37 protein-coding genes and 1 pseudogene are annotated in these 52014 nt (G+C 42.4%); 16 read left to right on the top strand and 22 right to left on the bottom strand.

Annotated features, from left to right (window positions below):
* Window positions 1–1029, top strand: a pseudogene (locus ACFO6W_RS22690) (hypothetical protein); the annotation flags it as partial.
* A 113-nt stretch (window positions 1030–1142) separates the two neighbouring features.
* Here ACFO6W_RS22690 and thrA read toward each other — a convergent pair.
* The 8 genes from thrA to rsfS all read right to left on the bottom strand — a co-directional run bounded on the left by thrA (window position 1143) and on the right by rsfS (window position 11899).
* Window positions 1143–3584 carry a bifunctional aspartate kinase/homoserine dehydrogenase I gene (gene thrA / locus ACFO6W_RS22685; RefSeq protein WP_380000791.1) on the bottom strand — a complete coding sequence of 814 codons (2442 nt, stop codon included), beginning with the start codon at window positions 3582–3584 and terminating at the stop codon, window positions 1143–1145.
* Window positions 3585–3615: 31 nt separating this feature from the next.
* A complete protein-coding gene (locus ACFO6W_RS22680; RefSeq protein ID WP_380000789.1) occupies window positions 3616–5175 on the bottom strand; it encodes a S41 family peptidase in 1560 nt (519 codons plus the stop codon).
* A gap of 91 nt (window positions 5176–5266) precedes the next feature.
* Window positions 5267–5875 carry an L-threonylcarbamoyladenylate synthase gene (locus ACFO6W_RS22675; protein WP_380000787.1) on the bottom strand — a complete coding sequence of 203 codons (609 nt, stop codon included), beginning with the start codon at window positions 5873–5875 and terminating at the stop codon, window positions 5267–5269.
* Between the two features lie 202 nt (window positions 5876–6077).
* The gene (locus tag ACFO6W_RS22670; RefSeq protein ID WP_380000785.1) at window positions 6078–7241 is read right to left on the bottom strand and encodes an FISUMP domain-containing protein; all 1164 of its coding nucleotides are present in this window, start codon (window positions 7239–7241) and stop codon (window positions 6078–6080) included.
* Between the two features lie 195 nt (window positions 7242–7436).
* Window positions 7437–8255: an enoyl-ACP reductase FabI gene (locus ACFO6W_RS22665; RefSeq protein ID WP_380000783.1), complete on the bottom strand. Its 819-nt coding sequence runs from the start codon at window positions 8253–8255 to the stop codon at window positions 7437–7439.
* 133 nt (window positions 8256–8388) lie between these two features.
* Window positions 8389–9276: a DMT family transporter gene (locus ACFO6W_RS22660; RefSeq protein WP_380000781.1), complete on the bottom strand. Its 888-nt coding sequence runs from the start codon at window positions 9274–9276 to the stop codon at window positions 8389–8391.
* A 149-nt stretch (window positions 9277–9425) separates the two neighbouring features.
* Window positions 9426–11459 (bottom strand): ATP-dependent zinc metalloprotease FtsH, encoded by a 2034-nt coding sequence (ftsH, locus tag ACFO6W_RS22655; RefSeq protein WP_380000779.1) that lies wholly within the window; start codon window positions 11457–11459, stop codon window positions 9426–9428.
* Between the two features lie 80 nt (window positions 11460–11539).
* On the bottom strand, window positions 11540–11899 hold the full coding sequence (gene rsfS / locus ACFO6W_RS22650; protein WP_380000777.1) for a ribosome silencing factor: 360 nt from the start codon (window positions 11897–11899) through the stop codon (window positions 11540–11542).
* A 142-nt stretch (window positions 11900–12041) separates the two neighbouring features.
* Here rsfS and miaA point away from each other — a divergent pair, with 142 nt between their 5' ends.
* The 8 genes from miaA to ACFO6W_RS22610 all read left to right on the top strand — a co-directional run bounded on the left by miaA (window position 12042) and on the right by ACFO6W_RS22610 (window position 27079).
* Window positions 12042–12956, top strand: a complete 915-nt coding sequence (miaA, locus tag ACFO6W_RS22645) for a tRNA (adenosine(37)-N6)-dimethylallyltransferase MiaA (protein WP_380000795.1) — start codon at window positions 12042–12044, stop codon at window positions 12954–12956.
* Between the two features lie 475 nt (window positions 12957–13431).
* On the top strand, window positions 13432–15912 hold the full coding sequence (locus tag ACFO6W_RS22640; protein WP_380000775.1) for a glutaminase domain-containing protein: 2481 nt from the start codon (window positions 13432–13434) through the stop codon (window positions 15910–15912).
* Window positions 15913–15928: 16 nt separating this feature from the next.
* Window positions 15929–18238, top strand: coding sequence for a GH92 family glycosyl hydrolase (locus ACFO6W_RS22635; RefSeq protein WP_380000773.1), 2310 nt, complete (start codon window positions 15929–15931; stop codon window positions 18236–18238).
* A 5-nt stretch (window positions 18239–18243) separates the two neighbouring features.
* Window positions 18244–19743, top strand: a complete 1500-nt coding sequence (locus tag ACFO6W_RS22630) for a glycoside hydrolase family 125 protein (protein WP_380000771.1) — start codon at window positions 18244–18246, stop codon at window positions 19741–19743.
* A 679-nt stretch (window positions 19744–20422) separates the two neighbouring features.
* Entirely contained in the window at window positions 20423–22939 is a 2517-nt protein-coding gene (locus ACFO6W_RS22625) for a zinc-dependent metalloprotease (RefSeq protein ID WP_380000769.1), read from the top strand.
* Window positions 22940–23000: 61 nt separating this feature from the next.
* Entirely contained in the window at window positions 23001–24125 is a 1125-nt protein-coding gene (locus ACFO6W_RS22620) for a glycoside hydrolase family 18 protein (RefSeq protein ID WP_380000767.1), read from the top strand.
* Window positions 24126–24405: 280 nt separating this feature from the next.
* A complete protein-coding gene (gene porX, locus ACFO6W_RS22615; RefSeq protein ID WP_380000765.1) occupies window positions 24406–25950 on the top strand; it encodes a T9SS response regulator signal transducer PorX in 1545 nt (514 codons plus the stop codon).
* Between the two features lie 157 nt (window positions 25951–26107).
* A complete protein-coding gene (locus ACFO6W_RS22610) occupies window positions 26108–27079 on the top strand; it encodes a polyprenyl synthetase family protein (RefSeq protein WP_380000763.1) in 972 nt (323 codons plus the stop codon).
* Window positions 27080–28122: 1043 nt separating this feature from the next.
* Here the strand turns inward: ACFO6W_RS22610 and ACFO6W_RS22605 are convergent.
* Window positions 28123–28965 (bottom strand): phosphatidate cytidylyltransferase, encoded by an 843-nt coding sequence (locus tag ACFO6W_RS22605; RefSeq protein WP_380000761.1) that lies wholly within the window; start codon window positions 28963–28965, stop codon window positions 28123–28125.
* A gap of 220 nt (window positions 28966–29185) precedes the next feature.
* On the opposite strand from ACFO6W_RS22605, the gene thrC reads away from it, so the two are divergent.
* The gene (gene thrC / locus ACFO6W_RS22600; RefSeq protein WP_380000759.1) at window positions 29186–30484 is read left to right on the top strand and encodes a threonine synthase; all 1299 of its coding nucleotides are present in this window, start codon (window positions 29186–29188) and stop codon (window positions 30482–30484) included.
* A gap of 53 nt (window positions 30485–30537) precedes the next feature.
* On the opposite strand, the gene ACFO6W_RS22595 is transcribed toward thrC, so the two are convergent.
* The 3 genes from ACFO6W_RS22595 to ACFO6W_RS22585 all read right to left on the bottom strand — a co-directional run bounded on the left by ACFO6W_RS22595 (window position 30538) and on the right by ACFO6W_RS22585 (window position 34256).
* On the bottom strand, window positions 30538–31257 hold the full coding sequence (locus ACFO6W_RS22595; protein ID WP_380000757.1) for a porin family protein: 720 nt from the start codon (window positions 31255–31257) through the stop codon (window positions 30538–30540).
* A 160-nt stretch (window positions 31258–31417) separates the two neighbouring features.
* Window positions 31418–32044 carry a hypothetical protein gene (locus tag ACFO6W_RS22590; RefSeq protein ID WP_380000755.1) on the bottom strand — a complete coding sequence of 209 codons (627 nt, stop codon included), beginning with the start codon at window positions 32042–32044 and terminating at the stop codon, window positions 31418–31420.
* Between the two features lie 316 nt (window positions 32045–32360).
* Window positions 32361–34256 (bottom strand): amidophosphoribosyltransferase, encoded by a 1896-nt coding sequence (locus tag ACFO6W_RS22585; RefSeq protein WP_380000753.1) that lies wholly within the window; start codon window positions 34254–34256, stop codon window positions 32361–32363.
* A gap of 732 nt (window positions 34257–34988) precedes the next feature.
* On the opposite strand from ACFO6W_RS22585, the gene ACFO6W_RS22580 reads away from it, so the two are divergent.
* Genes ACFO6W_RS22580 through ACFO6W_RS22565 form a run of 4 tightly spaced genes read left to right on the top strand, consistent with a single transcriptional unit; the run spans window position 34989 to window position 39345 of the window.
* A complete protein-coding gene (locus ACFO6W_RS22580; RefSeq protein WP_380000751.1) occupies window positions 34989–36530 on the top strand; it encodes a YifB family Mg chelatase-like AAA ATPase in 1542 nt (513 codons plus the stop codon).
* Window positions 36531–36551: 21 nt separating this feature from the next.
* Window positions 36552–37160 carry a DUF4254 domain-containing protein gene (locus ACFO6W_RS22575; RefSeq protein WP_380000749.1) on the top strand — a complete coding sequence of 203 codons (609 nt, stop codon included), beginning with the start codon at window positions 36552–36554 and terminating at the stop codon, window positions 37158–37160.
* 29 nt (window positions 37161–37189) lie between these two features.
* A complete protein-coding gene (locus ACFO6W_RS22570; protein WP_380000747.1) occupies window positions 37190–38233 on the top strand; it encodes a glycosyltransferase family 9 protein in 1044 nt (347 codons plus the stop codon).
* Window positions 38230–39345 carry a glycosyltransferase gene (locus ACFO6W_RS22565; RefSeq protein WP_380000745.1) on the top strand — a complete coding sequence of 372 codons (1116 nt, stop codon included), beginning with the start codon at window positions 38230–38232 and terminating at the stop codon, window positions 39343–39345. The genes ACFO6W_RS22570 and ACFO6W_RS22565 overlap by 4 nt, the downstream gene beginning before the upstream one ends.
* A gap of 12 nt (window positions 39346–39357) precedes the next feature.
* Here ACFO6W_RS22565 and ACFO6W_RS22560 read toward each other — a convergent pair whose 3' ends face one another.
* The 10 genes from ACFO6W_RS22560 to ACFO6W_RS22515 form a co-directional block, all read right to left on the bottom strand.
* A complete protein-coding gene (locus ACFO6W_RS22560; protein ID WP_380000743.1) occupies window positions 39358–40074 on the bottom strand; it encodes a glycosyltransferase family 2 protein in 717 nt (238 codons plus the stop codon).
* Between the two features lie 34 nt (window positions 40075–40108).
* Window positions 40109–41050, bottom strand: coding sequence for a UDP-glucuronic acid decarboxylase family protein (locus ACFO6W_RS22555; protein WP_380000741.1), 942 nt, complete (start codon window positions 41048–41050; stop codon window positions 40109–40111).
* An 87-nt stretch (window positions 41051–41137) separates the two neighbouring features.
* Window positions 41138–43720, bottom strand: a complete 2583-nt coding sequence (gene mutS / locus ACFO6W_RS22550) for a DNA mismatch repair protein MutS (RefSeq protein ID WP_380000793.1) — start codon at window positions 43718–43720, stop codon at window positions 41138–41140.
* 518 nt (window positions 43721–44238) lie between these two features.
* Entirely contained in the window at window positions 44239–44460 is a 222-nt protein-coding gene (locus tag ACFO6W_RS22545; protein WP_006800744.1) for a DUF2795 domain-containing protein, read from the bottom strand.
* 64 nt (window positions 44461–44524) lie between these two features.
* A complete protein-coding gene (locus ACFO6W_RS22540) occupies window positions 44525–45085 on the bottom strand; it encodes a cob(I)yrinic acid a,c-diamide adenosyltransferase (protein ID WP_380000738.1) in 561 nt (186 codons plus the stop codon).
* 47 nt (window positions 45086–45132) lie between these two features.
* On the bottom strand, window positions 45133–45819 hold the full coding sequence (locus ACFO6W_RS22535) for a methyltransferase domain-containing protein (protein WP_380000735.1): 687 nt from the start codon (window positions 45817–45819) through the stop codon (window positions 45133–45135).
* 1 nt (window position 45820) lies between these two features.
* Complete coding sequence (locus tag ACFO6W_RS22530) at window positions 45821–46543, bottom strand: porin family protein (RefSeq protein WP_380000733.1); 723 nt, start codon at window positions 46541–46543, stop codon at window positions 45821–45823.
* A gap of 3 nt (window positions 46544–46546) precedes the next feature.
* The gene (locus ACFO6W_RS22525; RefSeq protein WP_380000731.1) at window positions 46547–48328 is read right to left on the bottom strand and encodes a LysM peptidoglycan-binding domain-containing protein; all 1782 of its coding nucleotides are present in this window, start codon (window positions 48326–48328) and stop codon (window positions 46547–46549) included.
* Between the two features lie 80 nt (window positions 48329–48408).
* A complete protein-coding gene (locus ACFO6W_RS22520; protein ID WP_380000729.1) occupies window positions 48409–49140 on the bottom strand; it encodes a lysophospholipid acyltransferase family protein in 732 nt (243 codons plus the stop codon).
* Between the two features lie 506 nt (window positions 49141–49646).
* Window positions 49647–50213: a hypothetical protein gene (locus ACFO6W_RS22515; RefSeq protein WP_380000727.1), complete on the bottom strand. Its 567-nt coding sequence runs from the start codon at window positions 50211–50213 to the stop codon at window positions 49647–49649.
* Window positions 50214–50521: 308 nt separating this feature from the next.
* On the opposite strand from ACFO6W_RS22515, the gene ACFO6W_RS22510 reads away from it, so the two are divergent.
* Window positions 50522–50854, top strand: a complete 333-nt coding sequence (locus ACFO6W_RS22510) for a zinc ribbon domain-containing protein YjdM (RefSeq protein WP_380000725.1) — start codon at window positions 50522–50524, stop codon at window positions 50852–50854.
* Between the two features lie 88 nt (window positions 50855–50942).
* Complete coding sequence (locus tag ACFO6W_RS22505) at window positions 50943–51767, top strand: MBL fold metallo-hydrolase (protein WP_380000723.1); 825 nt, start codon at window positions 50943–50945, stop codon at window positions 51765–51767.
* The last annotated feature ends 247 nt before the right edge of the window (window positions 51768–52014 follow it).

The raw sequence follows: 52014 nt of genomic DNA, 5'->3' as shown, positions 1-52014 counted from the left end.
AGTTATTACCTGTTTCCCATGCTGGAGCAGATGGCGTCCGATACATTTTACTTTGAGGACAAAGACCTCAGTGGTAATATAGAAATAACAGACCTGACGTTTAATTTTTCCTATGTATTGCGAAGCGTGATCACCTATCCGCAAGATATTAATCGGGGTACCTGGTACTTTTTCCCGCCAATAGGGATATTGCTTATTATGCCTGTTTTATTACGTTTCTTTGTCCGTAATAAATCCGAACAATTGAAATATGCCGATATTGGTGTAATCATAGGCCTGATCTATATTACACCAAACTTAAATGTATTCCCGTGGGATGTTTTTCCTTTCCGCCTGCTGGATTTTATCCAGTTCCCGTGGAGGTTGTTCGGCTTTTCCAGCCTTTTCTTTGCCATAGCCTCGGGGTATTATTTGTCGCAGATACTTAGAACAACAAGAAAGCAGCTGATAGGAAGCATTGTTGTGTTTGTAACCTTTGTATTCATATACACAATTATCGATAATGATGCTTATTCGTATAATAATATTAAAAGGAGAGGCTATGAATATACAATAGGCAAAGATACGCCATTGCGGGAACAGTTGCAGCAGTACTCGAAGAAAGATTCGTTGCTTGTATATTGGCACGTTGCGGGAAGAGAATATTTTCCCACAAAGCTGCCTGGCTTTGATTATATCTGGTCAAGGGGCGATACCGTGAAAAGTAAAAATGCCGCGACATCTATATCCGGATTCAGCAAAAATAAAGGAATAACGAGTCTTGATGTAGATGTATATATTCCTGACAGCCTGGAACTTCCCCTGGTGTATTACAAGGGATACGCGGCGGAAATGGACGGCAAAAGGCTTCCTGTGAGCGAAAGCTCCAAAGGATTGGTACAAATTCCGGTGGATAAACAAGGACATGTGAAAGTCTGGTACAACGGTACAATTATCCAGCGTATAAGTTATTGTGTGTCAATCATAAGCATTATCATATTGTGCCTTTATATTTTCCGCGATTTTTTTCGGAAGAAATTTCGCATATGATGAGAAGCCTAAATTTTCCCCACTGACGCGATTTTACGAACCGTATCCTTCCCGAGCAGGGTTGATATGTTTGTTCCGGCACTGATCCTGCCCCTTTGGGAAGGGTAAGACCCTTATCTTATATTCGCGATACTGATAATATCCGAAAACACCCCGGCGGCAGTGACGCTTGCGCCTGCTCCGTATCCTTTTATTATCATAGGGTATTCGTTGTATCGTTCGGTGGTGATCTGTATGATGTTATTACTACCTTCAAGATCGTAGAAAGGATGGTTTTGTCCCACTTCCTGCAAGCCTACTTCGCATTTCCCTTTTTCATATTTAGCGACAAAACGGAGATGCTTATGCTCGCTTTCCAGTTTCTTGCGTCTTTCTTCAAATTCAGAATCCAGTTGGCGGATATTTGCCCAGAATTCTTCAATCGTACCATTGAAATACTCTTGCGGAACAAACAGGTTTTTCTCTACATCGGCCTGCTCTACCTGATATCCTGCTTCACGTGTAAGGATAACCAGTTTGCGGACTACATCCATCCCGCTGAGGTCGATGCGCGGGTCCGGCTCCGAATACCCGCTTTCCTTAGCCAGATAGATGGCTTTGCTGAAAGGAATATCTTTGCTTATGGTGTTGAATATAAAATTGAGCGTACCCGAAAGTACGGCTTCTATCTTTACGATTTTGTCTCCCGAATTAATAAGGGAGTTCATTGTATTGATAATAGGAAGCCCGGCACCCACATTTGTTTCGAACAGGAACTTTATATTGCGTTCGCGTGCTGTATTCTTCAGCTTTATATAGTTGTCGTAGGCAGACGATGCCGCTACCTTATTGGCTGTGACCACCGAAATGTTTTGTGACATCAGGTCTCCATATATCTGTGATACAGGTTCACTGGCGGTACAGTCTACAAATACGGCATTAAATATATTCATATTTATAATCCCGTCGCGCAGTATTTCGGGTGAGCTTGGTATGCCTTTTTCGTCCAGTTCGGTTTTATAATTATCCAAGTTTATACCTTCGCGGCAGAACAGGGCTTTGCGTCCTCTGGCTATACCTACAACATTTAACTTGAGTGCATACTGTTCCATCAGCTTCGGTTGTTGCTGGCGGATCTGCTCTATCAGGTTTCCTCCCACTGTACCGATGCCTACAATAAAAAGGTTCAACGCCTTATATTCCGACAGGAAGAACGAATCGTGAATAGAGTTCAGGGCTTTACGCAGGTACTTGTTCTTGATGACGAATGAAATATTTACCTCCGAAGCTCCCTGCGCACAGGCAATGACGCTGATGCCGCTCTTACCGAGTGTCTCGAATAATTTTCCGGCAATACCCGGAGTGTATTTCATATTCTCGCCTACAATAGCGACTGTGGCAAGTTCGGTTTCAAGTAATACCCGGTTGATGCTGCCTAATGAGATCTCTTTTTCGAATTCTTCTTCAAGCACCCGTACGGCAAGGTTTGCGTCCGCTGAACGGACACCAATGGAGGTGCTGTTTTCGGACGAAGCCTGTGAAACCAGGAACACACTGATGCCATTCTTAGCCAATGCACGGAATATACGGAAATTGACACCGATAATACCTACCATCCCAAGCCCCTGTACTGTAATCAGGCAGGAGTCGGAAATGGAAGAGATTCCTTTTATCATGGCTTTGCTCTTTCTGGTCTCACCGTCATGCGAAATATATGTACCCGGAGCATCAGGTTTGAATGTATTCTTTATGCGGATAGGTATATTTTTGTGATATACCGGGAATATTGTAGGCGGATAAATCACTTTTGCCCCGAAGTTACAAAGTTCGGTGGCCTCTGTGAATGTAAGGCTTTCGATTACATGCGCATTGTTTATTACTTTGGGGTCGGCTGACATAAAGCCGTCGACATCCGACCATATTTCCAGAATATTGGCGTCTAATGCCGAAGCGAATATGGCTGCGGTATAGTCCGAGCCTCCCCGTCCGAGATTGGTAATCTCCCCGGTCGTTTTACAGGTGGATATAAATCCGGCAACCAATACTTTTTTCGATGAATTTTCAAAAGCATTCCGTATCAGCTTATTTGACAGTTCCATATCAGGCGTATGTTTCCCAAACGCGCAATCGGTCTTGATAAGCTGTGTCACATCGAGTATCTCATAATCTGAGAATGCATAACTGATGATAAGAGTAGACAGGCGTTCGCCATAGCTGACTATCTTATCTGATGTTTTTGGAGAAAGGTCGTTGATAAGAAATACTCCTTTGAAGATATTGCTTAATTCATCCAGTAGTTTGTTGACTTCAACCGCCAGTTTTTCACGTTGAGGTTCGGATATATCAAGTTTGCAGACAACCGTTACATGTTGTTCCACTATTTCCCTGAATTCCCGTTCGTATGAATAATCTCCGGCTGCGGCCAGCCGGGAGGTCGTTAATAATTTGTCCGTTATACTTTTGAAAGCTGAAACTACTACGACTATGGGTTCGTTAACCCCGCTTATTATTTTCTTTACATTGGCTATGTTTGCGGCGGAACCTACGGATGTGCCGCCAAATTTCATTACTTTCATTTAGTATATTGTTGGTTTTGCTTTTATTGCTTTATTTGATATTTAAACTTTTGATGTCTTTTCTGTCTGTGTACATCAGGTTATTTTCTTTTTTCCTGTCTAGCGAAGACCCGCGTTTCAGTATGCGTCCGCTATATCCGTATTTAGTGTATGACTTAGTTCCTCCTGTCAGTCTGGCCATAGCAGCTTTAAGCATTGTTTCGTCTTTGTCTCCCAGTTCTTGTAGTCCGTAAAGGAGCATATCCAGATCTTCTGTTTCCCATCCGCTGTCAGGCGAAAAACCGTTAGCGTAATTAGAGGATTCCGCTGCCGGATATAGTTTATTATGGGATTTGAACGTTATTGGCCACAATACATATGTGTTTCTGGTATTGTTTTCTTCATATATAGCCCAAGAACCCACATTTTTACCTACAGTGGTTTCTCCTACAATGTATATATTTTTACCCGTGTTGCTATAATAAGGCTTAAGAGCATTTATTGTCAATTCACTGGCAGATGCAGTATTACCGGTAACTATGAAACAAAGATTATCGAGTTGGTCTCCCAGTTTCGGAATAGAGGCCAGTATAGGTGCTTTCTCATCTTTTTGAACATTATCTGTAAAATATTCGTACATCCAGCTTATTTTGGCTTTATTGGTATCTGGTAGCCTGTCTAACTGTCCTTGTATTTCGGAGTTGTATGTTTTTACTTCGAATAAATTCTCAGTATTTCTGCTTGGTACTAAAGCACTTGTTATGAACTTGGCACTCCGGACAAGTCCACCCCCATTGTAACGCAAATCGAATATCAGATCCTTTACGCCTTTTTCTTTGAATCTGGAGAATATCTTAGAGAGTTCCACATCGTAAGGTAAGGTTGATTCCCCTCCGGCTTCATAAGAATTGTATATTATATAGCCGATACTGCGATTATTCACAGTATATATACTGTCTAAGAAAATCGGATTTTCAACATAACCGGGAGTTACATTTATTGTTTTCGTTTCAGTAATACCTTTTTCCAAATCTATCTGATTTGTTGCATATTCTATTTTATAACTGCTTTTTCCTTGTAATAATGCAGAATACCAATTATTTTTATTAATTTCTACATCATCCACTTTTCCAATTAAATAGCCCCGTTTCAATCCTTGAGTTTCCGCTAGAGAACCTTTCTTTACATAGGTAATCACATTTGCCACATATGCTACGGCGCCGGATTGATTCAAGAAATAGACGCCAATAAATTCAAAGCCTAAATCTGAAGAAGATGTTGTAGCATTATCTGCAACAGCAGATTTGGGTAAACTTATATGCGTACCCTCCATTCTTGAAAATGGCTGACCATCATATAAGCTGCTTTCATAACTTAATAAACTTTCGAAGAAAACATACGGATCTGCATTAAAATTCAAATCGGATTCTTTCGGCAGTTTATTATTCCATAGATAAAAATATGACATACTGTCCAGTATCCAGTTGTTTACATATTCGTTATCGGTCTCTTCCCCTTTATCTTTGGATTTATTATCATCATTGTCTTCGCATGCACAAAAGAGCATGAATAAAGATAATATAGACAATAAAAATGTCAGTTTTGCTTTCATAAATATTAACTATTTGGTACGTATTATAATAAATTGCCTGCAAAACCCTATATTTTATAGACGTTTGCAAATATATGGATTATATATCCTTTTACAAAATTAATTCACCTTTGCCCTGCCGTATTATTTCCGGTTCATCACCGGTGCAATCTACGATCGTAGACGCTTCTATGCCTCCATATCCTCCGTCGATGACGATGTCGACCAAATCCTGATATCGTTCATAAATCAGTTCCGGATCAGTGGTGTATTCTATCACTTCATCATCATCTTTAACGGATGTTGTCATAATAGGATTACCTAAAGTATGAACGAGTTCGCGTATAATATTATTGCCGGGAATACGAATACCTACGGTCTTTTTGTTCTTGTATATTTTGGGAAGGGATGAAGTCGTATTCAGAATAAATGTAAAAGGGCCGGGCAGGTTCTTTTTCATTAGTTTGAATGTGTTATTGTCCACTCTGGCATATTCGCTGATGTTGCTCAGGTCGTAGCAGATGATCGACAGATTACTCTTCTCGGGATTAATGTCTTTCATCCTGCATATTTTTTCCACCGCCCGCACATTGAGTGCATCGCAGCCAATGGCATAGACTGTGTCGGTAGGATAAACAATAAGTCCGCCGTCCTGCAAAACTTTTACAATCTTATCTATCTCTTTCGGGTTAGGATTTTCTTCATATAACTTTACAAGCATAGTATAATTCAGACTATAGTATTTTTCCTGATAATCAATTACTGTTTATGTAATACAATTAAGCTCTGCGTCAGGGATCAATTGTATTATTGTCAAAGATATAGCAATAATCTTTAATCTTTCTTCACAAATTGAAAAAACTTACAGAATTAACATAGACTTAATACCCTTTGATTGTAAAGGATAATTGCTCTTTTGGGGATTAATCTTTTTTGCAACGGACCGAAAAGTGATTGTTACGTGAACTGGGAGACCAGTCTATGGAACTGGTACTATTGTCTACCCTTCGCTTCCAGGAATTGGCTCCATTGTAGGAACTGCTGGCCCACCAGTGGTTGCTTACTCCATAACCGGTTACCCTGTTTTGATTTGCAAACCCCACCAGATAACCGGCAAACCCGCCCTGGTCGGAAGGCTTACTGGTCCCCAGGTATGCGCCTGCCGCCTCTGTAGAGTTCTTCATTACATTGCCTGCGTTTGCATCAGTCGCTGTTGTCTGGGAACTATAGAGATCGGGGCGGAGCTTGAGGGCTTCAGTCAGTATGTACCATTCAGTGTCGGTTGGCAAATGCCACCCCGGAGGACATACACCCTGACGCCTGACTTCGGTAGTCGCTCCCGCCTGGTTATATCCTTCGTTATTTGCGTCATAAGCAGGGGGATTATCTACATTACCTTGACCGGTTGTGGTATTACCTTTCTGCGAAGAGGCGGCAGCCCAGTTGTACAATTTGCCATTTTCGCGGATGCGGGCAGCGGTTGCACCTGTATTGCTTGGGGTATAATATTGCATAGCTATATAAGTGTCCGCAGGGCTGTTTGTTAGGCCTTGCGTATAGCGTAGATTCTGTGTCATCCATATTCCCGCGTCAATTATGACAACTTCGACAGAGGTACAGCTATATGGATTACCCGCCTTAACCGAATGGAAACGTGCCGTATGATATGTCTCGCCGTCTCTCGAGTCGACCAGATCGGCTTCAGGACCAGCCAAAGATGGAGGGATGGTATTTATGGGGTATAAAACCAGTGGTTGCCATTTACTTCCTGTCCACACATGTACTCCCGGGCATAGGCGGTCGGCTTCGCTGGTTTCTATCTTTGTCGTATTATATACAACCGCTCCTATATAGTCCGAGTTGCTTGTGGCTCCGCTGGCAATAGTGAGTATATTGTTCGCCGCCAGTTCCAGACGGGGAAGCATCAACCCTTTGTTGCTGGTACCGTTCAGATTTTCTTTCAGGTCCAGCAATGCTCCTTTCGACGGTGCTTCAGTAGAACCTATAGTTACTTGGGAAAATGCTCCTGTAGGAACTAACGCAAGTATTGCAATGGATATGTAAAGTAATGAAAAAAAGATTTTCATACTGACTGGTATTATGATTATAAACAAATCAGGGCGAAAGTAGTTCTTGATAAATAAAGGAATCGTAATATGTATAGCTTTGATTTTGTCTGATTGTGGCAGATGATTGCCAGTGTATTTTTCGATAAGATGGCGGTAAGACAAAGAACGGCCCATAAACAGTGTTTTATGAGCCGCCGCTAAGGTATTATTTGTTTACTTCTTTTCTATATAATCTTCAACAATTGCCTGAGTCAGCCCCATATTGGAGAATCCTCCGTCATGGAACAGGTTTTGCATGGTTACCATACGTGTCAGATCTGAGAACATAACGATACAGTAGTCGGCGCAGGATTCCGCACTGGCATTACCCAGTGGCGACATTTTCTCTGCGAAGTCGAAGAATGCGTTCATTCCACCGATTCCCTGTCCGGCAGTAGTCAATGTAGGTGATTGGGATATTGTATTTACACGAACTTTTTTATCGCGGCCATACACATAACCGAAGCTGCGTCCAAAAGATTCAAGTAATGCTTTTGCATCAGCCATATCGTTATATCCGGTAAATGTACGTTGAGCAGCAATATGGGTAAGCGCAAGTACAGAGCCACCTTCGGCAATAGCATCCAGTTTTTTCGCAACCTGCATCATCTTATGGAAAGAGATAGCTGAGATGTCGAGTGTCTTATCTAAGAATCCATAATCGAGGTTGTCATATGCTCTCTCTTTGCGAAGATTCACCGACATACCGATTGAGTGGAGTACAAAATCAATCTTACCACCAAGAGCTTCCATCGATTGTACGAATACTTGTTCAAGGTCTTCTACACTGGTAGCATCGGCAGCAATAACTTTTGCATTCAGTTTTTCTGACAGGGCTTTGGTCTCACCCATTCTTACGGCTACCGGAGTATTCGATAGTGTGATGATTGCTCCTTGTTCTACGGCTTTTTCGGCCACTTTCCATGCAATTGACTTTTCATTCAATGCACCGAAAACGATTCCTCTTTTGCCTTTTAATAAATTGTTACTCATTTTTATCGTTATTTGATGATTATTAGCTACTTAATAAATATGAGATAGCTGTTTGTTAATTCTTTATCGCACAAAAATAGTAAAAATGTGCAATAGTTGATGCTAATAGATATAAAATTTACAGGATGCGCTCTCAACTTACCGGAATCTCTACTTTCTTTTTACTTGTAAGAATCACCAATAATACGGCCCCTATGATAATCAGTAGCCCGCACAGGCCGTTCCATCCGAATGGTTCGCCAAAATGGAATATCCCCACGGCTGTAGCGACTACGGGCTCTAACGATCCGAGTATGGATGTAATGGTAGACCCGGCATGCTTCACTGCCGCAACAAGTGCGAGATTGGATATGACCGTTGCAAATAATGCCAGGCCGATAAGATTGAAAACAGACGGTATATCCGGCACCAGTTCGATGCCTGTGGCAGAGTAAGAAAAGACTGCGAATATAAAGCCGCCGAAGAGCATCACATAGAAAGTGATGGTTTCGGGCTCCAGCTTCTTTATTTCGGGGCCATTGAGCCATACTATATAGATCGAATAGGTGAAGACGGTCATCAGTACAGCCAGTAATCCGGTTGTATTGATAAATCCGGAATCGCTCCAGCATAGCAATGCCACACCTGTCAGTGACAGGATAGCTGCGAATAAAAGATTGCGGGACAATTTCTCCCGATAGAATATAATCATCATACAGGAAACCGATACAGGATAGAGAAAGTGTATGGTGGTGGCAACTCCGCTCGAGATATAATTATAAGAATAGAGCAGCCCCATAGCCGTCAGTGTATATAATAGGCCCAGGCAGAGAAGCTGTGCCGCAGCCTTAGGCGATATCCGGAGGTTCTTTTTCCTGATAAGGCATACCGCGCCTATCAGCAATACCGAAATCAGGCATCTGTAAAAAAGGATGGATGGTGCGTGCATCCCCGTTTTTAGCAAAGGGATGGAGAAGAACGCAATGAGTCCGAATGTCCCTGACGAGATAAGTGCGAGTATGATGCCTTTTGTCTTGTTCATGTTATCTTTCTTTAACGGGTGCAAATCTAATAAATATTTTTCGGAAGCCTGCTACTTTGATATGTGAGGATAGGAAAGGCAAAAAATAAAAACCCTTTACTTTCATTTGTAAGTAAAGGGTTTGATATATTGTTTAATGTGGGTGTTTATTATTCAGACTGTCCTTCCGGGGTTATCATGTCCGTATTATCTCCATCTTTCTTAATCTCTATTTCCACATCTTTAGGCGGCTCTTCGGTTTCCTTTAATATCTCTTCGGAACGGGAAACCCACTGGCGCTCTCCAAATATTTTCTTCAGGTCTTCGGCAAATATGACTTCTTCCGTTACCAATAGATTTGCCAGTTTTTCATGCCCGCCTGCATGTTTGCGCAACAAGTCTTTAGCACGCTCATACTGTTCGTTTATCATTGCCTGCACTTCCTTGTCTATGAGCAGGGCAGTTTCTTCACTATAAGGCTTGGTGAAGCCATAGGCTTCGCCCGATGAGTCATAGTAACTTATGTTCGGCAACTTTTCGCTCATTCCCAGATATGAGATCATGGCATATGCCTGCTTGGTTACCCTTTCCAAGTCATTAGCGGCGCCGGACGATATATGACCGACAAACACCTCTTCCGCAGCCCGGCCTCCAAGCAATGCGCACATTTCATCCAGCATTTGCTCTTTGGTTGTAATTTGCCTTTCTTCGGGCAGATACCACGCAGCCCCGAGGGCTTTACCCCGCGGAACGATAGTAACTTTCACCAAAGGATTAGCATATTGCAGGAACCAACTTAATGTGGCATGTCCGGCCTCGTGTATGGCAATGGTCTTTCTCTCGTCGAGAGTTGTGACTTTATTCTTCTTTTCCAGACCTCCCACAATGCGGTCCACTGCATTGGTGAAGTCATCTTTCTGTACAACCTTCTTTCCTTTACGGGCAGCGATCAGCGCGGCTTCATTACATACGTTGGCAATGTCTGCTCCTGAGAATCCCGGTGTCTGGCGGGCAAGGAATTCCACATCCACCGTATCATCTATTTTTACAGGACGAAGATGTACTTTAAATATTTCCTTACGGTCGTTCACATCCGGCAAATCGACAGTTATCTGGCGGTCGAAACGTCCGGCGCGGAGTAAGGCTTTATCCAGAATATCGGCGCGGTTGGTTGCGGCAAGAATAATGATACCGCTGTTTGTCCCGAAACCGTCCATTTCCGTTAATAACTGATTCAATGTGTTTTCACGTTCATCGTTCGAACCCATATTCAGGTTGCGTCCACGGGCGCGTCCGATAGCATCGATCTCGTCGATAAAGATGATACATGGTGATTTTTCTTTAGCCTGCTTGAACAAATCCCTTACGCGGGATGCTCCCACACCGACGAACATTTCCACAAAGTCGGAACCCGACAGGGAAAAGAACGGAACATTCGCCTCTCCTGCAACAGCTTTTGCAAGCAATGTCTTACCTGTTCCCGGAGGGCCTACAAGCAATGCGCCTTTTGGTATTTTACCCCCTATTTCGGTATATCGTGAAGGGTTCTTAAGGAATTCCACGATTTCTTCTATTTCTTCTTTGGCTTCCGACAATCCGGCCACATCTTTGAATGTAACGCGCAGATCGGACCCTTTGTCGTATAGTTGGGCTTTTGACTTGCCTACGCTGAATACTCCGCCGCCGCCACCGCCACCGCCGCCTGACATCCGGCGCATCATATAAATGAAAAGTCCGAATATCAATACGATAGGCAGGAAGCTTAATAGTATATCCCACGCGCTGGTCGTATTTGGTTCATAACTGACATCGATATTGTAGTTATGCTCTGCCCTTACTTTGTCGTAAAAGTCAGAAAATTTATCGGCCGAAGGTATTTTTACCAGAATGGAAGGTTTGTCTCCCGCCTTATCGGCATCAGCCTTGAACACATGGCTGACTGAGTCCTTCCGGACAGTTGCCTTCAGCGTATTGCTTTTGTTATCGACTACGATCTTGCTTATACTGTTGTCCTTAACATAACCCTGAAATTCGGACCATGCTATTTCTTTCTGAATTCCACCGGTATTCTCGGAGAAAAAGTACATTCCGATAATGGCGGCGAATACGATCAGATATATCCAATAAAGGTTAAACGGCATCTTCGGGCCTTTCATCCCCGGCGTCTTCGGTCTGTTATTTTCTCCTTTGTTATAATTATCCATATATTATTTTGATGGTAATATCTTTTTAATTCGTTTTTTTGGTTTTACGGAATACAACAATCGGCGAAGGCTATTTGTTGTCAGTCGATGTCAGGGATACTTTCCAACTGGGCATCGGCCCATAGATGCTCGATGTTATAAAATTCACGCAATTCCGGCAAGAAGACATGTACAATAACCGTACCATAATCTATTCCTACCCAACGGCCTTCGCGTAAACCGTCGATAGTGATAGGACGTTCTTTCTTCTTTTTCTTAAGTGAATCTACGATTTCATCCGAGATGGCACCTACTTGTATAGGAGTGTTTCCTTCGCATATAACAAAGTATTGGCAGATAGTTCCTGGTAGTTCTGTCATATCCACTATGACAATATTCTTTGCTTTTTTATCCTGACATGCAGCTACAATGCTGTTTACTAGAGATTTTCCTTCTTTCATTCGTATTTTTAAAGTGTTTGAATCTGTTTGAACCTACAAATATAAGTTGTTTTTTGAACAATTCGCTTATATATTATAGAAGAACAAATAATTAATGGAGAAAGATGGAGAGGGAAAGATAAAATCGGCTTACTTTTGTAGCATGAAAACATATGACCTGATAACAATACTAGGCCCCACCGCATCAGGCAAAACAGATTTTGCCTGTCATCTGGCTCATTCTCTCGATACTGAAATTATCAGCGGGGATTCCCGGCAGGTGTATAAGTCAATGGATATCGGCACCGGTAAAGATCTGGCCGATTATATGGTGGACGGTAAAGATATACCTTATCATCTGATAGATATTCGCGAGGCAGGGGATAAATATAATATTTTCGAATACCAGTCAGATTTTCATCAGGCTTATACAGGCATCAAAGGCAGGGGAAAACTCCCCATTCTGTGCGGAGGGTCAGGCCTCTATATCGAATCCGTGTTAAAAGGGTATTCACTTGTAAATGTTCCTGAGAATAAAGAATTAAGAAAAAAATACGAAAATCACAGCCTGCGGGAGCTTACCGATATACTGGCGACATTTAAGAACCTCCACAACACTACCGATGTAGATACGGCCCAACGCGCCATCCGCGCGATAGAAATAGAAGAATACAAAAAAGAACATCCACTGGAACAGAACGAATTTCCTCCGTTAAACAGCCTTGTTATCGGAGTCGGTATCGACAGGGACCTGCGCCGCAAGAAAATATCGAAACGTCTTAAATCCCGTCTCGATGAAGGGATGATAGAAGAGGTACAGAAAATACTGGATAAAGGTGTCGCGCCCGACGACCTCATTTATTACGGACTGGAATATAAATATATCACGCTCTATCTGCTAAGAGAGTTATCCTATCAGGAAATGTTCTCACAACTCGAAATCGCTATCCATCAGTTTGCGAAGCGGCAGATGACATGGTTTAGGGGGATGGAGAAAAGAGGTATCCATATTCACTGGATAGATGCGTCACTGCCCATGAAAGAAAAGGTAGGGAAAGCGCTGAGGCTCCTTCAATAAAAAATAAACAGGAAAACACGATTATATTCCTCAAACTCGATATAACTATTTTCGTTATATCGAGTGCAAAAGTATGATATCAGCTATTGCCTTTTGGGTTAATGCAGGGTTAAATAGTAAAATTGAATATATATTCTTGTTTCTTGAATAGGATTTCAGTATTCATGTAAATTATATACAATAGATTTACAGAGAATTAGGTAGGCTCTTATTTTAGCACCATGAAAAATAACTTTTTTACAGTTATTCTCCTGTTTCATCTTCTGTTTATTATGCTTCCGCAGATGAAAAAGCAGGAAGAATCTTCCGGCTTTACCTCCGAAGGTGCAATTTTAGCCATAAATGTATTTAACGAAACCTGTTTAAAGATGTCTCAAATCTATTTCCGGAAGGGATAGTAGCAGAGAGTGACGCCTGTAGATACTGGTTCACCCGCAAAAAAAATAATTAACAACTAATTATAAAACCGGATTTAATGAAAAAATTATTATTGCTTTGTCTCAGCCTGAGTGCGTTGCTGAGTTGTAAAAATGAGAAAGTACATGACTATGAAGTCATCAAAAATGATCTCAGGGCCCCGGCCTATCCTCTGATAACGATAGACCCTTATACCTCGGGCTGGTCGTTTACCGACAATCTGTACGATGGAAATGTAAAACACTGGACAGGAAATGATTTTCCTCTTATCGGTGTGGTAAAAGTGGATAACAAGGCTTATCGCTTCATGGGAATAGAAGAAACTCCGATGCAGACTGTCGCCCCAAACTCGGAGCAGGGAGGATGGACCGGGAAATATGTTACTACCAAACCCGCCGGTAACTGGTTCAATAAGGACTTCAACGACGCCGGATGGAAGGATGCCCCTGCTGCTTTTGGCTCTGTTCCTCAGGAAACTACGGCCAAAACAGAATGGAACACAGAATATATCTGGGTAAGGCGTATCATCAATCTGGATGAAGATTTATCGGGGAAGAAAGTATATCTTGAATATTCCCACGACGATGACGCGATTATATATATCAATGGTATAGAAGTGGTCAATACTGGAAATGCCGCCAAGAAAAACATTCTGGCCTCCTTATCAGAGGAGGTGGTAGCCACACTGAAAAAGGGAGAGAATATCATTGCCGGCTATTGTCACGACCGTGGAGGCCTGGCCTTACTCGATTTTGGTTTGGTAATGGAAAAAGATCATAAGAGATTATTCGAAACCACAGCTGTTCAGAAATCTGTAGATGTACAGGCTACACAGACCCATTATACATTTACATGTGGCGAAGTAGATCTGAAACTGACTTTCACAGCGCCTTTGTTCATGGAAGACCTTGCTCTTCTGTCGCGTCCTGTAAATTATATTACTTATAATGTTTCATCTAATGACGGCAAGGCACATGATGTAAGCCTGTACTTCGAAGCCTCACCGGTATGGGCTCTGGATAAACCGTTGCAGCAATCGGTAAGCGAAGGATTCGAAGACGGGAACCTTATATTCCTTAAAACCGGAAGTCTCGATCAGAAAATATTGGGAAAATCGGGTGATAACGTGCGCATCGACTGGGGGTACTTCTATCTGGCCGCCGAAAAAGAAAATACAGCCTCAAGTATAGGAGACGGTGATGAACTGAGAGCCAATTTTATAGAAGGTATCAAAAAAGAATCTACGGAAAAAAGGGAGAATACAGGTGACAAGTTGGCTCTAACCCGTTCACTGGGTTCTGTAAATAATACTGTCGCCGGAAAAATAATGGTTGGTTATGACGACATATACTCTATCCAGTATTTCGGAGAGAACCTGAGACCATATTGGAATAAGGCAGGAGACCAGAGCATTACAGGCATTTTCCACAAGGCGAACCAGGAATATGATAAACTTATAGAGAAAGCATATTCATTTGATAAAGAATTGATGACAAAAACAGCGCAGGCCGGAGGTAAAGAATACGCAGAACTCTGTGCTCTTGCCTATCGTCAGGCCATCTCCGCGCATAAGCTGGTAGAAGCTCCTAATGGCGATTTACTCTTTTTATCGAAAGAGAACTTCAGTAACGGTTCCATTGGTACGGTAGACGTAACATATCCGTCGGCGCCTTTATTCCTGTACTACAATCCTGAACTGGCAAAAGGTCTGCTAAACCATATCTTCTATTACAGTGAAAGCAACAAATGGGTGAAGCCTTTTCCTGCTCACGATGTAGGTACTTATCCCCTGGCTAACGGACAAACATATGGCGGAGATATGCCGGTGGAAGAAGCCGGAAATATGCTGGTTCTTACCGCCGCGATCGCGCACATAGAAGGAAATGCCCAATATGCTGAAAAACACTGGGGTGTATTGACTACATGGACTGATTATCTGGCCGAAAACGGACTCGATCCCGAGAACCAATTATGTACCGATGATTTTGCGGGACATTTTGCCCATAATGTTAATCTTTCTATAAAAGCTATAATGGGTGTTGCATCGTATGGTTATCTGGCCGATAAATTGGGGAAAAAAGATGTGGCACAAAAATATACAGCAAAAGCAAAAGAAATGGCGAAGGAATGGGTGAAAATGGCTGATGACGGCGATCACTATCGTTTGACATTTGACAAACCGGGAACCTGGAGCCAAAAGTATAATCTGGTTTGGGATAAAATACTGGGTACGGGGATCTTCCCTGAGGAGGTTGCACAGAAGGAAATTGCTTATTATCTTCGTAAGCAAAATAAATATGGATTGCCTTTAGATAACCGTGAAACTTATACAAAAACAGATTGGATCATATGGACAGCTACTCTTGCTCAGGATCAGGAAACATTCCGGAAATTTATCAGTCCTTTATACTTATTTATGAATGAAACCTCCGACAGGGTACCTATGTCAGACTGGGTATTTACTGATCGGCCAAATCAGCGCGGGTTTCAGGCAAGGTCAGTCGTAGGGGGATATTATATAAAAATGTTAGATCGTTAATTAAAAACACAAAAAAATGAAAAGAATAGGATTATTATTCTTAGGCATTGTTGGTTTGCTGGGCGCGGCAAAAGCACAGCAGGCCGAATTAGTAGACTATGTCAGTCCCCTGGTAGGTACACAGTCGAAGTTTTCCCTATCCACAGGTAATACCTATCCGGCTATTGCCATGCCCTGGGGAATGAACTTCTGGATGCCCCAGACCGGAAAAATGGGTGACGGATGGGCCTATACTTACGACGCCGACAAGATTCGCGGATTCAAGCAAACACACCAACCAAGTCCATGGATAAACGACTACGGACAATTCGCCATTATGCCTGTAACAGGAGAGGCTGTCTTCGATCAGGACAAACGGGCAAGCTGGTTTTCTCATAAGGCTGAGATAGCCAAACCATATTATTATAAAGTTTATCTCGCCGATCATGATGTGGTAACAGAGATGGCACCCACAGAAAGAGCTGTAATGTTCCGCTTCACATTTCCCGAAAACGACAAATCGTTCGTTATCGTGGATGCTTTAGACAAAGGTTCTTACGTAAAGATAATCCCCGGTGAGAATAAGATTGTAGGCTATACCACCAAAAATAGCGGGGGAGTACCCTCAAATTTTAAGAACTATTTCGTTATTGCGTTCGATAAGCCGTTTACATACAAAGCATCGGTAGCCAGCGGTAATATTACCGAAGGCGGGCTTGAAGTCTCAGATAACCATGCCGGAGGCATAATAGGCTTCTCCACCAAAAAAGGAGAAATTGTACATGCAAGGATAGCATCTTCTTTCATCAGCCCCGAACAGGCCGAACTGAACCTGAAAGAACTGGGAAATGACTCATTCGACCAGATAGCTCAAAAAGGACGTGACCAATGGAATAAGGTATTGGGACGCATCATAGTGGAAGATGACAATATCGATAACCTGCGCACATTCTACTCATGTCTTTACCGCTCAGTATTGTTCCCGCGCAGCTTCTACGAAATAGACGCAGCGGGCAAGACTGTTCACTATAGCCCGTACAATGGCGAAGTATTGCCCGGCTATATGTTCACCGATACAGGATTCTGGGATACTTTCCGCTGCCTGTTCCCGTTCCTGAACCTGATGTATCCCGATATGAATACCAAAATGCAGGAAGGATTGGCTAATACATATAAAGAGAGCGGATTCCTCCCTGAATGGGCAAGTCCGGGGCATCGTGGCTGTATGGTGGGCAACAATTCGGCATCCGTCGTAGCCGACGCCTATCTCAAAGGATTGAGAGGATATGACATCGAAACACTCTGGCAGGCCGTTATACACGGAGCCAATGCCGTACATCCCAAAGTAAGTTCTACCGGCCGTCTGGGCTGGGAGTATTACAACAAGCTGGGATATGTTCCTTACGATGTGAAGATAAATGAAAACGCAGCACGTACACTCGAATATGCTTACGATGACTGGTGTATCTACCAGCTTGGTAAGAAGCTGGGTAAGCCTGCCAAAGAGATAGATATCTATGCCAAACGGGCGATGAACTACAAGAACCTGTTCGACCCAGAGCATAAACTTATGCGTGGAAAGAATCAGGACGGCACGTTCCAGTCTCCTTTCAATCCGTTGAAATGGGGAGATGCCTTTACCGAAGGCAACAGCTGGCACTATACATGGTCGGTATTCCACGATCCTCAGGGTTTGATAGACCTGATGGGCGGCAAAGCAGGGTTCAACCAGATGATGGATTCCGTATTCAGCGTGCCGCCGTTATTCGACGACAGCTATTACGGGGGAGTTATCCACGAGATACGCGAGATGCAGATAATGAACATGGGCAACTATGCGCACGGCAACCAGCCGATACAGCATATGATCTATATGTACAACTATTCTGCCGAACCGTGGAAAGCTCAGTACTGGGTACGTGAGGTAATGGACAAACTCTATACTCCTAATCCTGACGGCTACTGCGGAGATGAGGATAACGGGCAAACTTCCGCGTGGTATGTATTCTCTGCTGTGGGCTTCTATCCGGTATGCCCGGGCTCGGATGAGTATATTTTAGGTTCGCCGTTGTTCAGGAAGGTGACGTTGAACCTGGAAAACGGCAATAAAGTTGTGATCAATGCTAAAGATAACAATAAGGCAAACAGATATGTGCAATCTATGACAGTAGACGGACAAGTCTATACTAAAAACTACCTGACACAGGAACAACTGATGAAAGGCACGGCAGTCAACTATCAGATGGCTCCAAAACCGAACGAAAACAGGGGAATAACCGAAAGCGATTTACCTTATTCGTTCTCTAGAGAATTGAAAAATACAAATCCTAAGAATAAGAAAAAATAAAAATTATGAATAATAAAACTTATTTTAAAAAAGGAATTTTAGGTCTTTGCGTTTTAGGCTCGGCGCTTTTTGTTAATGAGGCAAAGGCTTCCACTCCTATACTGAATGGCAACCTGGTTTTCGCTCAAGACAATACGGTAGTTAAAATTCCGGCAGATTACAAGAGTAACCGCCCTGAGAAATCGAAACGGTTATTTACTTCCAAAGCCGTTGAAAATGAAATTGTCCGTGTAAAGAAGCTATTGAAAAACGCCAAACTGGCCTGGATGTTCGAAAACTGTTTTCCCAATACGCTGGATACAACAGTCCGCTACCGTAAGACAGACGGGAAAGACGACACTGTGGTTTATACCGGGGATATCCATGCTATGTGGTTACGCGACTCGGGAGCGCAGGTTTGGCCATATGTGCAGCTTGCAAATCAGGACCCCGAACTGAAGGCTATGCTGGCAGGTACGATCCGCCGCCAGTTCAAATGTATTATCATCGACCCGTATGCAAACGCGTTCCTTGATCCGCACGATCCGAATCCGGATCACCAATGGATGTCGGACTTGACGAATATGAAGCCGGAACTGCATGAGCGTAAATGGGAAATAGATTCGCTATGTTATCCGTTGCGTCTGGCTTACCATTACTGGAAGACTACAGGGGACACTTCAGTATTTGATGAGGAATGGCTGCAGGCAATTACTCTGATCCTGCAAACATTCAAGGAGCAACAACGTAAAGACGGTGTAGGGCCTTACAAGTTTCAGCGTAAGACCGAACGCCAGCTGGATACGATGAACAATGACGGATATGGTAATCCTGTAAATCCTGTCGGGCTGATTGCTTCATGTTTCCGTCCTTCCGATGACGCTACTACTTTCCTTTTCCTTGTTCCGTCTAATTTCTTTGCCGTTACTTCGTTGAGAAAGGCTGCTGAAATACTGACTACTGTAAATAAGGAGACAGAACTGGCTAAAGAATGTACAGACCTTGCTCAGGAGGTGGAGACCGCCCTGAAGAAGTATGCTGTTTATAATCACCCTGAGTATGGGAAAATCTACGCTTTCGAAGTAGATGGTTTTGGCAACCAGTATCTGATGGATGATTCCAATGCGCCAAGCTTATTATCGTCCGCTTATCTGGGAGATGTCGATATAAAAGACCCTATTTATCAGAATACGCGTAAATTTGTGTGGAGCGAAAGCAATCCTTATTTCTTTAAAGGCAGTGCCGGAGAAGGTATTGGCGGGCCTCATATCGGTTATGACATGATATGGCCAATGAGTATCATGATGAAAGCCTTTACCAGTCAGGATGATAAAGAAATACAGGCATGTGTGAAGATGTTGTTGGAGACGGATGCCGATACCGGATTTATGCACGAATCTTTCCACAAAGATGACCCTAAGAAGTTTACCCGTTCGTGGTTTGCATGGCAGAATACGCTGTTTGGTGAACTGATACTTAAACTGGTAAATGAAGGCAAAACAGATTTGCTGAATGATATAAAATAAAAATATTCAGATATTTATTATTTATGGAGAATCGTACAACCTCAAAAGTTGTACGATTTTTTCATTTATCTCTGTGATTATATTGGGATCTGGGAAACGGGATTGCTTCGTTTGGCGTAATCGTTATCGAATGATTGTTCTTGCTGCGCAAGACACGGACTGGAGCAGTAGCGGGCGAAGTTTATTTTTCAAAAGAATTTTATCTATATGGTTTAAGTCGTTAGCTATTAGCTGATAGTTCTTTGAAGTATTGATTAAAGCAGTTACGAGTTACTTCGCCCTTTGGGCAGTTACGAGTTACGAGGGAAAGAATTAGCTCCTCTGACCGTTGGTTCTTAATTCTTAATTGCTTTCGGTGTTACCTTTTATATAGTGTTCTTTGTGTAAATCTTTGTGCCCCTTGTGGTAAAAAGTTTTCAACCACTAAGTACACGAAGGGAATCACAAAGGGCACAAAGGCTAAAAAACTGTTACTTTTGTTACCTTTTAACAAGTAATGAGTTTTCCCCCCGCCGGAGCGGACCCAATGACAAAGTGGCCAGTACATTGATAGTATCGTTTTAATTTTGATCAGCCCCTGCATGCGGTTAGAAAAAATGTTACAGTAATTTTTATTGAATACTTAATTTCTTTAGTTTTGCATATTAACTAATTTTATTTACAATTAATTACCACAACTATGCACAAAAAGAGCCTGATTCTAATACTGTTTCTTACGATGGGAATAGTAGGAGGTAACGCGCAAATAAGAAATCCCTTTAAAAAGAAGAAGAAAGAGGAAAAGAAAGAAACTGCCGCGCCTGCCGCCAAACCAGCGACGCCTCCCGGTGAGCCAAAGCCATACGGGGAAGTGATAACCAAAGAAGCAAAGACAAATACAGGCTTTTTCAAAGTACATAAGGTAAAAGATAAATTCTACTTCGAATTACCCGATTCTATCATGGAACGGGATATATTGGTAGTGAACAGGATATCCAAGGCTCCTGTCAACAGGTACAAATCGATGGTTGGCTATCCCGGCGACCAGATAGGAGAGAATGTTATCCGCTTCGAAAAGGGGCCGAACAACAAAGTTTTTATCCGTAGCATCTCATATCTCGAGCAGGCAAACGATACACTGGGTATGTACCAGTCTGTAAAGAACTCGAATATACAACCCATCATGGCCACATTCGCAGTACAGGCTCTGAACAGGGATTCTGTAAACAAAACATCTGCTGCTGTCATAGATATTACCGACTTCCTGAATGGTGACAATAACCTTTTCTTTTTCGACACCAATATGAAGAAGTACAGGGGTATCGGAAACTATTTTGCCGACAGAAGTTATATAGACACTATCAAGGCATACCCTATCAATGTTGAAATCAAGACAGTTAAGACATACGCCCAGGTGCCGCCGCAAGGATATCCTTCTCAGGCGGCACAGTATTTCCCTAGCGACCCGATGACATACGAGCTGAACAGCTCTCTCGTTTTGCTCCCGAAAGAGCCGATGAAACCGCGTTTGTTCGATCCCCGTGTAGCTTATTTTGCTGTAAGGTACACCGATTTCGATTCCAATTCGCAGGGGATAGATTATAAATCGAAGATCACCCGCTGGAGACTGGAGCCAAAGAATGGAGAGTTACAGAAATACGTGAACGGGGAACTGGTGGAACCGGAAAAACCGATCATTTTCTATATAGATCCCGCCACACCGAAAAAATGGGTGCCATACCTCATACAAGGTGTCAATGACTGGCAGAAGGCTTTTGAAAAAGCAGGCTTTAAAAACGCGATCATAGGAATGGAAGCGCCTAAAGATTCCACATGGAGCCTCGAAGATGCGCGTCACTCGGCAATCGTCTACAAACCGTCCGATATACCGAATGCCAGTGGCCCGCATGTACATGATCCCCGCAGCGGTGAAATAATAGAAACACATATCAACTGGTATCACAATGTGATGCTCTTGTTGCGCAACTGGTATATGATACAGGCTGGAAATGTGGATAAACGCGCCCAAAAACTGAAGTTCGAAGACGAACTGATGGGCGAACTTATCCGTTTTGTGTCATCGCATGAGGTAGGACATACATTAGGGCTGAGACACAACTTCGGATCTTCGGCGACCGTACCTGTCGAAAACCTGAGAAACAAGGAGTGGGTGGAGGCAAACGGGCATACACCTTCGATAATGGACTACGCCCGGTTCAACTATGTCGCCCAGCCCGAAGATAATATTTCGGAAAAAGGACTATTCCCCCGTATCGGAATATATGACGACTGGTCTATAGAATGGGGTTACAGATATTTACCGGAATATGCGACTGCGGAAGACGAAATTCCGTTTTCTAACAAAACCATAATGGAAAAACTCCAAAGCGACAAGCGTTTTACTTTCGGAACGGAAACCGATCAGGACGATCCCCGCAACCAGAGTGAAGACCTCGGCGACAATGCCATGCTGGCAAGTACTTATGGTATAAAGAATCTCCGGCGTATTGTTCCGCAAATACTGGAGTGGACTAAAGAGCCGAATAAAGACTACGCGATGGCTACTTCCATATATGGAGAAGTAGCAGGGCAATATGCGCGCTATATGGGACATGTAACTAAAAATATCGCAGGTATTTACCGCACTCCTGTAGTTGTCGAACAGTCGGGTAATTCGGAAGAATTTGTTCCGGCAAGCATACAAAAAGAAGCAATGCAGTTTTTAGACCAACAGCTATTTACCACTCCCGAATGGTTGATAGACAAAACGCTGATAACAAAAGCGAGTGTAGACCCTGTAAGCTCGATCGGAAATATTCAGAAAAGGACGCTGGACCGCCTGATAAGCAGATATACAATAGACAAAATGCTGCGTGACGAGGCATATAACGGGTCAGGCGCCTATACGGCAATAAATATGTTCAGCGACCTGAAAAAAAGTATATGGTCTGAGCTTACAAACGGAAAGGCGATCGACATCTATCGCCGAAACCTGCAAAAGAACTATGTCAATGCCCTTATCAGCATTATAGATACTAAGAATGCAAATCCGCAGACCCAGACAAGGGCTTCAGACGCCACAGGTATTGCCCGCACGCAATTGATAGACCTGCGCCAGAGCATACGCAGTGCGGCGGCCTCGTCGTCAGGGATTAAGCGCAGCCATTTGCAGGATTTATTAGCGCAGATAGAAACTGCATTGGATACCGGTAAATAATATGAAAATGCAGTTGGAATATTTAGACAGAAATTCTTTATTAATTTCTAATTTGATAATTATGAAAAAGAACATTGTTATTTCCATTTTATTACTTTTGGCCGTACTGGCATCATGTAATAAAAAAAGCGGGGAAGATAAATCCAAACCTGTAATAATTGCATATGTAAGCGGTTATAACGGACTGACGGATGTGAGTAAAATATCACCCGGTAAGATTACTCATATCAACTATGCCTTTGTAGACGTACAGGCAGGAAAAGCTTTCCTGACAAACGAAGCTACCGACACGGTCAATTTCAGGAAACTGAATGAGTTGAAACAGCAGAACCCCGAACTGAAAATCCTTATATCGATCGGAGGATGGGCATGGAGCAGGAATTTCTCGGACGCCGTATTGACTCCCGAAGGACAAAAGACATTTGCCAAATCTGCCGTTGAGATCATGAGTAAATATAATCTCGACGGAGTGGATATAGATTGGGAATACCCTGCCATGGAAGGAGATACAGGCAATGTATTCCGCCCCGAAGATAAGCAGAACTATACACTGATGTTCGCTGCCATCAGGGCCGGGCTGGATGAGCTCGAAAAGGCATCGGGTAAGAAATACCTGCTCACAACGGCTGTGGGTGGCTCTCAGAAGTTCATCGACAATACGGAGATGGGTAAAGCTCAGGAATACCTCGACTATGTAAATATAATGACCTATGACTATCAATCTAAAGAAAAGGCTATTCATCACACCAACCTTTTAGCTTCGGATAAGTATAGCGAATCCAATAGTGCCGATATAGCTGTAAAGGCTTTTCATGCAGCAGGAGTCCCTATGGAAAAACTGGTAATGGGTATTGCTTTTTACGGGCGCATCTATAAAACGAAGAAAGATTCATCGAAAGGAGTGGGAGATCCGGTAACCGAACAAATACAGGGAAAAGGATACACATTTATCAAAGACAGCCTGGTAAACCAGAATGAGTATTACAGATATTGGGACGAAGCGGCGCAGGCCCCTTACCTGTTCAATTTTTATAAGGGTGAGTTTGTTACCTACGACGATGAAGAATCGGTAAAAGCAAAATGCGGGTATGTGAAGACTAACGGAATGGCCGGAGTTATGTTCTGGGAATACAGTTCCGATCCTAAAGAGTACTTGTTGAACGCAATTAACCAGGTACTGAAATAATAAATTTTAACCCTCCCCGTTTTAAGGATTGGACTTCTGTTTGTACTTTTGATTATTGACTAAAGTGCAGAATAATATAGAGGCTGTCCCAAAAGTATTTTTTCATATCATTTTGTCATGTTGAACGGAGTGAAACATCTCGTATCCGGAGGGCCGAGATTCTTCGTTACACTCAGAAACAACGTTCGGCAGAGCGAAGCGGAGCCAATGACAAAGAGGGTAACACTTTAATAGTGTAATATTACTTTTGGGGCAGCCTCCTTATAACTATAGGATTTGAATGAGAAAAAAACGGATACTCTGGGCCGATGACGAAATAGACGTGTTGCGCGCTCATATTCTTTTCCTTGAAGAAAAAGGATACGACGTGACTCCTGTGAACAGCGGCCAGGATGCGCTGGACTGCGTAAAGGGCGAATCTTTCGATATCATATTCCTTGACGAAAACATGCCCGGACTGGCTGGTATGGAGACCTTGAGCCTTATCAAGGAGATCAACCCCAATATTCCTGTTATTATGATTACCAAGAGCGAGGACGAAGGGATCATGACGCATGCCATAGGCAAGAAAATAGCCGATTATCTGATCAAACCTGTCAATCCGCACCAGATACTCCTGTCACTGAAAAAGAACCTCCACAAAGACGATATCGTTTCCGAAATAACGCTTGAAGGTTACCGGGAAGAATTTTCACGGATCAGCGCGCATATGAATGATTCTCCCGATTACAACGACTGGATAGATATCTACAAGAAACTGGTATATTGGGAAATAGAGCTGGATGCTTCGCAAAGTCCCCTGGCAGACCTTTTACGGGTACAAAAGCAGGAAGCTAATAACAGCTTTAGCAGATATGTAAAAAAGAATTATGAATCGTGGATATCAGATGCAAAAGATAAGCCGCTGATCAGCCCCGAACTTTTCCCTAAAAAAATACTTCCGTTACTGGACAAGGGGGAAAAAGTATTTTTTATCCTGATAGATAACTTCCGCCTCGACCAGTGGTGGGAAGTAAAAGACCTGCTGGCAGGCGATTTCAATATTTCGGAGGAGGAATATTTCAGTATCCTGCCCACGGCCACGCAATATGCCCGTAACGCTATTTTTTCCGGACTTATGCCGTCACAGATTGTGAAGTCTTATCCCGGCCTGTGGGTGGAAGAGGATGAAGACGAGGGTAAAAACCTCAATGAAGAGGTATTTTTACAGAAACAATTGGAAAGATACGGAAAGGAATATACCTTCTCCTATAATAAATTATTGTCTTCCTCGTCAGGCGAAAAGCTTGTGCAGAATATAAACACGATGAACAGCAAGCCACTTAATGTCATTGTCATCAATTTTGTGGATATGTTATCCCATGCACGTACCGAATCGAAGATGATACGTGAACTGGCTTCAGACGAAGCTGCATACCGTTCTCTGACCCGTTCGTGGTTTAAACATTCCAGTACAATGGATATTTTGCGAAAAGCGAGGGAGATGGGGTATAAAATAATCCTTACCACCGACCATGGCACTATACGCGTGAAAAATCCGGTGAAAGTCATAGGGGATAAAACCGTAAACTCCAATATCCGTTACAAATTCGGCCGGAATCTGGAATATGACCGCAAAAAGGTTTATGACATCCATTCTCCGGAGAAAGCAGGATTGCCGTCTCCCAATATAAGTACAAAATACATCTTTGCCACGGGTGATGACTTCTTTGCATACCCCAATAATTACAACTATTATGTATCCTACTATACCGGTACATTCCAGCACGGGGGTATTTCTATGGAGGAGATGATCGTGCCTGTTATTACATTGACGGGAAAATAGCTGGACCGGCCTCTCCTGATATTCAATGGGGAAAACACAATAAGGTAAAGCAGGTTCTTGTTATTCCTTAAAAAATATCCTGATGGTGTTCAAAGTTATAAATATATAATGCTATAAACCGAATTATTCCTAAATTTGCATCTCAACAAAACTTAGTATGGATAAAAAGCTTTTAATAGCAAAACCAGTAACGGAAGAGCTGAAAAAATTCAATACCTATTACAAAGATTCTGTCTTTTGTAATAACGTAAGGATTCAGGAGATTATAGATTATATTATGAAATCGGATGGCAAACGGATACGTCCCATTCTGTTACTATTAGCGGCAAAGGCCTGTGGAGAAATAAACAATACGACTTATAACTCCGCCATAACAATAGAACTTCTGCATACAGCTTCCCTGATACATGACGATGTTGTTGATGAATCCAAAATAAGGAGAGGAATGGCTTCGCTGAATGCTATTTACGATAATAAGATGGCTGTACTCGCGGGTGACTATTTCCTGTCCACAGCCTTGATTAAAAGCGTACTGACCGGTAATATCGAAATTATATCGCACGTTTCGGATTTAGGACGTGACCTTGCCGAAGGCGAATTGAACCAGCTCTCACTGGTCAAGGAACTGATTCTGGATGAGGATGAATATTTTCAGGTGATAAGGAAGAAGACCGCATCACTGATGTCGGTATGTATGCGTATAGGAGCAATGTCGGTGAACGCGCCGGAGGAAGAAGTGGAAAGGTTTACCAAATTGGGAGAATATCTCGGGGTTTGTTTTCAATTGCGGGACGACATATTCGACTACTTTACGGATGCCATTGGCAAGCCTACAGGAAATGATATACGCGAAGGGAAAGTTACACTCCCTTTGTTATATGCTATAAGAAATGCGCCGGAGGATGAAAAGAAGGAATTATTGTCCGTCATTTTTTCATACAATTATACAGACCAAAATATACATAAGCTTATCAGCTACGCTAAAGGGCACGGAGGTATAGATTATGCCTACCGCAAAATGGAAGAATATAAAAATCGCGCGGAGGAAATAATCGCGACGGTTTCAGAGACTGACGTGCGTGAGGCACTGGAAGCTGCCGTAGAGTATATTGTGGAAAGAGCTTACTGATATTTTATCTGCTACTGTAACAATATATCCCTGACCGGATGTTGCCCAATCTCTTAATACTGTTACTATCCCGGAATTGAACCGGGTGGCATTATCATTTGTTCCTGCCCATACAATGGAGACTTCTTACAATAGTTCATCAAGTGTAGCGATTGCTCCGCCTGCAGCGGGATTAAGGCTTATGGCCTGTATTCCGGCAGTTCCTGGATATTGCTTGCAGTCTGAAGTCCGGATATATCCCCCCCATTCTCCGATAAAAATAGGGATGGATAACCCTGAAACTTGTGTTAATTAAGAAGAAAGAGTTTTTTCAATACCATAAATTCTCCTTGTACAACTTTCCCAAGCTGTATTTTAGATGTTGAATGCAAAATAAAGACAAAATGAAGATATGGAATTGATATGGCATGGGTAATAACCGGATGTCATATAAACTCTTTCTTTGATATTCTCTGAATTAAAATGATTTGTATATTTTCTTTTGATGATATTCACTATGGAATAAAGAGCTTTTTTTGCGGGGAAAAAACTCCTGGTAGCAGTTCTGTTTAGCCCCTTTTCCTTTCCCTCTGATAAATAGTTAACTTCCGGATTTTCGCAAGGGAAAGGGCCAGAGCGGTTTATGTCTGTTAAGATTGGAAATATCATTGTGTTGTTCTGTTTGCTATTGTGTTGACTATATAGTCATTAGCGTTTCAAAGGTAAAACGGGAAAATTATATCCAAATGGTGATAGTGATTGTTGTTTCATACCGGAATCTTCATTACCAACACATGTAGTTTCGGCCGTCCCTATCTTTATTACGCTTACTTTACGACCACAAAATTATGGCAAAATTTCCATATGCCTGTTACACATTTCCGCATTAATTTTATATATTTTGAGATTTTATCGGAACATCTGCTATGCTATTGGTATAAAGTATATGAGGCCTGCGCAGACCTGCAGTTGCTTGCGGCTCGAGTTCTTTTTGTTTTTGTATCTGTCTTATTGTCAGGCATCTGAACTGTAAGGATGACGGTTTCTGTTGGGATCTTAATGATTTATATACAGGAAATAAGAGAATCGGTCAGTAACAGGTATACGCATACTGCCGGAATAGCCAGTATTGTGCTGTCGAAACGGTCGAGGATACCGCCGTGCCCCGGTATCATATTACCTGAATCCTTTACTCCGAGTGTACGTTTTATTAATGACTCGAAGAGGTCGCCCCAAGTGCCGGCCACCACTACCACGGCTGCGAAGCCAAGCCAGGAAAGAGTGCAAAGATTTGGGAAGAAATGTGCAAAAATGAGAGAAGAAGCTATCGCTGCAATCGCGCCGCCGATAAAGCCTTCCCATGATTTCTTAGGGGAAATCCGCTCGAATAAGCGGTGCTTTCCGAAAGCCATACCTGTAAGATAGGCGAAAGTATCGTTTACCCATATTGTTACCAGCAGGGCAAGAATATATACATAATGATAGCTTCCGGGTTCATAGGCAAATACAAGATAGTTTGTCAATGCTAAGGGGCCTGCAATGTAAACCTGCCCTAAAAGTGAATGGGATAAGGACTGGATAGGATTTTCCCGTTTCATATACAACTCGCTGATGAAAAGGACTATCAGATAAATCATATATGGGACAAAAGCCAGTGCTGATGCTGAATGGACACAATAGTAAAATCCTCCTAAAAAAAGGAAAAATCCTCCTAATATATTCCATGGCCGGATAACGCGAACTTTGGCGCTTTTTTCTATCAATCCGTAAAACTCATACAGGCATAATACGGTGAGCAACGAGAATATAATAACAAAAGTATATTCATCTTTAAGTATTCCTCCGAGTAACAGGCCGATGAATACAGCTCCGGCGAGGATACGGACAACGATATTAGGTAATTTCAATGTGTTTCTTTTTTCATTATAACGTAACAAAAGTAGTAAAAATAGAGATATTTTATCCAGATATTCAGAAAATAAAAGGATTGGCGGTTTCAGCTATCTTTTTCCGTAAATAATAGGCTGAATTATTTGTCAATGAAAATGTTCCGGATACGAATATAATGTTCATTCATTTGCCTCTTCTTTTGCATTTTATTATTTTTGTTTTTCAAATTAATATAAAATGAAGTATTACAGTACGAATAAGAATGCGCCGCAGGTCGGTTTGCAAGAGGCGGTAGTCAAAGGTCTGGCTCCTGATAACGGGCTTTATATGCCCGAAATGATAAAGAAATTGCCACAATCTTTTTTTGACAATATAGGCAATATGAGCTTTCAGGAGATAGCATATACGGTTGCAGATGCTTTCTTTGGAGAAGATATAGAGGCTGGCACTCTCAAAAGTATCGTATATGATACGCTTAACTTCGATACTCCTGTAGTACATGTAAAAGATAATATATACAGCCTTGAACTTTTTCATGGTCCTACTCTTGCGTTTAAAGATGTGGGGGGGCGTTTCATGGCCCGCCTGCTCGGCTATTTCATTAAGAAGCAAGGACAGAAAGATGTGAAAGTGCTGGTGGCCACATCGGGAGATACGGGCAGTGCTGTCGCGAATGGCTTCCTGGGAGTGGGAGGTATTCATGTATATGTCCTTTATCCCAAGGGTAAGGTAAGCCAGATACAGGAATGCCAGTTCACCACATTAGGGCGGAATATAACAGCAATAGAAATAGACGGCACATTCGATGATTGCCAGGCGCTGGTTAAAACTGCTTTCCTTGATGATGAACTGAACCGGAAACTGAATCTTACTTCCGCCAATTCCATAAATGTAGCCCGGTTTCTTCCTCAGGCATTCTATTATTTCCATGCTTATGCCCAACTTGCCAAGCTGGGAAAAGCCCGTAATATTGTCTTTTCGGTACCTAGCGGTAATTTTGGGAATATTACCGCCGGACTCATAGCTAAACGCATGGGGTTGCCTGTAAAGCGTTTCATCGCGGCAAATAACAGCAATGATATTTTCTATAAGTATCTGCAAACCGGAGAGTATGATCCCCGTCCGTCTGTGCAAACAATCGCCAATGCCATGGATGTGGGAAATCCCAGTAATTTTGTCCGGGTACTCGACCTTTACAATAAGTCATTAGACGAAATAAAGAAAGATATATCCGGGAAATGGTATAGTGATGACAATATAAAGAAGACAGTAAAGAATACTTATGATGGAACAGGATATTTGCTCGATCCTCACGGGGCGTGTGGTTATCAGGCTTTAAAAGATGAATTGCAGTCTGATGAAACGGGTGTTTTCCTTGAAACGGCGCATCCTGCCAAATTTCTGGAAACAGTAGAAGGCATTACCGGCAAACCGGTTGCTATTCCCGGGAAGTTACAGGCTTTTATGAAAGGGGAAAAACAAAGTATAGATATGGGCAAAGAGTTCGCCGGTTTTAAGCAATTCCTTTTGAAATAAAAACAATAAAGCCCGGTTTGGATACCGGGCTTTATTGTTATATGAAAGAATGATCAGAACTTATATCCTAAAGTAACGGAAGCATTCCTGTTTTTTACTTTCCCGGCTTCTTGAGATATATTATATAGCCCGAAATCATATCTAAAGCTTATATTCACATGTTCATACTCTACTCCCATGCCGATACCGATACCCCAGTCAAATTCACGGAAGTGGGTATCACTGAAAGTCTCTTTATCTCTTCTCCAGTCGTTTATAAGATTGTAGTACGGAAGATGACGCATGTATTCGTTCAGATTCATTGTGATGGTCTCTCCCGGAGTTTTTAAAATAACTTCGTCCCCAAGCTCGGTTGGCCCGCCAACACCGTAGGCTATATAGGGGCCGGCTTGCACCATCAGTCTTGTTTTTTCCGATAAGTCAAATTTATATCCCAGATGTACAGGTACCTGGATATAAAAAGCAGCGATGGTTGAATTTTTGATATCCAGACTTGTGCCTTCCTCCTCGTTTTTATTCAGAAGATCGAATTTGGCACCCTTATTGGCGAATTCGATTGCGGAAGAAATATACAAATCACGATTAAGGAAATAGTCGAATGTAAGTCCCCCGGTGAAGGAATGTTTCATTCTGGTTTTGTAAGAGTACTCACTAAGGTCTGAAAATACAAATCCGGCTTTGGCTCCGAAAAAGAATTTTTTTTCTTGGGCGCTGACAGATAAGCCTCCAATTAAAAAAATTGCAGCTAAGGTAATTTTAATCTTTTGTTTCATAAAATATTCGGTTAAGATGATGTAGTTTATATTAAGCTGTCTAGAAGGAACAAAGATATATAAATTATTTGTATCCATATATATAAAACAATTTTTATAACTTCCGAAAATAAAAAAAGCCCGGAACTTCCGGGCTTTCTATATGGTTGCAGAGCGTTTTTTAGAATAAGAATTTGACACCGACAGTTAAATCGCCGATTTCAGTTCCATGTGTATCTCCATTGAATCTGAAAGAATTGCTGCTGTCGCCACCTTTCGGTTTAGAGCTATTGTAACGGGCGCTCAGTACGGTGAAAGAAGTTTCTACTGTAATCCAGTCATTGATTATATAATCAAAGCCCGGAGCTAAAGCTACAGCGATATTAGTCTCGTTCACCTTCAGTTTGGTCTCGCCGTTTCCATATTCAGTGCTTCCGAAAGAGAGAGGAAGCGCAGCTTGTCCGAAGAAGTAAAGTCCGCCGCTGATGTTCCAGTACTTTCTGGCAAAAGGCATGATAGAGATATCTGTAGATTTCTCGGTTTGTACACCGGCTATTTTCACTTTTCCCGATTCAAATCCTAAGGCCGCACCTACAGCTACGGAAGGAGAAATGAATGTTCCGACAAGAGGGGCAACTGTGAAGTCATTAATTTTTCTTTCAACAATTCCATCGGAAGAAGTTGTGTAAGATTTATCGCTTCCGAAGCCTAACTGACCTCCGACAAACCAAGTTCCTTTAAGACCATCTTGTGCGTTTACAAACAGGCAGGAAAATGCCAATGCGCTGACTAGTAAAATTTTTTTCATAATTTTTTAATTAATGTGATCGTTTTTAAGTTTGTTCTGCGGTGCAAATGTATATGCATTTTTCTTAATTTTAAAATTTATGATGGAAAATTTTGTTGTTCCTTTCGCATTTGCTTTGTTTACAATAGGATAGATCACGTATGAAAAATGTTTGAATAAGGACGGAAAAATAATCATAATGAAAGAAAAACGTGCCATATTCCGGATCTTTCTATAAATGAAAGAGATAGGCCTGTTTTATAAATTTAAATAAAAAATGCCGGGAATAGAGAGTTTGGTTCCTTATTCCCGGCATTGACAAATATTGTCCGTAGGGTCAGTATGACCTTTTATCTATTCCCTCTATATAATTCAAAAAGGCTGTATTTACCATCCTGTTGCCTCCCGCAGTAGGGTAGTTGCCCGAAAAATACCAGTCCCCTTTATGGCCGGGGCTGGCTTTATGGAGGTCCTCAATGGTTTGGAATACAATTTCTATCTTAGCCTGAGTCCCCTTTGGCGTAAGCATTTCGGCCATCTTTGTCGATATTTCTTCATTGGAGAACGGCGCGTATATTTCTTTTACATAGTTCACTATTTCTTCTTTAGGCTTATCCTTTTGCGCGAGAGATTTGCGGTACACCTCGTCGATAATGGATTGCAGCCCTCTTTCTTTGAGTAGTTCGATTGCAGCCCTGAATGCGGCAAACTCGCTCATGCGCGACATATCTATGCCATAGCAGTCGGGATACCGGATTTGCGGGGATGAGGATACGATAACTATCTTTTTGGGGTGCAGGCGGTCGAGTATTTTTATGATACTTTGTTTCAGGGTTGTTCCCCGTACAATGCTGTCGTCTATTACTACCAGGTTATCCTCATAAGGGCGTACCGAATCGTATGTTATATCATAAACGTGAGCTGCCAGGTCGTCGCGGCTGCCATCCTGCGCGATGAAAGTCCGTAACTTGATGTCTTTGATAACAACCTTTTCGGTGCGTACACGCATAGATAATATTCTTTGCAGCTCTTCTTCGGAAATGGATGCGCCTTTCTCTGTGATCTTCTTTAGTTTTACGTCATTCATATGCTTGTTTAAGGCCTCTGTCATGCCGAAGAATGCAACTTCCGCCGTATTGGGGATGAATGAGAAAACCGTATGCTGTATATCGTTGTCTATTGCTTTCAGGATAGGCGGAAGAAGGAGTTTGCCGAGATCTTTCCGTTCGTTGTATATATCCGCGTCCGAACCGCGTGAAAAGTAAATCCGTTCGAATGAACAAGGGGAGACATTTCGCGGTTCCTGTATCTGCGAAAACAATACCTGTCCGCTTTTTTTGATAATGATGGCCTGTCCCGGATTCAGCTCCTTTACTTCTGCTACGTCTAGATTGAGTGCCGTTTGGATAACAGGGCGTTCGGATGCCACCACGACAATCTCATCGTCATAGTAGTAGAAAGCCGGACGTATGCCGGCAGGATCTCTGTACACAAATCCATCGCCACAGCCGATAAGTCCGCCGATAGTGTATCCTCCGTCCCAGTTCTCACTGGCTTTGTTGAGCATGAAGTGTATATCGAGGTTTTTCTCTATCATGTCGTTCAGCTCTTCTCCTCTTACTTTGCGGTCTTTACCGAATTTGTCATACTGGAACTGAACTTCCCTGTCGAGGTGATGCCCGAGGGATTCGAGTAAAACGAATGTGTCGGCATAATCGCGCGGGTGTTGTCCTTCAGCCACCAGCGCTTCGAACAGTTCATCGACATTGGTCATGTTGAAGTTTCCTGCCAAAGCCAGGTTTCTCGACCGCCAGTTGCTGCGTCGAAGGAACGGATGCACATATGAGATGCCGCTCTTGCCCGTTGTGCTGTAACGCAAATGCCCTAAAAATAATTCACCTGCAAATGGCAGGTATTGGGTGGCATATGCAGGATCGTTTAATTTTTCGCGGGATGTTTTTTCGTAATTTTTATAGACATTCGAGAAGATTTCCGATATGGCGCCTGAGCCTGTGGCTCTTTCCCTGAATATAAATTCGCTTCCAGGAGGCGAGTCTAATTTTACCACAGCCAGTCCTGCGCCTTCCTGCCCGCGATTGTGCTGTTTTTCCATCAGCAGATACAGCTTATTCAGTCCGTATTGCCATGTACCGTACTTCTTTTGATAGTAGTCAAGCGGCTTTAGCAAGCGTATCATTACGATACCGCATTCGTGCTTCAAAGGCTCTGTCATATAAAGATCTCCTTCTGTTGAGAATTTGTTGAGAATAGTTATTCTTTTTTGAGGCTACAAAGATAATATGATTTTTTCTGTAATCCTAAAATATTATAGCTGCAAAAAGGGTATTAACAATAAGTAAGGGAAGCAGCGTGCAAATGGGAAACCGGTGTCGTCAACAGATATCTGTTGCATCAATAAATTTGATGTTTTTTCGTGCGGATTATGATATTATTTTTCATACGGTTTATCTATAGGGTAGATAGCTTATAGTTCTTTGAAGAAATGGGAAGGATTTAAAGATTCAATGTTTAAGAATTTAAAGATTGATTAGAAAAAGTAATGAAAAGTGTAACCTTTGTTACCTTTTAAGAAAGTTACGAGTTACTTCGCCCTTCGGGCAGTTACGAGTTACAAGTAAACAAGATACGAGTTATTAACTGATGATTGCTTACCGTAAAGCCACTTATGCGATAGCCAAAGCTAACGGCTAATAGCTATCAGCTAAAAGCTGAAACATGTGTTACCTTTATTACTTTTTCCGATTCGGTATCTATGCAATAGCTCTTTATCCATAGAAATAAAATATTCTTTGAAGAAAACTGATAAATGAAAAATATGTGCAAAAAGTGTAAAGTTTGTCAATTTTTAGGCAGAAGCTGCAAGCAAATAAATTATTAATTTTTCATTCTTAATTATTAATTGTTTTTTATCTTTGCTCCTTGTTACTCATTTTTACTCCTTTAGATGTTAGTTAAGGTTTTTGGCGCAGCTGTACAAGGTATACTCGCAACATTGATTACAATAGAAGTAAATTGTTCGAAAGGCATAAAATTTATGCTTGTCGGATTGCCTGACGCATCGGTAAAGGAAAGCCATGAGCGTATAGTCTCGGCTCTGCAGATAAACGGGTACAAATTTCCCCGGCAACAGATAGTTATCAACATGTCCCCGGCCGATATACGGAAAGAAGGTACAGCATATGACCTGCCTTTGGCTATGGGAATACTGGCAGCTTCGGACAGCCTGAAAGCTGATAAGCTGGAAAACTATATGATTATGGGAGAACTATCGCTCGATGGTACCATTCTTCCCATAAAAGGAGTGCTTCCTATAGCTATAAAAGCCAGGGAGCTTGGTTTCAAAGGTCTAGTGCTGCCCCGCAAAAATGCGCGGGAAGCGGCAGTGGTCGATAATCTGGACGTGTACGGCGTGGATAACATAAGCGAGGTAGCCGGCTTCTTTAATGGGGATACAGAACTGGAAAAGACTATAGTGGATACCCGTGCCGAATTTTACAGTTCCCGGCAGGTTTTCGAATTTGACTTTGCTGATGTAAAAGGGCAGGAGAACGTGAAACGGGCATTGGAGGTCGCAGCCTCGGGTGGGCACAATCTGATAATGATAGGTCCGCCGGGTGCAGGTAAGTCTATGATGGCGAAACGTATGCCTTCTATTCTTCCTCCTTTTATTTTACAGGAAGCCCTGGAAACGACAAAGATACATAGTGTGGCGGGTAAGATAGGGAATGAAACATCCTTGATGGCTCAACGGCCGTTCCGGAGTCCACATCATACTATTTCCGATGTGGCTCTCGTTGGCGGTGGCGCCTATCCCCAACCCGGAGAGATAAGCCTGGCGCACAACGGGGTTCTCTTTCTTGACGAATTACCTGAATTTAGCAGGAGCGTGCTGGAAGTTATGCGGCAACCACTCGAAGACAGGAAGATATCCATTTCGAGATCTAAATTTTCTGTCGAATATCCGGCCAGCTTTATGTTGGTTTCATCGATGAATCCATGCCCTTGCGGCTACTATAACCATCCCGAGAAGGAATGCGTCTGCCCTGGTGGAGCTGTTCAGAAATATCTGAACAAGATATCGGGACCGCTTCTCGACCGTATAGATATACACATCGAGATAGTTCCCGTACCGTTCGAGAAGATATCGGATAAGACACCTGCCGAAGCAAGCGAATCTATCAGAGAACGTGTTATAAAAGCAAGGGAAATACAAGAACAGCGCTTTAAGGATGAGGACGGGATATATTGTAATGCGCAAATGACACCCCGGCTTCTTGCCAGGTACGCGTCTCCTGACGATACAGGATTGCAGCTGTTAAAAACGGCAATGGACCGGTTCAATCTGTCGGCGAGAGCTTATGACAGGATATTGAAAGTGTCGCGTACAATTGCGGATTTGGATAGTTCCGAAAAAATACAGCCGAAACATTTGGCGGAAGCCATAAACTATCGTAATTTAGACCGGGAAACCTGGGCTGAGAAATAATATTAATATAAAGAACAAATCATGAAATTTACCGGTTTGAGTAATTCTATCTTTGAAAAATCAATTAATGATTATCACAAAACGAACAGTGTAGATAGTCCCATCAATAACCCTTATACTGAGAAATCAATAGAATATTTTCTGTATCTTAAAAACTGGATAGATACGGTTCAGTGGCATCTGGAAGATATTATCCGCGACCCGGACATCGATCCGTCGGAAGCTTTGCTTATAAAGCGCCGTATCGATAAATCGAATCAGGACAGGACAGATCTGGTGGAACTGATAGACAGTTATTTCCTTGATAAATATAAAGATATAAAAGTATTGCCTGAGGCCCGGATCAATACGGAAAGCCCGGCGTGGGCAATAGACCGTTTGTCTATCCTTGCTCTTAAGATATACCACATGCAACAGGAAGTGGACAGGAAAAACACGACAGCAGATCATCACGGGCAAGCATCGAAGAAGCTTCAGGTTTTACTTACGCAGCGTAAGGACCTTTCTACGGCTATAGAAGAATTATTAGAGGATATAGAGGCAGGAAAGAAATATATGAAAGTATATAAGCAGATGAAAATGTATAACGATCCTAGCCTTAATCCGGTATTATATACTAAAACACAATAACTTGCAGTCAATTTACAAACGATACAATTATGTCTAAAGTCCTGGTAATACGGATATCTTCTTTCGGAGATGTAGCTATGCTCGTTCCGGTAGTATATTCTGTTGCAGCAAAATATCCACAGGATCGTTTTTCTGTAATGACCCGGAAAGCATTCGCTCCATTATTCGAAAATCTGGGGTTTAACATCAATGTCATTCCTCTCGACATTAAGCGTAGGTACCGGGGAATAACAGGTTATTTCAGAGTGATGAGACGGCTGTCTGCCATGAGGTTTTCCCATGTAGCTGATGTGCACGATGTCTTGCGTTCCAAAGCTATTCGTCATTCTATGCTTCTAATGGGGCGTAAGGTCGCGCATATCGATAAAGGTAAGAATGAGAAAAGATCTGCGATAGCTCATAAACAGCTGGAACCACCGCTTAAACATACCATGCAGCGTTATCAGGAGGTTTTTGATAAACTGGGCTTTCCTGCGCCAATGGTATTTAATAATTTCTTTGATTTCGTCCCGCGGAATTTTACGGATCTTAAATCCGTCGTTAAAGAAAAGGATGGTAAGTGGGTAGGTATAGCCCCTTTCTCTAAGCATAGGGGTAAGATATATCCTTTGGAGAAGATGTCGAAGGTAATTGATATATTGTCAAAGGAAGAAGGTATTACTATATTCTTATTCGGTTCGGAAAAAGAAGAGCGAAGAGTGTTGTCCCATTGGGCATCGAAGTATCCGAATACAATTGACCTTACCGGAAAGCTTAATTTGCAGAAAGAAATACTTCTTATCTCATATCTGGATGTCATGCTGTCGATGGATTCGGCTAACATGCATCTTGCCTCATTGGTACAGGTGCCGGTAGTATCCGTGTGGGGAGCAACCCATCCTGCAATTGGCTTCTATGGATTCAGACAGGATATAGCAAATGCCATACAGGTCGATTTAGATTGCAGGCCATGTTCGGTTTTTGGGGAACTGCCTTGCCAGAGAGGGGACGAGGAATATGCCTGTATGGAAAGAATTACAGCAGAGTCCGTTGTTTCCCGAATCCACAAGGTTTTAGACAAGACAGAGCCATGAAAATTGCGATCCTTTCACCGTTCTATCCGTACAGGGGAGGGCTGGCACAGCTTAATGCCCGGTTGTACACTGAGCTTTCCGGGCACAATGAGGTGAAAGCATTTACATTTACAACTCTTTATCCCGATCTTCTTTTTCCGGGTAAAACGCAATATGTAGCCGAAGGAGATACAGCCACAGTGGTCGATAGTATCCGTGTATTGAACAGTATAAATCCTTTTAGCTATATCCGTACAGCCAGATGTATCAATAAGTATGCTCCCGATCTGCTTATTATACCTTACTGGATGTCTTTTCTTGCGCCGGCCTATGGCTCGGTGTGTCTTTTCCTTAATAAAAGGACTAAAATAGTGGCTCTCGTTCACAATGCCATTCCTCATGAGAAAAGGTTTGTGGATAAGTCTTTTGCCCGCTTTTTCTTCAATAGATGTAATGCATTTATTGTTATGAGTGAGCCTGTCCGGCAGGATTTACTCTCCCTGAAAAAAGATGCGCGGATACTATTACAGCCACATCCTATATATGACCAGTATGCTGAGCGTACGGATAAAGCCGCCGCATGTAAAAGGCTGGGAATTAGAGATGATAAGAAGAACCTCCTTTTCTTCGGACTTATACGGGATTATAAAGGCCTGGATATACTTATCGAGGCGATGGGAGTGCTGGATGGCTCCTATCAATTGATTATAGCCGGAGAGAGTTATGGCAGTTTTGACAAATATGCAGAACTGATTAATCAATCTCCTTTAAAAGACAATATCGTCGTCTTTGAGCAATATATCCCCGATGATATGGTTTCAACCTTATTCTCTGCCGCAGATGTACTGGTTCTGCCATATAAGTCCGCTACTCAAAGCGGGGTGGTAGCCTTGGCCTATCAGATGGAACTGCCTATGGTAGCTACGGATGTAGGAGCATTAGGCACTACTGTTAAGGACTCAAATACGGGTTTGGTGGTACCGGAGCCTGCTTCCGGAGATGTAGCTAAAGGCATAAGAGAATTTTTCGATTCGGATATACAATCCTACAGGGATAATCTCAAAAGAGAGAAGAAACGTTTGTCGTGGGGTAATTTCACCCGGTCAATCGAATCTTTCTTCTCTACATTGTAATATATCATCTGATTACTTCATGCCGAATAATCCATATTTAAGCATGCATATAAAGGCTCTTACACCATCTTTCCAGCCTATCTTCTTACCTTCTTCGTAAGTACGGCCATAATAAGAAATACCTACTTCATAGATTCTCACGTTGGGATATCTCGCCACCTTGGCTGTCACTTCCGGCTCAAAACCGAAACGCCTCTCCTGTAATGGGATAGACTTGATAATATCTGAACGGAAGAGTTTATAGCATGTTTCCATATCCGAAAGATTAAGGTTGGTAAACATATTGGAGACAAATGTCAATATCTGGTTCCCGATAGAATGCCAGAAAAAGAGTATGCGATGAGGCTTTCCTCCCATAAACCTTGAGCCGAATACAACATCAGCAAATCCGTCTATTACAGGCTTCAATAAGATATTGTACTCCTCCGGATCATATTCAAGATCGGCATCTTGTATGATTATATAGTCTCCTGCAGCTTCTTTGATGCCCCTGTGCAGAGCAGCTCCTTTGCCCATATTCACGGGTTGTTCGAAAAGCCTCATATCTGCCTGCGGATGCTCGGCCATATAGGCTTTTACAACCTCGACGGTATCATCTTTTGAGCAGTCGTTAACAATGATAATCTCTTTGTCGAAATTACCGATAAGGTTTACAGCCAAAACTTTATTAAGTATTAAATGTATTGTCCTGGCTTCGTTGTATGCAGGAATAACGATTGAAAGTTTCATGTTTATGTTATATTTATGTCTTCGTAAAAATCCTTTATTCCAATATGTTATCGAAATATGCTATCGTTTTTATCAACCCTTCTCTCAACTGTATTTTGGGCTCCCAGTCCAGTTTTTCTTTAGCCAGGGTAATGTCGGGTTTCCTTTGTTTAGGATCATCACTTGGCAGAGGCTCGAATACTAATTTTGATTTGGAACCTGTCAGCTCCAATATCAGTCTGGCCAGCTCAATCATGGTAAATTCACCCGGATTACCTGTATTTACAGGCCCAGTAAACGAATCATCGGTGGCCATCATTCTTATCATGGCTTCCACCATATCATCCACATACTGGAAGCTACGGGTCTGTGTCCCATCCCCGTATATCGTAATATCTTCCCCTTTCAGTGCCTGCACTATAAAGTTCGAAACCACACGTCCATCTTCCGGATTCATGCGGGGACCATATGTGTTGAATATGCGGACTATTTTGATCCTTACCCCGTTCTGACGGTGATAATCCATAAACAATGTCTCGGCACAGCGTTTTCCTTCATCATAACAAGAGCGTATCCCGATAGGGTTTACATTTCCCCAATATGACTCGGGCTGAGGGTGTATATGAGGATCGCCATAGACCTCGCTTGTCGAAGCCTGAAGTACTTTCGCTTTCAGGCGTTTTGCCAGTCCAAGCATATTGATGGCCCCCATGACGGAAGTCTTAATGGTCTTGATGGCATTGTACTGGTAATGAACCGGCGAAGCAGGACATGCAAGGTTGTATATTTGATCTACATCCACATGAAATGGATGAACGATATCATGCCTTATTAATTCAAAGTAGGGGTTGTCCAGTAAATGGACGACATTCTCTTTAGAGCCGGTGAAATAATTGTCTAGGCATAATACTTCATTGCCTTCGCTCAGAAGCCTTTCGCACAGATGTGACCCGATAAATCCGGCTCCCCCTGTTACAAGTATTTTTCTTCGAGTCATTTTTCTTGGTCTATCTTATTGTTTGTAAGTTCGTTTCGGAATACAAAGGAATAAAAAAATACAATCTGTCTGAAATTCTTTAACACTTTATTTACCTGAAACTATTTTCTTTATATCATTCAGCTTGTTTAAGGCTTCCATTGGTGTAAGGTTATTGACATCCAGCGACTTTATTTCATCCCTCACCTGGCTAAGCACAGGGTCGTCCAACTGGAAGAAACTAAGCTGGTAACCCTCCCTGTTTTCTTTGATATCGGTGATAGGCTTTGATATTCCCTGTTTACGGTTATCAGTTTCCAATTGTTTCAGTATATTATTCGCCCGTTTCACGATGCTCTGAGGCATGCCGGCCATCTTGGCCACATGAATACCGAAGCTGTGTTCGCTGCCACCCGGTATAAGTTTGCGCAGGAATATCACTTTGTTATCCACTTCCTTGACCGAAACATTGAAGTTTTTGATCCGTTTGAAAGACTTCTCCATCTCATTCAGTTCATGGTAGTGCGTGGCAAACAGGGTCTTTGCTTTTGCCTTCGGATGTTCGTGAATGTATTCCACAATAGCCCATGCAATGGATATACCGTCATAAGTGCTCGTTCCCCGGCCTAATTCGTCGAACAGGACGAGACTTCGCGGAGAGAGATTATTCAATATATCAGACGCTTCATTCATTTCCACCATAAAGGTTGATTCGCCCAGTGAAATATTATCCGATGCCCCTACGCGGGTGAATATCTTGTCTACCAGCCCTATCTGGGCAGATTCGGCAGGGACAAAACTACCGGCTTGCGCCATCAGTGTAATCAAAGCCGTTTGACGGAGCAGGGCCGATTTACCGGCCATATTCGGTCCGGTTATGATAATGATTTGCTGCGAATTGCTATCCAGAAAGACGTCGTTTGTTATATAGGATTCGCCTAATGGCAACTGCTTTTCAATGACCGGATGGCGGCCGTTCTTTATCTTCAATGCATCCGTGTCATTGATCTCGGGACGGATATATTTGTTCTCCTTGGCTACTTTGGCAAACGAGAGCAGGCAGTCGGTCTGCGCGATCAGGTTCGCGTTCACCTGTATAGTTGGTATGTATTCTACAAGGCTGAGTACAAGATCGTTAAAAAGAGATGTTTCGAGGGACAGAATCTTCTCTTCCGCACCCAGGATCTTCTCTTCATAGTCTTTCAGTTCCTGTGTGATATAACGTTCTGCATTTACCAGTGTCTGCTTACGTATCCATTCGGCCGGAACTTTATCCTTGTGCGCGTTCCGGACTTCGATATAATAACCGAATACACTGTTGAAACTTATCTTGAGAGAGGAGATGCCGGTGGCTTCAGTCTCCCGTTGTTGTATTTTCAGCAGGTAATCTTTTCCGGAGAAAGCAATATCACGTAACTCGTCGAGGTCGGCGTTTACCCCTTTGCTTATAACGTTCCCACGATTCAGCATTGCGGGTGGATCGGGATATATCTCTTTCTCTATGCGGTCGCGGATAACAGGACAGGGGTTGAGTTTTTCCCCTATTTCCCTCAGGCTCGGTTCACTTGATGCCAGGAATGCCTCACGTATCGGCTCTATGGCTTTTAATGCCACTTTCAACTGGACTACTTCACGCGGGGTAATTCTGTTTACGGCTACTTTGGATATAATGCGTTCCAGGTCTCCGATTAATGAAAGTTGTTCTTCCAGCAGGCCTTTTAATTCCAGATCCCTGAAGAAGTATTCAACTACGGATAGCCGGCTGTTTATAGGCTTTGCTTCTTTCAGCGGGAATACCATCCAGCGGCGAAGCATACGCGCGCCCATCGGCGATGTTGTCCTGTCCAGAATGTCGAGGAGGCTTTTTCCTCCTTCGTTCATGGTGGAAATGAGTTCGAGGCTGCGGACTGTGAATTTATCCAGACGGACGTACTTATCTTCCTCTATGCGGGAAAGCGAAGTGATATGCCCTATCTGTGTATGTTGGGTGACATCGAGATAATGGAGGATCGTTCCTGCCGCGATTACCCCGTTTGTCAGATGTTCTACGCCGAATCCTTTCAGGTTCTTTGTTTCAAAGTGTTTCAACAGCCTGTCTCTGGCAGTATCTTCCGTAAATACCCAGTCGTCGAGCTCGAATATGAAGAAACGTGTTCCGAAATATTCTTCAAACAGCTTTTTCTTGCTTCTTTCCACCAGGACTTCTTTCGGGGAGAAGTTGGTGAGCAGTTTGTCTACATATTCCTTAGTTCCTTCCGCTACAAGATATTCCCCTGTGGAAATATCGAGCAGTGAAATGCCACAGCTGCTTTTCGCAAAATGTACCGCACAGAGAAAATTGTTCTCTTTATGATTGAGGATATTGTCATTAATGGATACCCCGGGAGTGACAAGTTCCGTAATTCCCCGTTTTACAATTGTTTTGGTCAGCTTTGGGTCTTCCAGCTGGTCGCAGATAGCGACTCGTTTACCTGCCCGTACCAGTTTCGGCAGATAAGTATCCAGTGCATGGTGAGGAAATCCGGCCAGTTCGACAAATTGTGCTGATCCATTGGCCCGCCGGGTAAGTGTTATCCCCAGTATCTCGGCGGCATCGATGGCATCTTGTGAAAAAGTCTCGTAAAAGTCACCCACACGAAACAGCAATATAGCATCAGGATGTTTACTCTTGATTTCCAGATATTGTTTCATCAACGGGGTTTCGGCTACTTTCTTCGACACAGTTATTATGTTTATTTAGATGTATTCTTTATAGTTAAATTACAAGTAAGCAAAGATAGAAAATAATTAATAATTAAGAATGAAGAATTAATAATTCGTTTGCTTGCAGCTTCTGTGTAAAACTTGACAAACTTGACACTTTTTGCACATATTTTTCATTTATCAGTTTCCTTCAAAGAATATTTTATCTATGGATAAAGGAGATCCCGCAAAGGCGCCAAGCCGGAAAAAGGTTACAAAAGTGACAGATTTGCCATAGTACATGACAAAAATTTCTTTTTCTCTTTGCGCTCTTCGTGTAACTCTCCCCGGATATTGTATAGATAAAGTTTTAGAGATTTATTAATAATTCGCATAAATAACATAGCTTAACCATTTTTTGTCCAAAGCCAGATCCGGAAAAACACAAAAAGAGATCAGAGTGAATTTTCACCCCAATCTCTTTTCAGTTACTTTCTTTTAAAAGAGTCTTTTACAGCATCTTTAGGCTAATATTCGTCTTCGTTGAAGAAGAAGTCTTCTTTGCTCGGATAATCGGGCCAGATATCTTCGATTGTATCAAAGATTTCATCCTCATCCTCGATCTCCTGTAAGTTTTCTATTACTTCCAGGGGGGCGCCTGAACGTTGAGCATAGTCTATTAACTCTTCCTTTGTTGCAGGCCATGGTGCATCTTCTAATTTCGATGCAAGTTCTAAAGTCCAGTACATAATATCTTAGTTTTATTTATTTTGCCGGTTTGGTTATATTTTCGCAAAAATAGAACTTTATTTCTTATATCAAAGTCTGATTCCAAAATATTTCTTTTCCTTTCTTGTTACTTTCTTTCCTGGCTAGTAAGAAAAAGTAATCTGAGAGCCGGTTTACGAACATTAAAACGTGTTCATCCACCGGAAATTCTTCCTTCACCCGGTATATGCAACGTTCGGTTCTCCGGCAGACTGTCCGGCATATATGTGCCCGTGATGCGGACTCGCTTCCTCCCGGTAATACGAATTGGCGAAGAGACGGCAGTTCGCTGTCCATCCTGTCCATCTCGTTTTCCAGCAGCGCTATATCTTTTTCTGTAATGATACTTGCTGCTTTGGGGGGCATCGCTTCGGTTTCAGTGGCAAGATATGAACCTACCGTGAACAATTTATGCTGAATATAGGATAATGTTTCCAGGTCATGTTTGTCGTCTATTTCTTCTATCAGAAATCCGACGAAAGAATTCAGCTCGTCGGCAGTGCCATAAGCTTCGAGCCTGACATGGGATTTAGCTACCCGTTTTCCTCCGACAAGGGAAGTTGTTCCCTTATCTCCCGTTTTTGTATATACCAAGCTTTTCTTCATCTATCAATGATCTGTTTAAACCGTGAATATTAAAGAGGCCTGCAGCCCTAAAAACTTATCTGATAATTCCATCTGTACAACTGTCTGTCGAAAAATAAAATTCCGGTATTGAACAGATCGAGTACAGCTGTCCGCGACTCTATATTTAAAATACTTCTCCATAACATCTGGTAGCGTTTATTTGTTCGGATACCTTTCACAATAATGAATGTTTTTTCGTGAGAAAGTTCCGACAGGTACTTGTTTATATCTGCCGGCAGATGATTGTAGTTGTTGAGGTCGATCAATATGCAGTCCTGCTTATTTGTTAGAACGGGTAGCGCCGCTTCTGTATGCAGATTTATCTTCCTTGCCCAGTTATGGTACAATTTGCGGGCCAGGGCTGCTTTCTGTTCCGATATTTCTATGCATGTACATTCTGTATTGGAATACGGTGCTGTCAGGCATAGGGAGTTAACCCCAAAGCCGGAACCTATTTCCAGAACCCTTTTCACCTCGAAGTGATTGGCCAGCTTAAACATCAGCTTATTCTGTTTGTTGAGCTTGAAATGTTTTTCTTTCAGGCTGTCAAGCGCGAATTTTATATCGTCATAGGCGTGGTAGGGTGCTTTTTCTTCTATGACTTTTGTCACCAGATTGAAGACAAAGGGGGAATGTATGCCATGTCCCCGGTGATGGCGTACTTTATATAATAATTTCAATCCTGTCCTTGAAAGTTTGTATATGCGCGGCATATCAGAATAGCTTAACGTAGTAGGTCAACTTAACCGAAATAACCCTGTTGGCAGAGCGGTTGAAAAAATCGGATTTACTGTTTTTGTAAATATCTCCAAGGCCGAATGTATATCGTCCTTCCAATGCAAAATGACCGATGCCCGACCTGAATTCGAGCCCCATGCCTCCCATAAGGGCGTAATCTATCTTTCTCTCGGGCTTACGGTAATACTGATATGTCATAAAAGAAGGGCTCAGACTGCCGCTTGCCAGTGCGTCGGATAGTGCCTGGTTCATCTTTTCACTGTCGTTGAGGAGGAAGCTGAGCTTGGGCCCCAGATTGAAGAAGACACGTACCTTATTTCCAAAGTAGATATGGGTAAGTATAGGCAATTCCAGGTAATTTAATTGATGGGAATGCTGGTATGGGGACAGTTCTCCCGATTCGCTCGGCTCAAAGTATTGCTCCCATCCTTGTTGAGAATAGTTCAGTTCGGCTATCAGCCCCAGATTCTTTTCGGAAATATAGCGTATAGCAAGCCCCCCGGAATATTGCTGGAGGTTTTTGGTACTTATAGTTCCCCCGTCATTCAGTGCCCTGTTGGGGTCGAAGCTGACGGATGAAAGCGTAGGGCCGAATCCGACACCTATGTTCCACTCAGGTTCGAACTTTTTGTCCTGTCCGTTTGCGACAACGGTAAAGAGTGACGACAACAATAATAGGATAAAGAATCTGTTTGTCATTTTTTATCTGCTGATATCTGTTTTTTCAATGCCTGATCCTGTTTTATACTGGATAAGGTATAACCCGTTGTTGATGAATCCTCCCCTGTCGTTTATGCGTTGGAAGTGCGCGGCTGATTGCAGGGTAGGAACTTTGAGGTTAGATATATTGTTCTCAAAACTGCTGCCGTATCTGTTGAGTGCTGTCAGGAAATAAAGTCCTGCGTCGTATCCCAGATAGCCGTATTTGGGATATGAATTTATAAGGTTCTTATTGTACCATTTTTTGTATTCGCTTACAAAGTCTTTGACATCATTCTGTTGTTCATCGAGGAAGAATATACTGTAGATGTAAGAGTCGTATTTATGCAACCCGCCCGTATGCTGTGAATATGTCTGCCACTCGGGGTAACCGAACAGGGTTACGGCTTCTGTAGTCAGCGAATTCATTGCGGCCAGCACTTTGCGCAGCGTGATTTCTGACGAGGAGGCAGGAATCAGTATGTTCTTTTCTGTACCTTCCATCACATTCCTTATATCTGTAATCAGATTGTCGGAACTTGCAGTGGATTTGAAGGGTATATTCGACTTTGACAGTTCTTTTTTCAGGGTGTTCGTGAAGTCTGATTTATCATTGTCAGAGCCAGCTTCGGAGACGAAGATTATATTGTAGTCCCTGAACTTGTCCTTGAATGCAGATGATATTTCAGTGTACAGGCTTGAATGGGATGTGGTCATCTGAAATAATGTCGGTGTATTTTCTATGTCATTTGTCGAACCGAAAGGTATAACGTATTTAATCCCTGTTTTCTTAGAGAATTTGGTCAATACATCTATCTGCTGCTTGGATACGCCTCCGATTATCAGATGGAGATTTTTTATTTCGTTTGTACCCAGCAGGCTTTCAAGTTTTTTCGTACTCTTTTCGGTTCCGATGTCGAAGGCATATATCTCGGCGTTAAGGCCTCTGCTTTTCATTTCCTTAACGGCCAACAGGAAGCCTTCGTAATATTCGGCCAGTTTTTCTTTCTGGATGCTGCCGTGATTGTCAAGGAACGGAAGCAGGACTCCTATACGGACTGTCTCTCCTTTTGTAGCATAGGGGGTTTCTGTCCGTACAGCCTTTTGTTCATTGGTGGTAAGCCTTGGCTCCTGTATCTGCCTTCTTGGGATAACCAGAGTCATTCCCTCTTTCAATCCGCCGTCTTTCAACGAGGGGTTTGAATTCAGGAGAGCTTCTACGGATATGCCCTGGTTTTTCCCTATACTGTATAGCGTTTCGCCTTTTTGTACTTTGTATTCCATATTCGGGCTTGCATATCCTCCGTTTGTCACGGTTGGGGCTATAGTCGCATATCCGCCTGTAAACACAGGAATACGGATGGTTTTCCCCTTGCTGAATGTCTTTTCGTCCAGTCCCGGATTTGCGTCTTTGAGGTTGTCCACGGATATATGATACATCCGCGATACGGAATAGAGCGTTTCTTTCGGCTCAATCAGATGACTGCTGTAATTTGCCACTTTCCGCCCTTTTTCTATTTTCAGCTTATTTCCGGCTTTGATTCCCTTTTCGGCCTCCGGGTTAAGTCTGTAAATGGATTGCACGGTGGTGTTATATGCAGCGGCTATGGAGTACGCGGTTTCCCCTTTCACTACAGTATGTGTGATAACAGCATCCGGCGCCTGCTCAACTGCTGTGGCACTCGCTATATTCAAATCATTATGTCCTTCAGCAGACAGGTCCAATGCAGATGCAGCTAACAGAATCAATGATAGGAATAGTATATTCTTAAATTTAGATTTCATGCTGATTGTTGTTAAGTAAAGGCACAAAAATACAAAAAAATGGTTTCGTATTCAGATATAACGTTTTTTATTACTCTTTGTTATTTATATTTTTCCCATAATCCGGAATATACGGTTTCCCGGCAGTTGTCAATAAACTGCGGCATATTCTCATCGGTAAGGTTATCTGTAGAAATGGGTTCATGGACAATTAGTTCAAGTTTGCAGGGATTGATGAGGTATGTGTTTATTCTCATCAGGTCGAAAGGGCCGTTTACTGTAACCGGTACAACAGGCAATCCCATTTCTTTTGCAATAACGAATGCTCCGCGTTTGAACCGCCCCATTTTACCTGTATTAGTTCTTGCTCCTTCGGGGAATATTACCATCGAAGAGCCTTCTCCAAGCTGTTCTTCGGCTTTGATAATAGTTTCTTTCCTCGATTTCAGGTTGGAGTGGTCTACAAATACATGTCCTGCAATTTCGGAGGCTTTACCAACAAACGGGATTTTACGCAGTTCCTGTTTCTGCACCCATTTTATATTCTGGTTCAGATACCCGTATATAAGGAAAATATCGAAGGCGCCCTGATGATTGGGTACAAATACATATGATTGGTCAGGGTCGAGTTTCCCGTGGCGGACAACCTTAATCCGGCATAAGGCCAGCCGGCAGGACAGTTTGCTCCAAAGACGAGGCGGATAATAACCCCAAAATGTACGGTCACCTATAAGGCAGCCAATCATAACTGTGACAGCCGTAATAATAGTCGCCAATACAAAAATAGGGGCGAATATGAACAGCTGGTACAGAAAGAGAATAACTTTCTTCATAATTATGATATTCTGGTTCAATATGCAAAAATACATTTTTTAATTAAGAGTGTATTTAAGTTTTTCCTACGAAGTTGTTCCGGATATGGAAAGATTCTCAAAATATTTATCTGACCTGAATATCCCGGAAATTATATACATACTCGGTTCCTGTGATTATTAATGCGAATTGGTAGGTGGGTTTTAATGTTCGATTTTTAGTTACAAGTTACTACACCCTGTGGGCAGTTACAAGTTACGAGTAGGCTTATGCACATAGGGCTAAAGACTGAAGAGCCTCTGTCTTGCCTTCACATCGCGGTTCCGGCCTCGTCCAGCAGGCGGGATACCCAATCCGTAAATCGGCGTTAGCCAAAAATAAGCCGGTAGGCGAATTAGAAAAATCGAACATTAAAACCCCACTACTGCCATTATTATCTCCTTTTTATAAAAATAAATAAGGTTTCGCCAATTCCTTGACGAAACCTTATTATACAATTACGATATAACCTATTTTTTCTTTAATATTATTTTTTCCAGCTACCACCGCCGAGATAGAATCCTACAGTTATTAAGAAATAGCCGTTTGAAGAAGATATGCTCTGGTTACCAATTTCAAACTTTGAAGAAGGAACAAGATTATAGCTTGCTGCCATTCTGAATTTTTTATATTCGAAACCTGCTCTTAACAATCCGCCGAACTTACCGGATGTATCAGCACCCAGATCAGTATCATTGACTTTGATTGTCGCCAAGCTGTAATAGCCGGCACCGGCGCCTACAAATGGGGCAAAACTGGAAGTTCCCTTGTTGAAATAGTAATCGAAAGTAGCCAGATAGGCTTCATTTCCTGATACACTTCCCTCAGCTTCTCCTACTTCTTTAGCCATGAACGCATCTTCGATACGGATACCCACGTTCATATTATCTTTCAGGTTGTATTTAAACTCTAATGCAGCCCCAATACCTCCTCCTCCTTTGGGTATCGCATAACCGAGGTCTAATCCGCCTCTGAACTTTCCGGCTTCCTGAGCATTAGTAGAAAAAATCGACACGATCATTGCAATAGCAGATAATAATAAATATTTTTTCATTTCAAATTGATTTTACGTCTGTTCCTGTTCAGACATTTGGTTAATAAATTAATTTTAGCCTAATGGAAAAAACCAGTCAGACTAAATCAGACATAAAAATATCTGCCAATTTTGTAGAATTTTTGAATTTTCACTTTTAAGACGAATTTATTTGAGTAATTCCTAAAGGTCAAGTCGTAACCTGAGATTTATTATACGCCCGGACAGACATCAGACCCGATCCCGAAACGTTTACCCGAACGTACCGATTTTGGTTACAGACATCAAAAGCGCTATCTTTGTGTTTTTAACACTAAAAATTAGTAAAAATGGAAGGAACTCCGAATTGTCCGGTGTGCAGCATGGAAAACACTTATTTCGACGGTACGGCATATGTTTGCCCCGATTGCTTTCACGAATGGACAGGCGAAGCAAACACAGAAGCAGAAGACACAACCCCCAGGGATAGCAATGGTACAGAATTGCTTGATGGTGATGCTGTTACAGTTATTAAAGACCTGAAAGTAAAAGGTTCGTCGATGGTTATCAAGCGCGGAACAAAAGTAAAAAGCATCCGCCTGACAGAAGAACCGACAGAAGTAGACTGCAAAATAGACGGGTCGGGCATCGTTTTAAAAACCTGTTTCCTGAAAAAGGGATAAGGACCTGCTCATATTATATCCGGAGGTGTTCATAACTTTAACGTTACGGACATCTTTTTTATCCGGATACTCCTTAACTTTGCACGCTATGCAATATGATTTATTTTCACAATACAAATATAAGTTCTTCAGCCTGGGCAGCGGCAGCAGCGGAAACTGTTACTATCTGGGAACCAAAGAAAACGGTATCCTTATAGATGCCGGAATAGGTATCCGTAATGTAACGAAAGCATTACGCGAATACGGGGTCGCTTTCGAGAAGATTAAAGCAATCCTTATCACGCACGACCATGCCGACCACATCAAAACCGTCGGATGCTTCGGCGACAAGTATAACATCCCTATTTATGCGACCGAGACCGTACACGAAGGCATTCAGCGCAACAGGGTCGTCCAGGCCAAGCTGTACCAATCAAAAAGGGTCATAGAGAAAGAGATAGCGTTTGCAATCGATGACTTTAATATAACAGCCTTTGATGTGCCGCATGACAGCATCGAAAACGTGGGCTACCACATCGAGTTTGACGGGCAGGCTCTTGTCATCGTAACGGATATAGGCCGGATTACCGACAAAATAAGGAATTATGCGTGCAGGGCCAACCACCTTGTGATAGAAGCCAACTATGACGAATATATGCTTCAGACAGGCAGATACCCGTATTATCTCAAGGAACGGATAAAAAACGGTATGGGGCACCTGAGCAACCGTCTTTCGGCCGAATTTATTGCGAGTATCTACAATGAAAACCTCCGGAATATCTGGCTATGCCATCTCAGCCAGGACAATAACCATCCGGAAATCGCATTCAAGACCGTAGAACAGGCATTGGCCACCAACGGCGTTGTCGTAAACAGGGATGTAAAACTGGAGACCCTCAGCAGATATAAGGTTTCGGGATTGAGAGAATTCTGACAAGCCGGATTCGTAAATATTTCAAAAGAACTTTATCTATATATTGCTTTTAGCCGTTAGCTATCAGCTGATAGTTCTTTGAAGTATTGATTAAAGCAGTTACGAGTTACAAGTAAACAAGATACGAGTAGACAAGACACGAGATACAAGTTGTTAACTGATGACTGTTTACTGTTAACTGAAACAAGTGTTACCTTTGTTACCTTTAAAAGTTATCACCAAAATTCGCCAAGAAAACAAACGAAAA

This window comes from Dysgonomonas termitidis (assembly GCF_042654545.1).
Classification (GTDB): domain Bacteria; phylum Bacteroidota; class Bacteroidia; order Bacteroidales; family Dysgonomonadaceae; genus Dysgonomonas; species Dysgonomonas termitidis.
This window is presented reverse-complemented; position numbering and strand designations above follow the sequence as displayed.

Bases quoted from the DNA above. Each gene is read 5' to 3' on its own strand.
- ACFO6W_RS22630 (WP_380000771.1), top strand. From the start codon at position 18,244: ATGAATAATAAAACTTATTTTAAAAAAGGAATTTTAGGTCTTTGCGTT.
- thrC (WP_380000759.1), top strand. From the start codon at position 29,186: ATGAAGTATTACAGTACGAATAAGAATGCGCCGCAGGTCGGTTTGCAA.
- ACFO6W_RS22620 (WP_380000767.1), top strand. From the start codon at position 23,001: ATGAAAAAGAACATTGTTATTTCCATTTTATTACTTTTGGCCGTACTG.
- ACFO6W_RS22590 (WP_380000755.1), bottom strand. From the start codon at position 32,044: ATGAAAAAAATTTTACTAGTCAGCGCATTGGCATTTTCCTGCCTGTTT.
- ACFO6W_RS22520 (WP_380000729.1), bottom strand. From the start codon at position 49,140: ATGAAGAAAGTTATTCTCTTTCTGTACCAGCTGTTCATATTCGCCCCT.
- ACFO6W_RS22635 (WP_380000773.1), top strand. From the start codon at position 15,929: ATGAAAAGAATAGGATTATTATTCTTAGGCATTGTTGGTTTGCTGGGC.
- ACFO6W_RS22585 (WP_380000753.1), bottom strand. From the start codon at position 34,256: ATGACAGAGCCTTTGAAGCACGAATGCGGTATCGTAATGATACGCTTG.
- miaA (WP_380000795.1), top strand. From the start codon at position 12,042: ATGAAAACATATGACCTGATAACAATACTAGGCCCCACCGCATCAGGC.
- mutS (WP_380000793.1), bottom strand. From the start codon at position 43,720: ATGAAACAATATCTGGAAATCAAGAGTAAACATCCTGATGCTATATTG.
- ACFO6W_RS22560 (WP_380000743.1), bottom strand. From the start codon at position 40,074: ATGAAACTTTCAATCGTTATTCCTGCATACAACGAAGCCAGGACAATA.
- ACFO6W_RS22660 (WP_380000781.1), bottom strand. From the start codon at position 9,276: ATGAACAAGACAAAAGGCATCATACTCGCACTTATCTCGTCAGGGACA.
- ACFO6W_RS22525 (WP_380000731.1), bottom strand. From the start codon at position 48,328: ATGAAATCTAAATTTAAGAATATACTATTCCTATCATTGATTCTGTTA.
- ACFO6W_RS22565 (WP_380000745.1), top strand. From the start codon at position 38,230: ATGAAAATTGCGATCCTTTCACCGTTCTATCCGTACAGGGGAGGGCTG.
- porX (WP_380000765.1), top strand. From the start codon at position 24,406: ATGAGAAAAAAACGGATACTCTGGGCCGATGACGAAATAGACGTGTTG.
- rsfS (WP_380000777.1), bottom strand. From the start codon at position 11,899: ATGAAAGAAGGAAAATCTCTAGTAAACAGCATTGTAGCTGCATGTCAG.
- ACFO6W_RS22580 (WP_380000751.1), top strand. From the start codon at position 34,989: ATGTTAGTTAAGGTTTTTGGCGCAGCTGTACAAGGTATACTCGCAACA.
- ACFO6W_RS22675 (WP_380000787.1), bottom strand. From the start codon at position 5,875: ATGCTTGTAAAGTTATATGAAGAAAATCCTAACCCGAAAGAGATAGAT.
- ACFO6W_RS22680 (WP_380000789.1), bottom strand. From the start codon at position 5,175: ATGAAAGCAAAACTGACATTTTTATTGTCTATATTATCTTTATTCATG.
- ACFO6W_RS22540 (WP_380000738.1), bottom strand. From the start codon at position 45,085: ATGAAGAAAAGCTTGGTATATACAAAAACGGGAGATAAGGGAACAACT.
- ACFO6W_RS22530 (WP_380000733.1), bottom strand. From the start codon at position 46,543: ATGACAAACAGATTCTTTATCCTATTATTGTTGTCGTCACTCTTTACC.
- ACFO6W_RS22640 (WP_380000775.1), top strand. From the start codon at position 13,432: ATGAAAAAATTATTATTGCTTTGTCTCAGCCTGAGTGCGTTGCTGAGT.
- ACFO6W_RS22610 (WP_380000763.1), top strand. From the start codon at position 26,108: ATGGATAAAAAGCTTTTAATAGCAAAACCAGTAACGGAAGAGCTGAAA.
- ACFO6W_RS22535 (WP_380000735.1), bottom strand. From the start codon at position 45,819: ATGCCGCGCATATACAAACTTTCAAGGACAGGATTGAAATTATTATAT.
- thrA (WP_380000791.1), bottom strand. From the start codon at position 3,584: ATGAAAGTAATGAAATTTGGCGGCACATCCGTAGGTTCCGCCGCAAAC.
- ACFO6W_RS22510 (WP_380000725.1), top strand. From the start codon at position 50,522: ATGGAAGGAACTCCGAATTGTCCGGTGTGCAGCATGGAAAACACTTAT.
- ACFO6W_RS22575 (WP_380000749.1), top strand. From the start codon at position 36,552: ATGAAATTTACCGGTTTGAGTAATTCTATCTTTGAAAAATCAATTAAT.
- ACFO6W_RS22555 (WP_380000741.1), bottom strand. From the start codon at position 41,050: ATGACTCGAAGAAAAATACTTGTAACAGGGGGAGCCGGATTTATCGGG.
- ACFO6W_RS22505 (WP_380000723.1), top strand. From the start codon at position 50,943: ATGCAATATGATTTATTTTCACAATACAAATATAAGTTCTTCAGCCTG.
- ftsH (WP_380000779.1), bottom strand. From the start codon at position 11,459: ATGGATAATTATAACAAAGGAGAAAATAACAGACCGAAGACGCCGGGG.
- ACFO6W_RS22545 (WP_006800744.1), bottom strand. From the start codon at position 44,460: ATGTACTGGACTTTAGAACTTGCATCGAAATTAGAAGATGCACCATGG.
- ACFO6W_RS22595 (WP_380000757.1), bottom strand. From the start codon at position 31,257: ATGAAACAAAAGATTAAAATTACCTTAGCTGCAATTTTTTTAATTGGA.
- ACFO6W_RS22515 (WP_380000727.1), bottom strand. From the start codon at position 50,213: ATGAAAAAATATTTATTATTATCTGCTATTGCAATGATCGTGTCGATT.
- ACFO6W_RS22625 (WP_380000769.1), top strand. From the start codon at position 20,423: ATGCACAAAAAGAGCCTGATTCTAATACTGTTTCTTACGATGGGAATA.
- ACFO6W_RS22665 (WP_380000783.1), bottom strand. From the start codon at position 8,255: ATGAGTAACAATTTATTAAAAGGCAAAAGAGGAATCGTTTTCGGTGCA.
- ACFO6W_RS22670 (WP_380000785.1), bottom strand. From the start codon at position 7,241: ATGAAAATCTTTTTTTCATTACTTTACATATCCATTGCAATACTTGCG.
- ACFO6W_RS22570 (WP_380000747.1), top strand. From the start codon at position 37,190: ATGTCTAAAGTCCTGGTAATACGGATATCTTCTTTCGGAGATGTAGCT.